At 73.3% G+C, this 57,671-nt stretch carries 40 protein-coding genes and 3 pseudogenes (1 of these 43 running past the window's edge); 17 read left to right on the top strand and 26 right to left on the bottom strand.

From position 1 onward, the window contains the following. From sucC to ACFV9M_RS17580, 3 genes are all read right to left on the bottom strand, one after another. Positions 1-137, bottom strand: partial view of an ADP-forming succinate--CoA ligase subunit beta gene (gene sucC / locus ACFV9M_RS17590; RefSeq protein WP_385072430.1) — the start only. It extends 1,045 nt beyond the left edge of the window; 137 of the gene's 1,182 nt are visible here — the first part of the coding sequence; it begins with the start codon at positions 135-137; the stop codon falls past the left edge of the window. A 601-nt stretch (positions 138-738) separates the two neighbouring features. After that, a complete protein-coding gene (locus ACFV9M_RS17585) occupies positions 739-1,092 on the bottom strand; it encodes a hypothetical protein (RefSeq protein ID WP_385072427.1) in 354 nt (117 codons plus the stop codon). 161 nt (positions 1,093-1,253) lie between these two features. Next, positions 1,254-1,526: a hypothetical protein gene (locus tag ACFV9M_RS17580; protein WP_385072424.1), complete on the bottom strand. Its 273-nt coding sequence runs from the start codon at positions 1,524-1,526 to the stop codon at positions 1,254-1,256. A gap of 52 nt (positions 1,527-1,578) precedes the next feature. Here ACFV9M_RS17580 and ACFV9M_RS17575 point away from each other — a divergent pair, with 52 nt between their 5' ends. Next, on the top strand, positions 1,579-1,716 hold the full coding sequence (locus ACFV9M_RS17575; RefSeq protein ID WP_385072421.1) for a hypothetical protein: 138 nt from the start codon (positions 1,579-1,581) through the stop codon (positions 1,714-1,716). A gap of 712 nt (positions 1,717-2,428) precedes the next feature. On the opposite strand, the gene ACFV9M_RS17570 is transcribed toward ACFV9M_RS17575, so the two are convergent. The 3 genes from ACFV9M_RS17570 to ACFV9M_RS17560 form a co-directional block, all read right to left on the bottom strand. Further along, a complete protein-coding gene (locus tag ACFV9M_RS17570; protein WP_385072418.1) occupies positions 2,429-3,631 on the bottom strand; it encodes a VWA domain-containing protein in 1,203 nt (400 codons plus the stop codon). Then, entirely contained in the window at positions 3,628-6,087 is a 2,460-nt protein-coding gene (locus ACFV9M_RS17565) for a DUF5682 family protein (RefSeq protein WP_385072445.1), read from the bottom strand. The genes ACFV9M_RS17570 and ACFV9M_RS17565 overlap by 4 nt, the downstream gene beginning before the upstream one ends. A 313-nt stretch (positions 6,088-6,400) precedes the next feature. Then, a complete protein-coding gene (locus ACFV9M_RS17560; RefSeq protein ID WP_385072416.1) occupies positions 6,401-7,699 on the bottom strand; it encodes an AAA family ATPase in 1,299 nt (432 codons plus the stop codon). Between the two features lie 250 nt (positions 7,700-7,949). Between ACFV9M_RS17560 and ACFV9M_RS17555 the strand changes: the two genes are divergently transcribed. Both ACFV9M_RS17555 and ACFV9M_RS17550 read left to right on the top strand, forming a co-directional pair. Continuing rightward, positions 7,950-9,308 carry an SWIM zinc finger family protein gene (locus ACFV9M_RS17555; protein ID WP_385072413.1) on the top strand — a complete coding sequence of 453 codons (1,359 nt, stop codon included), beginning with the start codon at positions 7,950-7,952 and terminating at the stop codon, positions 9,306-9,308. Positions 9,309-9,379: 71 nt separating this feature from the next. Continuing rightward, complete coding sequence (locus tag ACFV9M_RS17550) at positions 9,380-10,996, top strand: DUF5691 domain-containing protein (protein WP_385072410.1); 1,617 nt, start codon at positions 9,380-9,382, stop codon at positions 10,994-10,996. Between the two features lie 360 nt (positions 10,997-11,356). On the opposite strand, the gene ACFV9M_RS17545 is transcribed toward ACFV9M_RS17550, so the two are convergent. Then, complete coding sequence (locus ACFV9M_RS17545; RefSeq protein WP_385072408.1) at positions 11,357-11,779, bottom strand: cobalamin B12-binding domain-containing protein; 423 nt, start codon at positions 11,777-11,779, stop codon at positions 11,357-11,359. A gap of 378 nt (positions 11,780-12,157) precedes the next feature. Here ACFV9M_RS17545 and ACFV9M_RS17540 point away from each other — a divergent pair, with 378 nt between their 5' ends. After that, positions 12,158-13,048, top strand: coding sequence for an esterase/lipase family protein (locus ACFV9M_RS17540; RefSeq protein WP_385072405.1), 891 nt, complete (start codon positions 12,158-12,160; stop codon positions 13,046-13,048). A gap of 254 nt (positions 13,049-13,302) precedes the next feature. After that, positions 13,303-14,877 (top strand): M23 family metallopeptidase, encoded by a 1,575-nt coding sequence (locus ACFV9M_RS17535; protein WP_385102487.1) that lies wholly within the window; start codon positions 13,303-13,305, stop codon positions 14,875-14,877. A gap of 232 nt (positions 14,878-15,109) precedes the next feature. Here the strand turns inward: ACFV9M_RS17535 and pcrA are convergent, their stop codons facing one another. Next, positions 15,110-17,593 carry a DNA helicase PcrA gene (pcrA, locus tag ACFV9M_RS17530; protein ID WP_385072402.1) on the bottom strand — a complete coding sequence of 828 codons (2,484 nt, stop codon included), beginning with the start codon at positions 17,591-17,593 and terminating at the stop codon, positions 15,110-15,112. A gap of 550 nt (positions 17,594-18,143) precedes the next feature. On the opposite strand from pcrA, the gene ACFV9M_RS17525 reads away from it, so the two are divergent. Next, positions 18,144-19,322 (top strand): NlpC/P60 family protein, encoded by a 1,179-nt coding sequence (locus tag ACFV9M_RS17525; protein ID WP_385072399.1) that lies wholly within the window; start codon positions 18,144-18,146, stop codon positions 19,320-19,322. 239 nt (positions 19,323-19,561) lie between these two features. Then, positions 19,562-20,543, top strand: a pseudogene (locus tag ACFV9M_RS17520) (tellurite resistance/C4-dicarboxylate transporter family protein). On the opposite strand, the gene ACFV9M_RS17515 reads toward ACFV9M_RS17520, so the two are convergent. Next, a complete protein-coding gene (locus ACFV9M_RS17515; RefSeq protein WP_385072396.1) occupies positions 20,521-20,874 on the bottom strand; it encodes a hypothetical protein in 354 nt (117 codons plus the stop codon). The pseudogene ACFV9M_RS17520 and the gene ACFV9M_RS17515 sit on opposite strands and share 23 nt — an antisense overlap. Before the next feature lie 484 nt (positions 20,875-21,358). On the opposite strand from ACFV9M_RS17515, the gene ACFV9M_RS17510 reads away from it, so the two are divergent. Both ACFV9M_RS17510 and ACFV9M_RS17505 read left to right on the top strand, forming a co-directional pair. Beyond that, positions 21,359-22,444, top strand: a complete 1,086-nt coding sequence (locus ACFV9M_RS17510; RefSeq protein ID WP_385072394.1) for an NlpC/P60 family protein — start codon at positions 21,359-21,361, stop codon at positions 22,442-22,444. A gap of 137 nt (positions 22,445-22,581) precedes the next feature. After that, positions 22,582-23,211 carry a hypothetical protein gene (locus ACFV9M_RS17505; RefSeq protein WP_385072391.1) on the top strand — a complete coding sequence of 210 codons (630 nt, stop codon included), beginning with the start codon at positions 22,582-22,584 and terminating at the stop codon, positions 23,209-23,211. 240 nt (positions 23,212-23,451) lie between these two features. Here the strand turns inward: ACFV9M_RS17505 and ACFV9M_RS17500 are convergent, their stop codons facing one another. Beyond that, complete coding sequence (locus tag ACFV9M_RS17500) at positions 23,452-24,198, bottom strand: LuxR C-terminal-related transcriptional regulator (RefSeq protein WP_385072388.1); 747 nt, start codon at positions 24,196-24,198, stop codon at positions 23,452-23,454. Beyond that, positions 24,195-25,487, bottom strand: coding sequence for a PspC domain-containing protein (locus ACFV9M_RS17495; protein WP_385072385.1), 1,293 nt, complete (start codon positions 25,485-25,487; stop codon positions 24,195-24,197). Before ACFV9M_RS17495 ends, ACFV9M_RS17500 begins: the two co-directional genes overlap by 4 nt. Positions 25,488-25,667: 180 nt before the next feature. Between ACFV9M_RS17495 and ACFV9M_RS17490 the strand changes: the two genes are divergently transcribed. After that, positions 25,668-27,188 (top strand): PspC domain-containing protein, encoded by a 1,521-nt coding sequence (locus ACFV9M_RS17490; RefSeq protein ID WP_385072382.1) that lies wholly within the window; start codon positions 25,668-25,670, stop codon positions 27,186-27,188. Next, positions 27,175-27,417 (top strand): hypothetical protein, encoded by a 243-nt coding sequence (locus ACFV9M_RS17485; protein WP_385072379.1) that lies wholly within the window; start codon positions 27,175-27,177, stop codon positions 27,415-27,417. Before ACFV9M_RS17490 ends, ACFV9M_RS17485 begins: the two co-directional genes overlap by 14 nt. Positions 27,418-27,597: 180 nt before the next feature. On the opposite strand, the gene ACFV9M_RS17480 is transcribed toward ACFV9M_RS17485, so the two are convergent. The 3 genes from ACFV9M_RS17480 to ACFV9M_RS17470 all read right to left on the bottom strand — a co-directional run bounded on the left by ACFV9M_RS17480 (position 27,598) and on the right by ACFV9M_RS17470 (position 30,588). After that, positions 27,598-28,125 carry a DoxX family membrane protein gene (locus tag ACFV9M_RS17480; protein ID WP_385072376.1) on the bottom strand — a complete coding sequence of 176 codons (528 nt, stop codon included), beginning with the start codon at positions 28,123-28,125 and terminating at the stop codon, positions 27,598-27,600. Positions 28,126-28,317: 192 nt separating this feature from the next. Continuing rightward, positions 28,318-29,595: a hypothetical protein gene (locus ACFV9M_RS17475; protein WP_385072373.1), complete on the bottom strand. Its 1,278-nt coding sequence runs from the start codon at positions 29,593-29,595 to the stop codon at positions 28,318-28,320. A 198-nt stretch (positions 29,596-29,793) separates the two neighbouring features. Continuing rightward, positions 29,794-30,588: a class II aldolase/adducin family protein gene (locus ACFV9M_RS17470; RefSeq protein ID WP_385072370.1), complete on the bottom strand. Its 795-nt coding sequence runs from the start codon at positions 30,586-30,588 to the stop codon at positions 29,794-29,796. A 110-nt stretch (positions 30,589-30,698) separates the two neighbouring features. On the opposite strand from ACFV9M_RS17470, the gene ACFV9M_RS17465 reads away from it, so the two are divergent. Both ACFV9M_RS17465 and ACFV9M_RS17460 read left to right on the top strand, forming a co-directional pair. Next, positions 30,699-31,325: a hypothetical protein gene (locus ACFV9M_RS17465; protein ID WP_385072367.1), complete on the top strand. Its 627-nt coding sequence runs from the start codon at positions 30,699-30,701 to the stop codon at positions 31,323-31,325. Positions 31,326-31,626: 301 nt separating this feature from the next. Then, positions 31,627-32,094, top strand: a complete 468-nt coding sequence (locus ACFV9M_RS17460) for a pyridoxamine 5'-phosphate oxidase family protein (protein ID WP_385072442.1) — start codon at positions 31,627-31,629, stop codon at positions 32,092-32,094. 24 nt (positions 32,095-32,118) lie between these two features. Here the strand turns inward: ACFV9M_RS17460 and guaA are convergent, their stop codons facing one another. After that, positions 32,119-33,699, bottom strand: a complete 1,581-nt coding sequence (gene guaA, locus ACFV9M_RS17455; protein ID WP_385072364.1) for a glutamine-hydrolyzing GMP synthase — start codon at positions 33,697-33,699, stop codon at positions 32,119-32,121. A 556-nt stretch (positions 33,700-34,255) separates the two neighbouring features. Between guaA and ACFV9M_RS17450 the strand changes: the two genes are divergently transcribed. Then, a complete protein-coding gene (locus ACFV9M_RS17450; RefSeq protein WP_385072361.1) occupies positions 34,256-34,537 on the top strand; it encodes a chorismate mutase in 282 nt (93 codons plus the stop codon). Between the two features lie 685 nt (positions 34,538-35,222). Here ACFV9M_RS17450 and ACFV9M_RS17445 read toward each other — a convergent pair. Beyond that, positions 35,223-35,624 carry a hypothetical protein gene (locus ACFV9M_RS17445; protein WP_385072359.1) on the bottom strand — a complete coding sequence of 134 codons (402 nt, stop codon included), beginning with the start codon at positions 35,622-35,624 and terminating at the stop codon, positions 35,223-35,225. Between the two features lie 255 nt (positions 35,625-35,879). Here ACFV9M_RS17445 and ACFV9M_RS17440 point away from each other — a divergent pair, with 255 nt between their 5' ends. Then, positions 35,880-36,863, top strand: coding sequence for a hypothetical protein (locus tag ACFV9M_RS17440; RefSeq protein ID WP_385072356.1), 984 nt, complete (start codon positions 35,880-35,882; stop codon positions 36,861-36,863). Positions 36,864-37,013: 150 nt separating this feature from the next. Here ACFV9M_RS17440 and ACFV9M_RS17435 read toward each other — a convergent pair whose 3' ends face one another. The 9 genes and pseudogenes from ACFV9M_RS17435 to ACFV9M_RS17395 all read right to left on the bottom strand — a co-directional run bounded on the left by ACFV9M_RS17435 (position 37,014) and on the right by ACFV9M_RS17395 (position 52,360). Then, positions 37,014-38,819, bottom strand: a complete 1,806-nt coding sequence (locus tag ACFV9M_RS17435; RefSeq protein ID WP_385072353.1) for a GMC oxidoreductase — start codon at positions 38,817-38,819, stop codon at positions 37,014-37,016. Positions 38,820-38,968: 149 nt separating this feature from the next. After that, the gene (locus ACFV9M_RS17430) at positions 38,969-40,606 is read right to left on the bottom strand and encodes a succinic semialdehyde dehydrogenase (RefSeq protein WP_385072350.1); all 1,638 of its coding nucleotides are present in this window, start codon (positions 40,604-40,606) and stop codon (positions 38,969-38,971) included. A gap of 175 nt (positions 40,607-40,781) precedes the next feature. Further along, a pseudogene (locus ACFV9M_RS17425) lies at positions 40,782-41,381 on the bottom strand (serine/threonine-protein kinase); the annotation flags it as partial. 25 nt (positions 41,382-41,406) lie between these two features. Continuing rightward, positions 41,407-42,933, bottom strand: coding sequence for a serine/threonine-protein kinase (locus ACFV9M_RS17420; protein ID WP_385102484.1), 1,527 nt, complete (start codon positions 42,931-42,933; stop codon positions 41,407-41,409). 170 nt (positions 42,934-43,103) lie between these two features. Beyond that, a pseudogene (locus ACFV9M_RS17415) lies at positions 43,104-43,337 on the bottom strand (hypothetical protein); the annotation flags it as partial. A 141-nt stretch (positions 43,338-43,478) separates the two neighbouring features. After that, entirely contained in the window at positions 43,479-45,101 is a 1,623-nt protein-coding gene (locus ACFV9M_RS17410) for a protein kinase (RefSeq protein WP_385072345.1), read from the bottom strand. 89 nt (positions 45,102-45,190) lie between these two features. Beyond that, complete coding sequence (locus ACFV9M_RS17405; RefSeq protein ID WP_385072440.1) at positions 45,191-46,963, bottom strand: serine/threonine-protein kinase; 1,773 nt, start codon at positions 46,961-46,963, stop codon at positions 45,191-45,193. Positions 46,964-47,241: 278 nt separating this feature from the next. Further along, positions 47,242-50,025, bottom strand: a complete 2,784-nt coding sequence (locus tag ACFV9M_RS17400; RefSeq protein WP_385072343.1) for a protein kinase — start codon at positions 50,023-50,025, stop codon at positions 47,242-47,244. A 250-nt stretch (positions 50,026-50,275) separates the two neighbouring features. Beyond that, positions 50,276-52,360 carry a serine/threonine-protein kinase gene (locus tag ACFV9M_RS17395; protein ID WP_385072437.1) on the bottom strand — a complete coding sequence of 695 codons (2,085 nt, stop codon included), beginning with the start codon at positions 52,358-52,360 and terminating at the stop codon, positions 50,276-50,278. A gap of 356 nt (positions 52,361-52,716) precedes the next feature. Between ACFV9M_RS17395 and ACFV9M_RS17390 the strand changes: the two genes are divergently transcribed. Then, a complete protein-coding gene (locus tag ACFV9M_RS17390; protein ID WP_385072434.1) occupies positions 52,717-53,727 on the top strand; it encodes a serine hydrolase domain-containing protein in 1,011 nt (336 codons plus the stop codon). Between the two features lie 78 nt (positions 53,728-53,805). Here ACFV9M_RS17390 and ACFV9M_RS17385 read toward each other — a convergent pair whose 3' ends face one another. After that, positions 53,806-55,512, bottom strand: coding sequence for a glycerol-3-phosphate dehydrogenase/oxidase (locus ACFV9M_RS17385; protein ID WP_385072340.1), 1,707 nt, complete (start codon positions 55,510-55,512; stop codon positions 53,806-53,808). A 295-nt stretch (positions 55,513-55,807) separates the two neighbouring features. Here ACFV9M_RS17385 and ACFV9M_RS17380 point away from each other — a divergent pair, with 295 nt between their 5' ends. After that, positions 55,808-57,019 (top strand): nucleotide sugar dehydrogenase, encoded by a 1,212-nt coding sequence (locus ACFV9M_RS17380; protein ID WP_385072338.1) that lies wholly within the window; start codon positions 55,808-55,810, stop codon positions 57,017-57,019. The last annotated feature ends 652 nt before the right edge of the window (positions 57,020-57,671 follow it).

Here is a 57,671-nt window from a genome sequence, read left to right as displayed (position 1 = left end):
GCCTTGACGACGGACTTGCCGCCCAGCCGCTCGGTGATCTCGCGCGCCGCCTCAGGCGTGTCGATGACTTCACCGGCCAGCACCGGTACATCGTGCTTGGCGAAGAGGTCCCTCGCCTGGTACTCGAACAGGTCCACGCGCTTCCGTCCCTATCAGTGATCTCGCGGTTCGTTGGATGCGTGGGCGTGCCGCGAAGGGCAACGTGACGACCGCATGTGTCACAAGGGAAGCGCACACGGTGTCCGAGCGCGCGGCATGTCCGTCTCGCAGGTTATCGCTGCTTCCGGGGGCCCTCTAAATCGCGGGTCACACCTGAGCGGTGATACCTGTCACATGATGCCTGGATCACTGGCACGCCGTGCCGCAGGTGAGGGGCCTCACCGGGCTGGGGTTCGCCCGGTGAGGCCCCTGATGCAGCCCCGTAGGGGGCTGGGGCGGGTCGTCATCACCCCAATGAGGACGTCCCGCCCGGTCCGCCGGGCCTACGGCCGGACACGGCCGACGGCTTTCGGCCGTCCGAGTCCTTGTGCCCTGCGGAAGCGGACTTCGCGCATTCGTTGGTTGCGCGGGGTGGGGGTGGGAGGTGAGGGACTGGGGAGTGGGGGGAGGCGTGGGGGATGGGGAGGGTGCGGTGGGGAGGTGGTGTCCCTGGGCTGAACGGGTGGTGTGGTGTGTGGTGCTGAACGGGTGGTGTGGTGTGTGGTGGGGAGTGGGTGACAGGTCAGGAGATGGGACGGCTCAGACGCTGTGGGCGGCTGAGGGCTCGCCCGCTTCGACCGCCCACGGGTAGGCCGTGAACACGACGGCCTCGGCCCACCCGTGGGAGAAGCCACCCCTGCCGGTGAGGTCGCCCGCGGACGCGACAACGGACCGGAACGCCTTCGCCTTGGCCGCGGCGAGGGCGGCCCGCGCCGCCCTGGCGCCGAGGACGGCCTGCGCTCCACGGACGCCGGAGGCCCTGTTGATGCTGGAGGTGCTGTTGATGCTGGAGGTGCTGTTGATGCTGGAGGTGCTGTTGATGCTGGTGGTGCTGTTGGTGCTGTTGGTGCTGCCGGTGACCGTGGCGGCGGAACGACGGATGTTGTTGTCCATGCGTACGTCAGATCCTTAGATCTTTGGGTTCCGAGGCTTCGGAAGGCTGGGGACATCCCGGCACCGGAGCGGGCAGCGGAAGCGCTGGAGAAGGGCTCCGGGCGGGCGGGCAGACCTGTATCCGCCCCCGCGCGGCAGGTCTACGGGTGGGGAGGTCCGCCCTAGCCGGGGAAGACGGGGATGTCCCGGTACCTGTCCCGGGTCTCGGCCGCGCCGGCACGCACGGCGCTGCCGGGCACCAGCCGCAGCGGCACCCGGTCGGAGAGGGTCACGGCGTGCGCGTCGCCGTGCCGCGCCGAGCCGCTGTCGACGACCGGCGCGTTGCCCAGCGCACCGTCGGGGTGACCGGCGGGCGCCCGGTGTGCGGGAAGGTGGCCGGCGCGCGCCGACACCGCACCGGCGTGCGCGTCCCGGTGCACGCATACGTGCGCCATCGCACCCGCCCCGACCCCGCCCACGGCGCTCGCCGGACCGTACGGCGCCAGGGTGACACCCGAAACCGTGTCCGGCGTCGACGCCACGGGCGTCGCCGACGTGCCGCCCGGCTGCTCCACCGAGTCCGTCGGCGTCGACGGCAGCGCCGGCGACGACGGGCCGTCCGGCACGGTCGGGAGGGACGGCTGAGACGGCTCGGACGGCTGAGAGGGCTGGGAGGGCAGCGAGGGAAGCGACGGCGCCGAAGGCAGCGTCGGAAGGCCCGGCAGCTCCGGCAGGTCCGGGAGAGCGGGAAGGCTCGGAAGAGTGGGAAGGCTCGGAAGAGCGGGAAGGTCCGGCAGGCCTGGCAGGCCCGGCAGGAGGGGCGAGGACGACAAGGGCGGCACATCCACCCGGACCTCGGCCGGCTCCGCCGTCACCGTCGCCACGACCTCACCGGCCGACCGTACGACCCCGCCACCGACGGAAGTCACCGCCGCGGCCCCCGACGTCCCCGGCACCGATACCGGCACGGACACCGGCACCGTCACGTTCGCGGACTCGGGCACGGACCCGGGCGCAGCCACGGACGCGGTCACGGGTATCGCCAGGGATGACGCCGTCGATGCCGACGCCCCGTCAGCCGCCTGCGCGTGCCCCCCGAAGAGGACCCCGAGCACGAACAGCCCGCCCGCCAGCAGCGCGCCCCGCAGGGCGACCCTCAGCGCACGCCGACCGGCCGCCGCGCGAGGAACGCGCAGAACGGCAGCGGAGAACGCGGCAGGCCAGGCCAAGGAAAGGATCCTCCCGTGCGACGAACGAGGTGAGGGGAGGCGCTGATCCTTGCACGGGGGTGCCGAGGTTACGCAAGCCCCCCGTTACCGATGGGCAGGCATGTCCCTTTTCTCACCCGCGCGCTTCTTCACACTCCTCTACTCCCCGTCCGGTACTCCCCGTCCGGCACGGGCAACGGGCGCTTCTCGATCGCCGCGGCCATCACCTCCGGGAAGAGATCGGGCGTGCAGGCGAACGCCGGTGCGCCGAGCGCCGCGAGCGCGGCCGCGTGCTCCCGGTCGTAGGCGGGCGCCCCTTCGTCCGACAGCGCGAGCAGCGCGACGAACTGCACGCCCGACGCCTTCATCGCCGCGACCCGCTTCAGCATCTCGTTGCGTATGCCTCCTTCATAGAGATCGCTGATCAGCACGACCACCGTCTCCGCGGGCCGGGTGATCTGCGACTGGCAGTAGGCCAGTGCCCGGTTGATGTCGGTGCCGCCGCCGAGCTGGGTGCCGAACAGGACGTCCACCGGGTCGTCGAGCTGGTCCGTGAGGTCGACGACCGCCGTGTCGAAGACGACGAGCCGGGTGCTGATCGACCGCATGGAGGCCAGCACCGCACCGAACACGGAGGCGTGGACGACCGAAGCGGCCATCGACCCCGACTGGTCGATGCAGAGGATCACCTCCTTCTTCACGGACCGGGAAGCCCGCCCGTATCCGACGAGCCGCTCGGGCACGACCGTGCGGTGCTCGGGGAGGTAGTGCTTGAGGTTGGCGGCGATGGTGCGGTTCCAGTCGATGTCCTGGTGGCGGGGGCGGGAGACACGCGCGCTGCGGTCGAGGGCGCCGGTGAGCGTGGCCCTGGTCCGCGTGGCGAGCCGCTCCTCCAGGTCGTCCACGACCCTGCGCACGACGGCCCGCGCCGTCTCCTTCGTCGTCTCCGGCATCGCCTTGTTGAGGGAGAGCAGCGTGCCGACGAGGTGCACGTCGGCCTCGACCGCCTCCAGCATCTCCGGCTCCAGCAGCAGCGTGGCCAGCCCGAGCCGGTCGATGGCGTCCCGCTGCATGACCTGGACGACGGAGGAGGGGAAGTACGTTCGGATGTCGCCGAGCCAGCGCGCCACGGACGGCGCCGACGCACCGAGCCCCGCCGACCGGTCCCGGCCCGTCCGCGCCTCGTCCCGTCTCCCGTAGAGCGCGGCGAGCGTCCCGTCCATGGCGGCGTCCCGCCCGGACAGCGCGCACCCGGTGCCGTCCGCCTCCTCGCCCCCGAGCACGAGCCGCCAGCGCCGCAGCCGCTCCTGCCGGGACTCCGTCTCTCCCGGATCGGTCCTCTCGGTCGTCATCCGCCCGCCCTCACCCCGTCGTTGTCGTAGTGGTCCTGCGGCCGCCCCTCCGCGTTCAGCCCCAGCAGCAGCCGCACCACGGGCAGCACGGCGTCCGCGCGCCCCGCGTCGAGTCCGGCCGCGAAACCGGGTCTCCCGTCACCCGCGCCCACCCCGCTCCGGTGCCGGCCGGGACCGCGCCGCGCCAGCTCCCCGAGCGTTCTGCGCACCCCCGTCTCGTACGCCGAGAACGTCCGCCGCAGCAGCGGCAGCACATCCGTGAACGCCTCCGCCGGCACCCCCGTCAGCCATCCGTCGACCAGGCTCAGCAGCCGCTCGTCGTGCACGAGGAGCAGCCCGCCGCCGGAGCCGCCGCCGACGAACCCCTCGATCCAGGCGGCCGCCTCCCCCGGTGGCGTCCCCGACGACAGGGCCAGCCCCATGAGCCGCGCCGCCTCGTCCCCGTCCACCTCCCCCTCGTCCAGCAGCAACCGCACGGCCCGTCCCCGGACGACGCCCGCCACCGCGTCCCGCCCGGACAGCCCCCGCAGCACGGTCCGCCAGCGGCCCCGCAGGTCTCCCGGGCCGGGGCCGCGGTGCGCCGGGGTGCCGGCCGGCCGCTCCCCTCCCGGGCCGAGCGCCTCCTCCAGCAGCCCCACCGCCCCGTGCACCGCGTCCACGTGTCCCCGCATCTCCTCGGCCGCCTCGGCGTCCAGCGCGGCGCAGGCCGGGGGCAGACCGACGAAGACCCGCTCGGCGAGGCCCGCGGCGACGTCGGCGAGCGCGCCGGTGTCGGTGCCGCGCACGTCGCCGTAGCGCAGGGAGCGGACGAGGGCGGGCAGCGCTCGGGCGAGGTGGCCGACGTCCGTGTCGAGCGCCGCCCGGTCGGCGAGGACCCGCATCACCGCAGGCAGTGCCTGCGGCAGGCCCGCCAGGAGACAGCGCTCGGCGAGCGCGGTCACCTCGGCGAGGGTGCGCGCGCCCACGGCGTCCGCCTCCGCCCTGGCGGTCGCGGCGGCGAGCACGGTCGTCCCCCACACCCCGGCCTCGGCCACCCGCACGGACAGCTCCGGCTCCCAGCGCAGCCGCCACGTCTCCCGGAAGGTGCCCGTGCTGCCCCGCGAGGCCACCGGCTCCCCCCAAGGGACGTGCAGCAGCCGCAGCCGGTGCAGGAGTCCGCTGCGCTCGGCGTCGTTCTCCTTGCGCAGGTCGAGCTCCACCTCCCGCTCCAGCGCCTCCGGTCTGAGCCGCAGCCTGCGCTGCAACCGGTCGAGGTCGCGTTGCAACGGCACCGCGGGCGCGGAGCGCGGCACCTCGCCCAGCGCGTCCCCGACGACGAGCCGGTCGTGCACGAGCGCCAGCGGCACCTCCGACCCCTCGCTCAGCACCGCCCGCACCGCGTCCGTCGTCTCGCCGAGGCCGGGCAGTGGTCTGCCGCGCAGCACGGCGAGCGTCTCGGCCAGCCGTACCGCCTCGATGACGTGCGCCGAGGACACGATCCGGTCCTCCTCGCGCAGCAGGCCCGCCACCTTGGTCAGCCATCGCTCGACCGGCCGGTCCGGCGCGGCGAACAGATGCCCGTACCAGCCCGGTGACTCGATCCCGGCGCCATATCCCCCGGCCCGCGCCAGTCTGCGGTTCGTCCACGGCACCCACGTCAGGTCGGCCTTGACCCTGGGCAGCCCCTTGAGCAGCGCCCGGTCGGCGCCGACGCCGGTCCTGCGCCGCAGCGCGGGCACGTGCCAGGCCCCGCAGACCACGGCCACGTCCCCGTCGCCGCACTCCCGCTGTGCCGCCCGCACCTGGAGCCGCATGTACGCCTCCCTTACGGCGTCCCGGCCGTTCCCCGTGTCGCCGTACGTCTCCCGCAGGGCTCCCATCGCCTCCTCCAGTACGGCGAACGGTGCGAACGGGTCCCGCTCCCGGGCGCGCCGGTGCTCGACGACGTCCTCCCACCAGCGCTCGGGGTCGTCGTAGCCGGCGGCGTCGGCGAGCACGGCGAGGGGGTCGACACGGATCCCGTCCACGCCCGAGGGGCTCCCCTCACCCTCCTGGGCCCCCTCGCCCCCCTCCCCGCCGTGCGCGCTCCCCGCTTCCCCCGCCTCCCCGTCGTCCCCCGCGTCCCTCTCGTCCCCGTCGCCTCCTCTGTCTCCGTCCCCTCCGTCGTCCCAGGCCAGCGTGTGCGTGGCCGGCAGGTCGATGAAGCGGGCCGGGACCCCCTCCTCCAGGGCCCACCGGATCGCCACCCACTCCGGCGAGAACTCGGCCATCGGCCAGAACGCCGACCGTCCGGGCTCGTCCACGGCGTGGGCGAGGAGCGCCACCGGCGGCCGCATGTCCTCGTCGGCCGCCAGCGGGATCAGCGCGTCGGCCTCCGGTGGCCCCTCGATCAGGACGATCCGGGGCCGCGCCGCCTCCAACGCCGCCCGGACGGCGCGGGCCGACCCCGGCCCGTGATGCCGCACCCCGAGCAACAGGGCCTCCCCCGCACCGGCCCAGCGACCGCGCGCCCTCCCCCGGCCGGCCCTCCGGCCGCCGGCCCTCCCGCCGCCTGGCGCTGCCGGAACGGCCTCCCCCGGAACGGCCTCCCCCGGGACGGCCTCCCCTGGGACGACCTGCCACGCCACCGGCTGGTCGTCGTCCGCGTCCACGGCCCCCTCCCGGCCCGTCATCCCGTCCCCCTCCGCCTGCGGGTCCACGTCGTGTCGTCGTCCCCCGGCCGCGCCGGCCGCGCAGCCCCGCATCCCATCGCACCCCTCACGTCCCGCTCCCGGTCGCCGTCGGTGCCGTTCACGCACTCACCTCCCGGCAGGCCCGGTAGAAGTCCGTCCAGCCGTCCCGCTCCCGGACCACCGCCTCCAGGTACTCCTGCCACACGACCCGGTCGGCGGCCGGGTCACGGACGACCGCGCCGAGGATGCCCGCGGCGACGTCGCCCGGCCGCAGCACGCCGTCGCCGAAGTGCGCGGCCAGCGCGAGTCCGTTGGTGACGACGGAGATCGCCTCCGCCGTCGACAGGGTGCCGCTCGGCGACTTCACCTTCGTACGCCCGTCGGACGTGATCCCGTCGCGCAGCTCGCGGAAGACGGTCACCACCCGGCGGATCTCGTCGACGCCGTCGGGTCCGGCCGGCAGCTCCAGGGAGCGGCCCATCTGCTCGACGCGCCGCGTGACGATGTCGACCTCGGCCTCGACGCTCGCCGGCAGCGGCAGCACCACCGTGTTGAACCGGCGGCGCAGGGCGCTGGAGAGCTCGTTGACCCCGCGGTCGCGGTCGTTGGCCGTGGCGATGAGGTTGAATCCGCGGACGGCCTGCACCTCCTGCCCCAGCTCCGGTATCGGCAGCGTCTTCTCCGACAGGACGGTGATGAGGGTGTCCTGCACATCGGCCGGAATGCGGGTCAGCTCCTCGACGCGCGCCGTCATCCCCTCCGCCATGGCCCGCATGACCGGGCTGGGCACGAGGGCGTCCCGGCTCGGGCCGTGCGCCAGGAGTCGGGCGTAGTTCCAGCCGTAGCGGATCGCCTCCTCGGGGGTGCCCGCGGTGCCCTGCACCAGCAGGGTGGAGTCGCCGCTGACGGCCGCGGCGAGGTGCTCGGAGACCCAGGTCTTGGCGGTTCCGGGCACACCGAGCAGGAGCAGGGCCCGGTCGGTCGCCAGTGTGCTGACGGCGACCTCGACGATCCGGCGCGGGCCGACGTACTTCGGGGAGATCACCGTGCCGTCCGGCAGGGTGCCGCCGAGGAGGTACGTGGCGACCGCCCACGGAGACAGCTTCCAGCGGGCCGGGCGCGGGCGGTCGTCCTGCGCGGCCAGGGCGGCGAGTTCGTCGGCGAAGGCGTCCTCGGCGTGCGGCCGCAGCACCCCGCCCTGCTGCTCCCTGCTCCCCAGCCTCTCCTCGCTCACCTGCGTCTTCTCATTCACCTGCCTCTGCCTCTCCTCGTTCACCTGCCTCTCCTTGCTCACCTGCTCCTCATGCACCGGCTGCTCCTCGCTCGGCTGCGGCTGCTTGTGACGCGGTTGCGCGGGCATCGGGGCGACGGACGTCACCGGATCGACGGACGCCGTCGGGTCGACGGGCAGAGACATGGCTGAGGCCCCCTCCAGCTCGGCCGGTTCGGATCTGGTGTCCACCGTGCACCACGGCACTGACAATCCGTTCCGACCTGCGGAAACGCCGTCCGGACCCGGCCTCCGGACCAGCCGTGGGACCAGGTGCCGAACCAGCCGCCGAACCAGCCGCCCGACCGTCTGCGGACTTGCTGCGGAGCGGCTGCCGGACCGGCAGCCCGACCGGCGGCCGGAGCGATTGTCAGTGGGTGGATCTACCTTCGGGGACATGACTCAGCAGGGGGTGCGCTGGACGGCGGACCAGGTGCTGGCACTGGCGCCTGACGTCGCGTCACGCAAGGCGGGAAGCAGGCTCGGCGCGGCGGGTCCGTGGTCCGGGACGGGGAGTTCCGACGAGGGGACGGTGTGGGGGCTGTGCAAGGGCAGCGGCAGCAAGCCGTATCAGACGGTCGTCGACGTCGCGGACGCTGCGGGGCCCGCGTACACGTGCAGTTGTCCGAGCCGTAAGTTCCCGTGCAAGCACGCGCTCGGGCTTCTGTTGCTGTGGTCGGGCGGGGAAGCCGCGGTGCCCGCGGGACAGGCGGCACCGGACTGGGCCGAGGAGTGGATCACGGCACGGCGCGGGCGTACACGGGAGAAACGGGAAGCGGGGACGCCGGGTTCCACGGCCGCCTCGGCCGATCCGGAGGCGGCCCGCCGGAGAGCCGAGCGCCGCGCCGAGCGGATCACCGCGGGGACGACGGAGCTGGAACAGCGGCTGGCCGACCTGCTGCGCTCCGGCCTGGCCACGGCCGAGCAGGCGGGATACGGGCCGTGGGAGGAGACCGCGGCCCGCATGGTCGACGCCCAGGCACCCGGACTGGCCGCTCGGGTGCGGGAGCTGGGGGCGATCCCGGCCTCCGGCCCCGGCTGGCCGGTGCGCCTGCTGGAGGAGTGCGCGCTGCTCCACCTTCTCGACCGGGGCTGGCTGCACCGAGACCGTCTGCCGGACGCACTGGCCGCGACGGTCCGCACCCGTGTCGGTCTGCCCGCCTCGCCGGACGGACCGCCGCTGCGTGACGACTGGCTCGTCCTCGCCCAGTACGACACGGGGGACGCCAAACTGACGACCCGCCGTGTCTGGCTCCACGGCGCCGCTTCCGGCCGTACGGTCCTCCTCCTCTCCTACGGCGCCGCAGGCCGCGCACCCGAGCTCGCGCTGCCCGTCGGCCTGGCCGTGGACGCGGAGGTGTCCGCCTACCCGGGTTCGGGGCAGCGGAGGGCGTCCCTGGGCGAGCGGTTCGCCCCGCCCGCCCCCACCGGCGTCCGACCGCCCGGCGTGACGACGGCCGAGGCAGCGGCCCGCTACGGCGCCGCCCTGCGCGACGACCCCTGGCTGGACTCCGTCCCCGTCACCCTGGGCGGCGTCGTCCCCGCCCCCGACGGCGCCTCCTGGCAACTGGCGGACACCGACGGGGACACCGCCCTTCCGCTCACGCCGGCAGCCGTGTCCCGCCCCGGCCTGTGGCGCCTGGTCGCCCTCTCCGGCGGCCACCCGGTCACGGTGTTCGGCGAGTGCGGCCACCGCGGCTTCACCCCCCTCACGGCCTGGCCGTCGGATCACGCAGAGGCGGTACGCCTGTGCTGAGCGGACACGACTCCGACCGCCCCGGCCGTTCCTCCGGCCACGCACACCCCCTCGGGACGGAAGGGAACCTCATGAACGGCACCCCGGCTGCCCTCACCTCCCCACCGACCACCTGGGAAGACCTGGTCACCGCGGCTCTCCTCGGCACGGACCGGCGTACGCCCCCGGGAGCGGCCTCCGGCCGGAACGCGCCGGCCGCCCTCCTGGACGCGGCGGCCGCCGAGACCGTACGGCGTCGGGCCGGTCTGCGTCCGGGGCGGGCCGCGCCCCGGACGGATCCGGCGCCCCCGGACCCGCGTCCGGTGCTGCCCGCTCCCGCGGCCCGCAGGCTCTCCCTGCTGCTGGCCGACCGCCCCGGCACCGGCGGGGGCGGCCGCAGGGGCACCGCGCCCGATCTGATGGAGCTGCTGCCCCAGTGGCTGGCGGCGGCGAACGCCCGGGGGTTCGCCGCACCGGCCGAGGCCCTGCCCGCACTGCTCGACGCGGCCCGGGGGCGGACGGACCTGCGCCCGGCGGCGCTGGAGTTCGCGGGCCCGAGAGCCCTGTGGCTGGCCGGGCTCAACCCGGACTGGCGGTTCGCCCTGCGCGCGACTCCGGGCGCCGGCGCGTCACTGCCGGGCCCGGAGGAGACCGACCGTGTCGACCGGCTCTGGCAGGAGGGTCTGTTCGCCGAGCGGGTCGCGCTCCTGGCGGCGATACGGGCCCGCGATCCCGACGCCGCCCGCGCGTTGCTCACGGCCACCTGGCCGACGGAGCGTGCGGAGGACCGGCTGATGTTCCTGGACTCGCTGCGCAGCGGCCTCGGCCCCCGGGACGAGCCGTTCCTGGAGCAGGCCCTGGCCGACCGCAGCCGCAACGTCCGGGCCACGGCCGCCGAACTGCTGTCGGCGCTGCCGGGCTCGGCGCTCGCCGCGCGGATGGCGGTGCGGGCCGGCGCGTGCGTGGCCGTCGACCGCACGCGGGACACGCCGACGATCGTCGTGGAGGCGCCGCACGAGTGCGACACGGGCATGGAACGCGACGGCGTGGTGCCCAAGGCGCCGACCGGCCGGGGTGAACGGTCCTGGTGGCTGGGCCAGCTGGTGGAGGCGACCCCGCTGACCGCATGGCCGGCGCGCCTGGGCGGCCGGGCGCCGGGAGAGATCGTCGCGCTGCCGGTGGCCGACGACTGGATGAGTGAACTGCACGCGGCGTGGTGCCGGGCCGCCGTGAGACAACGGGACGCCGCCTGGGCGCGGGCCCTGCTCGGGGTTCCGTCGGCTCCCGAGGCGGGCGGGCCGGGCGCGGTGTCCCTCGCGGAGCGGGCCAAGCTGCTCGGCACTCTGCCGACGGGCGAGAGGGCCGAGTGGGTGGCCGGGTTCATCGCGGCGCACGGTCTGTCCGAGGCGTTCCAACTGCTCGGGGTGTGCGCGGTGCCGTGGGCTCCGCCGCTCGGCCGCGCCGTGGTCGACGCGCTGAACATCGCACGCGACGCGGGGAGTTATCCGTGGAGTTTCAGCGGGGTGATGGGCCTGGCCGAACGCTGTCTCGACCCCGCGGAGGCCGGCCGCCTCGACGGCCTGCTGGCAGTGCCGGACGAATCGGAGGACGCGTCACCCGGGGCGGGCGGCTACTGGGCGGAGGCGTTCCAGAGACTGAGGACGACGTTGCGGCTGCGCGCGGTGATGGCGGAGGAGCTGGCCCCGTGACGACGCCGTTCCGTCCACGCCACCGGTACGCGCCCGCGTCGCCGCCCGCGCATACGGACACCCCACCGGCACGCGCCCGCGCCGCCACCCCCGCATACGGACACCCCACCGGCACGCGCCCGCGCCGCCGCCCCCGCATACGGACCACACCACCGGCACGCGCCCGCGTCGCCGCCCGCGCATACGGACCACACCACCGGCGCCCGCCACCGTCACCCACCGTCATCCACCGACGCCTTCCCGCGCGCTCGGCACCCCACCGCCGCGTCGGCGGGACCCATCGAACGGGCTCCGCCTCGTCTGCGGGATCCGTCGGAGGGGCTCCGCCGCCTCGGCGGGACCCGCCGGAGGGGCCTCGCCTCACCCGCCGGAGGCAGCCGGCTGCCGGGCGTTCGCCCGCACCCATTCCACGATCGAAGCCGTCGTCGCCCCGGGCGTGAAGATCTCCGCGACGCCCTTCTCCTTAAGCGGCGGAATGTCCGCCTCGGGGATGATCCCCCCGCCGAAGACGAGGATGTCGGCCGCGTCCCGCTCCTCGAGGAGTTCGATCACGGCGGCGAAGAGCGTGTTGTGGGCTCCGGAGAGGATGGACAGGCCGATCGCGTCGGCGTCCTCCTGGATCGCGGTGTCGACGATCTGCTCGGGAGTCTGGTGGAGCCCGGTGTAGATGACTTCCATGCCGGCGTCGCGCAGCGCCCGCGCGATCACCTTGGCCCCACGATCGTGGCCGTCGAGCCCCGGCTTGGCCACCACCACGCGGATCGGACCGGCTGTCACACCCATCACTGCCTCCATGAAGCGACTCCATCCATCCGTACCCCCCATTCCCCGCGTCGGCGAGCGGTAGCACCACACCGGCCGAGGAAAGTGAACGAACGTTATCTCCAGCATCCCGTAACCGGCAGTTTCGCGGTACGCGGCGAGGGGGAAATCACACAGTGGGACACGTTCACCGCACGCGGTTCTTTTTCGCCCAGAGAGGGAACCCGAGGAAACCGCGTACAACGGGAGCCGCAACGGGGTCGCCACACCGCCGCGTCGCAGGCCGCGCGCCGTGGCGGTGCGGCGCATCGGCGCAGGACGCCGGCCTCCTCCGCCGCGACTTCCCCTAGGGCACACGGGGGACAGAGACGTCCTCGGCGTGCCGACAGGAGGTCGGCCATGCAGGTCACGTGGATGGTGCAGCCCTTACTACCGTGGTGCCGGCGCCTCCTGCCGGACAGGCCGGCGGCACTCTCCGTGACTCTCCTGAAGGCGACCGCGCTGGACATCGCCATCCTTGCCGGACACCTGATTCTCTACCCCTCCGGCATCGCCCAGGAGCGTCGCGATGAGGGCGCCCCCGCACTGCCCGCGACGGGCGGCGCCGAGGACCCGGCCCGGCTGCCCGCACGGCCACTGCCCCCGGTCGTCCTGCTGCACGGCTTCATCGACAACCGCTCCGTCTTCGTCCTGCTGCGCCGCAGCCTCGCCCAGCACGGCAGGCACCGGGTCGAGTCACTCAACTACTCTCCGCTGACCTGCGACATCCGCATCGCGGCGGAGCTGCTGGGCCGGCACATCGAGGAGATCTGCGAGCGCACCGGCAGCGACCGGGTCGACGTCGTCGGGCACAGCCTCGGCGGCCTGATCGCCCGCTACTACGCACAGCGGCTCGGCGGGGACGCGCGCGTACGCACGCTGGTCACCCTCGGCACCCCGCACTCGGGCACCCGGGTGGCCCGGCTGGCGAACGCCCACCCCATCGTGCGCCAGATGCGCCCCGGCTCGGCGGTCATCGAGGAGCTGTCCCGGCCCGCCCCCGGCTGCCGCACACGTTTCGTCAGCTTCTGGAGCGACCTCGACCACCTGATGGACCCGCTGGAGACGGCCCGGATCGACCACCCCGACCTGCTGACCGAGAACGTGCAGGTGAGCGGGATCGGCCATCTCGCCCTGACCGTGCACCCGGCCGTCGCGACCGGCATACGGCAGGCCCTCGACGACGAGGGGGCGGGACGCGCCACGCTCACTCCGACGACCGGGCACGCCGACGGCCTCACGGTCGCCTGAGGACACCCGCCCGCACCCGCCCGCACCCGCCCGGCACCGGCCCGCACAGCGGTCGGACCCTTTTCTCCGCCCCCACATTATCGAACGTGCTTCGAACATAGGGCCAAGGTCACGTCCACCCTCCCCCGAAACAGGGCCGATTGCCCCTTTCCCGCGAGCACGAAACCTGACGAAGATTGTCGTGCCCGCGTACCGCCGGGTACAGTCGCCGCACTGCTCTGGCAGCCCCTGTCGTCGAGGCGAGAGAGAAGTTGGTGAACGATCGTCACCCGTCGGGGACCCTGACCACCCCGGCTCCGGCTTCCGACGCAGACGCGGCGCACTACGCGTCGTTCAGCTCCACGGAAGCCCAGTACGGCGATTTCACCAGCCCCGACGCCTACGACACCGGCGCGCACCCCACCGGCCACTTCGCGGCCGACCCGCTCTTCGGCAACCTCCCCGGCGACGGCGCCTCCACGGGCGCGTTCGACACCGGCCAGTGGTCCACGGGCAGCCACGAGACTCTGGACTACGACCCGTACGCGGCCCAGCACCAGGCCGCCTACGACACGGGCGCGTACGACACCACCGCCTGGACCACGGGCCACCAGCAGGTGCCGGACCAGCAGCCGCTGTCGGCCATCCCGCACCAGGCCACGGCTCCCGACACCAGCGGGCAGTGGGACGCGAGCGCGTGGCTCCAGCCCGACGGGTCCGGCGGGCCCACCGACCGGACCCAGCAGTGGGAATGGGGCACGCAGGCCTTCGACACCGGTGCCTACGACGCCACGCAGTGGAACTCCGACGGCGCCGACGCCCCGGACCCCGAGGCCTACGAGCAGTCCGCCGAGCCGCCCTTCGACCAGCAGGGCCCCACCACCTTCGAGCAGGGCGACTACCAGCAGCCCGACTTCGAGCGGACCGATTTCGAGCGGACCGACTACGAGCACGGCGCCTACGACGAGCCCGCCGCGTACGAGGAGAACCCGTCGGGCGAAGGCGAGTTGACCGCGACGGGTGAGCTGCCCGCCGTCTCCGCGCTTCCCCTCCTCGACGACCAGGAGGACGTCGCCCCGGCCCCCACCTCCCGCGCTGCCGCCCGTAACTCCGGCCGCTCCCGGCGCCGTACGCCCCCGAAGCGTTCCGCGCTGCTGACGGTGGCCGTGCCCTCGGCCTGCGTCATGGGCGTCGCCGGTATCGCCGCCGCCTCCGTCGGCACCCTGACCGGCGACGACAAGGAAACGTCGGCGGCCGCGTCGGACGCGCAGGCGGTGAAACCGTCCGCCGCCAACAACAAGCTCGACAGCCAGCTCGAGACCCTCACCGCCGAGGCCGACGACTTCGCAGACCGCGCCAGCCGGACGCAGGAACGTATCGACCTCAAGGCGCAGCAGGAGGCCGAGAAGAAGAAGGCGGCGGCCGAGGCGGCCCGCAAGGAGCGGCTGCGCCCCAAGTACGCCCTCCCCGTCAGCCAGCACGGACTCAGCGCCTACTACGGTCAGGCCGGCGTCAACTGGATGTCCCAGCACACCGGCATCGACTTCCCGGTCTCCTACGGCACCACGGTCATGGCCGCGACCGACGGCACCGTCCGCACCCAGTGGAACAGCGCCTACGGCAACATGATGATCGTGACGGCGAAGGACGGCACGGAGACCTGGTACTGCCATCTCTCCAGTTACCGCGTCGCCTCCGGGACGACCGTCAAGGCCGGCGACCCGATCGCGTACTCCGGCAGCTCCGGCAACTCGACCGGCCCCCACCTGCACTTCGAGGTCCGGCCGAGCGGCGGCTCGGCGATCGACCCGCTGTCGTGGCTGCGCAGCCACGACCTCGACCCGACGTAACCCGGCCCCGGCCCGACCGACTCCGGATCGGGCCCGACGCATGACCGGTCCGACGCATGACCGGTCCGACGCACGGCCGGTCCGACGCGTGACCGGTCCGGCTCCGACCGGCTGTCGAGCTCGCGAACTCCCGCCGTACGGGCTTGCAGGACACCGCACGGCTTCCGGGCCCCCGCTGCACGAGCGGGGGCTCCTTGCGTGCACGGTCTTCAGGCGCGGGCGCGGATCCCGGCTAGAGCTTCTCCACCGGTGCGTACCGCAGCAGCAGCCGCTTCGGCTTGGCCTCGCCGAAGTCGATCGTCGCCTCCGCGTTGGCGCCCGTGCCCTTCACCGCGACGACCGTGCCGAGCCCGAACTGGTCGTGGGTGACGCGGTCGCCGACGGCCAGTGAGACCACCGGCTTCTCCGCCGTCCGCCGCGTGGCGAAGCCGGACGCGCCGGCCGCCGAGGAACGCGAGCGGGACGAGGACAGCGAGGCCGCCACCGCGGACACCGGACCGGAGGACACGCGCGAGGCCGCGCCCGTCCGCTTCCAGTCGACATGGGTGGCCGGAATCTCCTCCAGGAAGCGGGAGGGCGGGTTGTACGACGGCTGCCCCCAGGCGCTGCGCATCGCCGACCGGGTCAGGTAGAGCCGCTCCCGCGCGCGGGTGATGCCGACGTAGGCCAGGCGGCGTTCCTCCTCCAGTTCCTTGGTCTGGCCGAGGGCGCGCATGTGCGGGAAGACGCCGTCCTCCATGCCGGTCAGGAACACGACGGGGAACTCCAGGCCCTTGGCGGTGTGCAGGGTCATCAGGGTGATGACCCCGGAGCCGTCCTCGTCCTCGTCGGGGATCTGGTCGGAGTCGGCGACCAGCGCCACCTGCTCCAGGAAGTCGGCCAGGGTGCCGGCGTTGTCCGCGCCGCGTTCCTGTTCGAACTCCAGGGCCACGGCGGCGAGTTCCTGGAGGTTCTCGATCCGGGTCTCGTCCTGCGGATCGGTGGACGCCTGCAACTCGGCCAGGTAGCCGGTGCGTTCGAGGACCGCTTCGAGGACCGTCGCCGGGCCGGCGCCCGATTCGACGATCGTGCGGAGCTCCTCCATCAGCGCGTTGAACCGCTTCACGGCGTTCGTCGAGCGCGCGGCCATGCCGTACGCCTCGTCGACCCGCTTCAGCGCCTGCGGGAAGCTGACCTTCTCGCGCTGGGAGAGGGCGTCGATCATGGCTTCGGCGCGCTCGCCGATACCGCGCTTGGGCACGTTGAGGATGCGGCGCAGCGGGACGGAGTCCTCCGGGTTGGCGAGGACCCGCAGGTAGGCGAGGACGTCCCGGACCTCCTTGCGCTCGTAGAAGCGGACACCGCCGACGACCTTGTAGGGCAGGCCGACGCGGATGAAGACCTCTTCGAAGACACGGGACTGGGCGTTGGTGCGGTAGAAGACGGCGACGTCACCGGCCTTCGCCTCGGCGGCGTCCGTGAGGCGGTCTATCTCGTCGGCGACGAACTGCGCCTCGTCGTGCTCGGTGTCGGCGACGTAGCCGGTGATGCGCGCGCCCGTGCCCGCGTTGGTCCACAGGTTCTTGGGGCGGCGGGACTCGTTGCGCTCGATGACCGCGTTGGCGGCGGAGAGGATGGTCTGGGTGGAGCGGTAGTTCTGCTCCAGCAGGATCGTCGTCGCGTCCGGGTAGTCCTCCTCGAACTGGAGGATGTTGCGGATCGTCGCGCCGCGGAAGGCGTAGATCGACTGGTCGGCGTCGCCCACGACGCACAGTTCGGCCGGCGGTACGTCGTCCTCGGCGGGCGGTACGTCGACGGGGTGCTCGGCGGTGCCCACGAGCTCGCGGACGAGGGTGTACTGGGCGTGGTTGGTGTCCTGGTACTCGTCGACCAGGACATGGCGGAAGCGGCGGCGGTAGTGCTCGGCGACGTCGCGGAAGGCGCGCAGCAGGTTGACCGTCGTCATGATCAGGTCGTCGAAGTCGAGGGCGTTCGCCTCGCGCAGCCGCGACTGGTAGAGGGCGTAGGCCTGGGCGAGGGTCTTCTCGAAGCCGTCGGTGGCCTGGGCGGCGAAGTCCTCCTCGTCGATCAGCTCGTTCTTCAGGTTGCTGATCTTCGCGCTGAAGGACTTCGGCGGGTAGCGCTTGGGGTCGAGGTCCAGATCACGGCAGACCAGGGCCATCAGGCGCTTGGAGTCGGCGGCGTCGTAGATCGAGAACGAGGACGTGAAGCCGAGCTTCTTGCTCTCGCGGCGCAGGATGCGCACGCACGCGCTGTGGAAGGTCATCACCCACATCGCGTTCGCCCGGGGGCCGACGAGCTGCTCGACGCGCTCCTTCATCTCGCCCGCGGCCTTGTTGGTGAAGGTGATCGCGAGGATCTCGCCGGGGTGGACGTGCCGCTCGGCGAGGAGGTGGGCGATGCGGTGGGTGAGCACGCGCGTCTTGCCGGAGCCGGCGCCGGCGACGATGAGCAGCGGGGTGCCGGAGTGGACGACGGCGGCGCGCTGGTTGTCGTTGAGCCCCTCCAGGAGTGCGGCCGCGTCGATCACCGGGCGCGGGGCGCCGTCGCGGTAGTGGGCGTCCCGGTCCGGGGGCACGTCGAACTTCCCGCCGAACAGATCGTCCGGAATCGACTCCGGAGCGTGATCGTCCTCGGGCGGTGGCGGGGGTTCCTCCGCGTGGCCGCGCGGGGCCTGGAGGTCCGCCAGGAAGCTGTCGTCAAAGAGGCTGCTCATCGCTCTCCGAGTCTAGGGTGCCCCACCGACAACCGGTCGCCGTCCCGAGAACATCCCGCTTCCCGCCGCCACCTGGTCCGCCGGGACCGGCACGGGCGGGGCGGTACCTACTGACCGGATCCGTAGCGTCACTGTTCGCATCCGACCGTTCTCCACTCCCGCAAATCTGAGCAAAACATCCCCTACCGCCCGAGTCTCGCCCGGGTTCCCCGCCGCCCGGCCGAAGGTCACGAAAATGTATCGGGCATATCACCCAGCAACCTTCACAGGCACCACACGAGTTGGCTACCGTGCCGGGCAGGCCGTACGACCCCCACCGGCGAACCTCGCCGGGCCGCACGGCCTCCGCCGAGTCCGGCGCGCCCCGTCGCGGCAGCCGGAGCCGGGGACCCACCGAGATCCCGGGGTGAATCGGCCCGACTCCCCGCGGGGACGAGGCCGTAGGGCAACCCTTCCGACCGTCCGCCCGAACCCTCCCCCAGTGCCTGAACGGCCTGGGGGTACCCCCACCGCTAACCCGGTAGGCGGAACATGGAAGGAGTCGCCTCCCTTGGCGTCGCAGCACCGCAAGCCGCGCCTTACGGGTACGCGCGTAGCAGGCATACGCACACCCGCCCTCGCCACCGCCGCTCTCACCTCGGTGGCCCTGCTCTCCCAGACGGCCAACGCCGCCCCCTCCACCGACGGCAAGCCGAGCCTGGAGGAGGTCGAGAAGAAGGTCGACGACCTCTACCGCCAGGCGGAGTCGGCCACCGAGAAGTACAACGCCGCCAAGGAGAAGACGACCAAGCAGCGCAAGCGCGTCGACGCCCTCCTCGACGACGTGGCCCAGCGCACCCAGAAGCTCAACGAAGCACGGGAGCAGCTCGGTTCCTTCGCCGCCGCCCAGTACCGCACCGGCGCCTCCGCGCCCGACACGGCGACCTTCCTCCTCGCGGACTCCCCGCAGGACTACTTCGACCAGACCCAGCTCATGGGCCGGCTGACCGAACGCCAGAAGGACGCGGTCGACGACTACTTCACCGAGCAGTCGGAGACCATGAAGAAGCGTCAGGAGGCCACGCAGAGCCTCGAGACGCTCACCGACTCGCAGACCGACCTCAGGACCGCCAAGGCCACCGTCCAGAAGAAGCTCGGCACCGCGCGCTCCCTGCTGTCGCAGCTGACGGCGGAGGAGAAGGAGCGGCTCGCCGCGATCGAGCGGAAGAAGCAGCAGGAGGCCGCCCGCAAGGCGGCGGAACTGGCCGAGCAGCAGGCGGCCGAGGCGGCCGCCGCACAGCAGGAGAGCGGCGGTTCCTCGGACACGAGCGGCTCGTCGGGCACGGACACGTCCTCGTCGTCCTCCTCCGCGTCCACGGACGCCTCGTACACCACCAAGGCCGAGAAGGCCCTGGCCTTCGCCCGCGCCCAGATCGGCAAGCCGTACGTGTGGGGCGCCACGGGCCCCGAGTCCTACGACTGCTCCGGCCTCACCCAGGCCGCCTGGAAGGCCGCCGGCGTCACCCTTCCGCGAACCACCTACGACCAGGTCGACGCGGGCACCACCGTCTCCCTCGCCGACGCCCTGCCGGGCGACCTGATCTTCTTCTACGACGACGTCAGCCACGTCGGCATCTACATCGGCAACGGCATGATGATCCACGCCCCGAAGCCGGGCGCGTACGTGCGGGAGGAGTCGGTGTACTACGACGGCGAGTCGTCGATCCACAGCGTGGTGCGACCGGCCTGACCGGCCTGACCTGAGATGTCTGACCGGCCTGACCGGCCTGACCTGCTGGCGCCGGACCATCGGTCGGCGTGGGGCGGTCGGTCTGCGGGCTGTCCGAGTTCCTGACGGGCTACTGGGGACCTGCCCTCCACCATCGCGGGTGGGGGAGGGCCGCCCTTTGTCCTGCGCCCGCGCGTCATTTCCCGCTCCTGCGCGCGTGCCCCCGTACGCGCCGCCCGGTGCTCCTTGGCATCAGCCGCATGCCCCGCTCTTCCCCCCCCCTCCGCGCCTGGTGGGCGCAGCGTCCGCCGGCGGCCGGGGCCGCTGTGACAGCGACCGGCATCCTGTCGATCGGCCTGCACCTGACAGGACACGAAGTGCTGTCCCTGACCGCCCTGGCGCTGGCGGGCGTCGGCTGGGCGGCTCTGGCGGTGGACTTCGCCGTACGGCTGCTGTGGGAGCGCGAGCGGTGGCGGGCCGAGGCGGGGACGCCGGCGGGTCTCACGGCCGTCGCGGCGACCGCCGTGCTCGGCGCCCGGATCTCCTCGCTCGGCCGGCAGCCGCTCGCCGAGGCGCTGCTGGTGCTGGCGGCGGTGCTGTGGCCGGTACTGCTGGTGGAGGTCATGAGGCACGGGGAGCGGCGCATGCCCTGGGCGGTGTTCCTGTGTTGTGTGGCCACACAGGAACTGGCCGTGCTGGCAGCGACGCTCGCGCGGGCCGAGGCGGAGGCCTGGCTCGCCCGCGCCGCGCTCGTCCTGTTCTGGCTCGGTTCGGCCCTCCACGTCGTGGCGCTGGCCCGGTTCGGCCTGCGGCAGGTGGCCGAGGGGGCCGGGGACCAGTGGGTGGCGGGCGGCGCGCTCGCCATCTCCGCGCTGGCGGGCGCGAAACTCCTGCCGGCCGAGGGCGGCGGCCTGTACCTGTGGAACGTGGACGACGCCGGCGTCCTGCGCACGGTGACCGTCGCGCTGCTGGTTCTGGCTCTGCTCTGGTACGCCGTGCTGCTCGTCGCCGAGCTGCGGTGGCCGCGTCCCCGCTACGACATGCGCGCGCCGCTGGTCGACGGTGTTCCCGATGGGCATGACGGCGGCCGCCGCCCTGTCCGTCGCCGACGCCGTCGACGCCCCGTGGCTGGAGGGCCCCGGTCAGGTACTGCTGTGGATCGCGGTGGCGGCCTGGCCGGCCGTCGCCGCGGGGGCGCTCGTGGTCGCCCGTGCCTCCGTCAGGTCCACAGGACCGCGATGAAGATGTTGGCGACGGTCAGCAGGCCGACCAGTGCGAACAGGGGCTTCTCCACCTTCTCGTCGTCCCGCTTCACATAGACGAGACCGAGGATCACGATCAGCAGGGCCAGCTTCACGCCGATCTTGATGTTGTTGACCTGCTGGTCGTCGGCCTGGTTGAGCCCGACCAGCACCACGCCCGTGACCAGCATCGTCGCCGCGCCGTGCAGCATCGCGGGGACGAAACGGGCCGTGCCCCGGCCCATCGCCTTCATCTGGGTGAGGAAGCCGCCGAGCAGCGCGGCGATGCCGATGATGTGGAGGCCGACGAAAAAATGGATGAGTAGGTCCATGGAGCCGGATGCTAACCAGCCGCCCGGACACCGCACGACACCACCCCGCCCATCCCGGTGACGGCACTTGCATATATGCGTCCCATAGCAGCCCGTCGCCCGGATGTGACCCGATTGCACCGCATCGGTCAGCGCGCCGCACGAAGACGATTCCTTCGGACCGGACCACCGAGCACGTCCGGTCACCCGGCTGTCCGCTCGGGTCACTTCCGCACATCGCGTTACCTGACCGACACCGACAGGCCTAGCGTCCTGCCCCAGGTGACCGGCTCCCCACCGCCGCCCCGCCCAGGGGCGGCAGCCGCGCACCACCGCCGAGAGTCCTGCGGCGCCCCGCTCCCCCGTGCGGGCCGCCGCCGGGCGCGTCAGCCGCCCCCCGCGGCCGTACGTCCGTCCGCTCCCCCGGCGGGCCCGGGTCCCACGCCCGGGCCGGCCTGACGGCCGTACCGACGAGGCGGTCGTACGAAAGGACGTGCAGTCCCACGTGGCAGCGCACCGCAAGCCCCGTCAGCGCTCACTCGGCGGCCATACGATCCGCACGGCGGCCACGCTCGCCCTCGCCGGAGCGGCGGGCGCGACGGCCTTCGACGGAACCGGGCACGCCGAGCCGGACCCCACACCGGCGGAGGTCAAGGCCAAGGTGGACAAGCTGTACCAGGAGGCGGAGGCCGCCACCGAGCAGTACAACGGCACGCAGGAGAAGGCGACGGCGGCCGAGGGGCGGCTGAAGGCCCTTCAGGACGAGGCCGCCCGGAAGGAAGCGCGGCTCAACACGGCGCTTGAGGCGCTGGGCACGGTGGCGGCGGCGCAGTACCGCAGCGGCGGACTGGACCCGGCGGTGCAGTTGGCGCTCTCCGACGACCCCGACCGGTACCTCGACGGCGCCGCCTTCGTCGAACGCGCCGGTGACCGTCAGTCCGCGGCCGTCACCGGCGTCCGCAAGCAACTGCGGGAGATCGAACAGCTGCGCGGCGCCGCCCGCGTGGAACTCACCTCCCTCAAGACGCGCCGGACGGAACTGAGACGGCACAAGGAAACGATCACCGGCAAGCTGGACGCGGCACGCCGTCTGCTGTCCCGGCTGACGGCGGCGGAACGCGCCCGGATGCGGACGGACACGGACGGCGCGCCCGGCGCGGACGGTACCCGCGCCTCGCGGACCGCGGCCGGCGCCCGCGACACCCTCCAGGCCCCCGGCTCCGCGACCACCGCCGCCCCCACCTCCCGTGCGGCAGCCGCCGTCTCCTACGCCTACGCCAAGCTCGGCAGTCCGTACGTGTGGGGCGCGACCGGCCCGAACGCTTTCGACTGCTCGGGCCTCGTCCTGGCCGCGTACCGCTCCGCGGGCGTCTCCCTGCCCCGCACGACCTACGCCCAGATCGACGCCGGCCGCCACGTATCCCGTTCCGAACTCCTCCCGGGAGACCTGGTGTTCTTCTACTCCGGCATCACCCACGTGGGCATCTACGTCGGCGACGGCCGGATGATCCACGCGCCGAACCCTTCCGCCCCGGTCCGCGTGGCGCCCCTCGACGAGATGCCGTACGCGGGGGCCACTCGCGTGGTGTGACGGTGCGTGGGGCACACTGTCGGGCCAACCGGACCATTTCCCGGGCCCGTTGACGCGGTAGGTTCAGCGCGCGCCGTGAGGGTCCGTTCCTGTCCGCCGTCGCCGCGCTCCGCTCCCCTCGGCCGAAAGAGCCCCCGATGTCCCCCGCCACGCTGCCCCCACCCCCTCCCCCTTCCCACCTCGGCGTCTGGCCGGACCGGTCGGCGCTGCTGGCCGACCGGGAGCGGGCCCTGGACGTGCTGCACCGGTGCAGCCTCGGCGTGCACCGCGTGCTGCTGCTGTGGCTGCTGGCGCTCGCGGCGATCATCGGATGGTCACTGCTGGTCCTGCCGGTGCAGCAGTTCGAGGAGAAGGACCCGACCGGCTCACTCCTCGGCCCGGTCTTCGCGCTCATCGGCGTCGCCGCCCTCACCCCGTCCGTCACCGCCGTCGTCCTCGCCATCCGCCGTGACCACCGGACACGGCAACTCCTCGAGGCGTGGCTCGCGCTGGACAGCCACCCCTTGTCCGACGCCCGCCTGCGCTCCCCGGGTCTCAGTCTCTTCTGGCTGCTGTCCTCCCTGACGGTCGCCGCGATCGGCCTGTGGGCGTCCTTCGTCGCCGCCGTCGGCGCCCGACCGGGACCGTCGGCCTACGCCGACATCGCCCTCGGCATGGGCACCGGCACGATCCTGTGGCTGACCGGCCTGATCGGCGTGGTGAAGGCGGTACGGCACTACCGGTGGGCCCTGCGGGTCCTGGGACCGACGCCGACGGGACACCGGTGACCCGCCCGAGTAGGACACCGGTGACCCGCCCGAGTACGACGCCAGTGACCCGCCCGAGTAGGACACCCGTGACCCGCCCGAGCACGACGCCAGTGACCCGCCCGAGTAGGACGCCGGTGACCCGCCCGAGTACGGAACAACGGTGACCCACCGGATTTCCGCCGCCGAACTCCGCTGACCGCCTGCCTGGCGGTGTTCAGCGCCCCCGCACCCGGTCCCGACCGGATGCCCCGCCCGGCTTCACACCAGTCGCCGTGCCGTCGCCCACCGCGTCAGCTCGTGCCGGTTGGACAGCTGGAGCTTCCGCAGCACCGCCGAGACATGGGACTCGACCGTCTTCACGGAGATGAAGAGCTGCTTGGCGATCTCCTTGTAGGCGTAACCACGGGCGATGAGCCGCAGCACCTCGCGCTCGCGCTGGGTGAGCCGGTCGAGGTCCTCGTCGACCGGCGGAGCGTCGGTCGAGGCGAAGGCGTCGAGGACGAACCCGGCGAGGCGGGGCGAGAAGACCGCGTCGCCCTCCTGCACACGGAAGACGGAGTCGATCAGGTCGGCGCCGGTGATCGTCTTGGTGACGTAGCCCCGGGCACCGCCACGGATCACCCCGATCACGTCCTCCGCCGCGTCCGACACGGACAGGGCGAGGAAACGCACGGGCCGCTCGGAGTCGGCCATCAGCGCGGCACAGCGGCGCAGCACCTCGACCCCGCCCCCGCCCGGCAGGTGCACGTCGAGCAGGACGACCTCCGGCCGGGTCGCGTTGATGACCGTGACCGCCTGGTCGACGTCCGCGGCCTCACCCACGACCTCGACACCGGTCTCCTCCGTGCGGCCGATCTCGGCCTGGACGCCGGTACGGAACATGCGGTGGTCGTCGACGAGCACCACACGCGCATGGCGCCCGCCCTTACCGTCACCGGCTGCCTTCGCCGGTTCGGCCGCCTCGGCCGCTCCGGCCGTTCCGTTCGCCTCGGTCGGGTCACTCATGACGTCTTCTCCGCCCTCTCCATCTCCAGCTCGACCTCCGTGCCACCGCCCGGCACCGCGCGCAGGCGCGCGGTCCCGCCGTTGCGCTCCATACGGCCGATGATCGATTCTCTGACACCCATGCGGTCGGCGGGTATCGAGTCGAGGTCGAAACCGGGACCGCGGTCCCGGACCGACACGAAGACCGTCCTTCCCTCGACTTCGGCGTAGACCTGCACGGCGCCGCCCTCGCCACCGTACTTGGCGGCGTTCACCATGGCCTCGCGCGCGGCCTGCATCTGCGCGGCGGTCCGCTCGTCGAGCGGGCAGTCGCCGACGACCACGACCTCGATGGGGACGCCGTGCTTGTCCTCGACCTCCGCGGCGTTGCGCCGCACCGCGTCGGCGAGGGTGGCCGGTTCGTCGGCCTCGTCCTTGCCGGTGCCCTCGGGCTTGTACAGCCAGGTGCGCAGGTCGCGCTCCTGGGCGCGGGCGAGGCGGCGTACCTCGCCCGCGTTCTCGGCGTTGCGCTGGATCAGGGTGAGCGTGTGCAGCACCGAGTCGTGGACATGGGCGGCGACCTCCGCCCGCTCCTGCGCGCGGATGCGCATCAGGCGCTCCTCGGACAGGTCCTGCGTCATGCGGACGAGATACGGTCCGGCGAGCAGCGTGATGCCGACGAGGACGGCGAGGGCGGCTTGCAGGACCGAGTCCAGGTGGGCGGCTGAACCCTGGAGGACGAACGTGCCGGAGACACCGGCGGTGACCAGCAGGACTCCGGCGCCCGCGCGCAGCAGCGTGAGCGTACGGCGTCTGCGGCCGACCTCGACCCAGCGGGCCCGGCGGGCGTTGTCCGCCTGGCGCCATACGAGAGCGACACCCGCACCGACGAGAACCGCGGGCAGCAGGTATGCCTTGGCGCCGCTGCCGAGGTCGACGCTGCCCACGAAGACCATGGCGACGGCGACCATGAGGAGCAGGGCGACGATCTGGCCCCTGTCCGGTTTACGGGCGACGAGTCGGCGCCGGCCGTCCGGCGCGGTCTCGGTGGCGACGAGGGACGGAGGCTTCTGGTCTCCGACTCCGCCGACACCGAGCGGCACGAAGAACCAGAAGGCCGCGTAGAGCAGGGCGCCGAGGCCGTTCGCCAGGAACAGACCGGCGAAGACGAGCCGTACCCAGATGACGGGCAGCCCGAGATGTCCGGCGAGCCCCCGCGCCACGCCACCCAGCCAGCGTCCGTCACTGCTGCGGTAGAGCTTGCGCGGCGGCCGCGGTTCGACGAGTGGCGCTGCTGCGGCTTCCGGCATGCCACTGATGGTCACACGGCCCGCCGGTCGCGGACATCAGGGTTCGCCCCCGAGACGCCCCTGATCTCCGACGCGCTCCCAGGTCGAACGCCTCCCGGCCGCCGGATCAGGGCCGATATCAGGGTCCGACCAGGGTCATACCGACTGCCGCCGGGGCGCCTCGCCCGCCACCATGGACCCATGACAGATCACCAGCACGCCGCGGACGCCGTGCCCGACGGGGACACCGCGCCCGACGCGGCCACCCCGTCCACCGGCGCCCTGGGCGCCGCAGGTGAGGAACCGCGCGCGCACGAGCGGACGGGCGCACGCGGAGAAGAGGGTGCGCCCGAAGGGGCGGGCGAGGCGGGAAAGGCAGATGTGAACGAGGAGACAGCGACGGCCGACACCGACACCGACTCCAGCGCCGGCACCGGCACCGGCACCGCCGACCCCCCGCACCGCTTCCGCCGCGATCGTGAGCACAAGGTGCTCGCCGGCGTCTGCGCGGGCCTCGGGCGGCAGTGCGACATGGACCCGGTGATCTTCCGGATCACTCTCGCCGTGCTCTCCGCGACCGGTGGCATCGGCCTCATCTTCTACGGTTTCGCCTGGCTCTTCGTCCCGTACACCGACGACGAGAACGAGGTGCGCAAGCTGCTCACCGGCCGCGTCGACGGACAGGCCCTCGTGGCCCTGCTGTTCGCACTGGTCGGCTGCGGGGTGTTCCTGACGATGCTGAGCAACGGCGGGGTGCTGACCTTCGCCGTCGTCCTCTCCCTGCTCCTGGCCGGCGCCGGGTACTGGTCGAGGCACCGGGACGCCCCCGACGCCGACCCGCTCGCCGCCCAGGCCGTCGCCGACGCCCCACCCGAGGCCCAGGCACCGCCTGTCCCGGCCGCCTACCCCTCCTGGTGGCGCGACCCCATCGTCAAGGACGGCACCCACGACGGCGGCACGGGCTATCTGTGGGGGCCCCGGGACGCCCGCAGTCCGGACATCACCTCGATCATCGACGTACGGCTCACGGGCCACACGAGCGCCCGCGCCGACATCCGCACACCGCCCGGCCGGTCCCCAAGACCGCGCGGCCCCCGCTGGATCGGCGGCTGGCTGTTCCTGCTCGCGGTCCTCGCGGGCGGGCTGGCCACCCGCGTCGCCTGGGACGAGCACCCGCTGGGCACCAGCCTCCAGGCCGGACTGGCCACCGCGCTCGCCGTCCTGGGCCTGGGCATCGCGGTCAGCTCGTTCCTGGGGCGCACAGGCGCGGGGTCGGTATTCGTGGCGGTCCTCACCGCGGGCCTGTTGACCGGGTCGGCCCTCCTGCCCAAGGACATCAGCACGCGCTGGGCGGACACGACCTGGCGGCCCGCGGCCGTCGCGGACGTCCGCGACGGCTATGACCTCGGCACCGGCGACGCCACGCTGGACCTGTCCCGGCTGGAGCCGGCCGAGGGGCAGACCGTCAGCACCGACGCCGAGGTCGGGCTCGGACGGCTGCGGGTGATCGTGCCTCCGGACGTGACGGTGAACGTGACCATCGATGTGGGCCTGGGCGACATCCAGTTGCCGGGCGAGGGCCAGGAGGACGTGGACGTGCAGCCGGGCAAGCACAAGGAGGTGACCCTGTCGCCGGTGTCGGGCGGCAAGGGCGCCGGGACGATCGACCTCGGCCTGCGGGTCGGGGCGGGACAGGCGGAGGTGACCCGTGCTGCGTCATGAGTTCCGTCCGGGCCGGCTGGTGGCCGGGGCAGCCTTCACCCTGGTGGGCGTCACCTACGTGGGCGACGCGGGCGGTCTCTGGGAGACACCGTGGTTCGCCGTGATCCCGATGGTGGTGGGCGGCCTCTGCCTGGCGGGAGCGACAGGCGTGCTGGCCCAGGCCATACGCAGACGGCGGGGCCCGCGTCGGGGGACTGCCGCCGGGGCGGGCAGAGGCACGGCCGCCTGACCGGCCATCGGCCCCGGTCCGGCGGGGCGCGACCCCGCCGAGGCCGAGGGCCACCAGGACGAGCCGTCTCACAGCGCACGGCGCCCTGACGCCCCCGCACCCCCGGCCCACGCACCCCGGCCCACGCACCCCCGGCCCACGCCCTCAGCCTCTGTCGGCAGCCTCTGTCGGCGGACCTGCCTAGAAGCCGCCCGTCCGCTGTCGCTTGCTCTTCCGCCATGCCGCGTCGAGGGAGAGGAAGGGTGCGCCGGCAAGGACGAGGGGGAGCCAGGCCATGAGGTAGGCGAGGTCGTTGCCGTAGTAGTAGGGGTCCGAGGCCCAGCTCACCGTCAGCCACAGGCTGAGGGAGATCAGGGCGCCGCCGAGTGCCGCGAGGCGGGCCAGGAGGCCCAGGAGGGTGCCGATACCGACGGCGAGTTCACCGAAGGCCATGGCGTAACCGAAGCCGGTGGGGTTCTTGAGGGCGAGGTCGACGAGGGCGGGGATGGCCGAGGAGTCACGGACGGCGCGCATCGTGTCGCCGATCGAACCGGCACCGCTGTCCTTGAGGAAGGCGCCGTCGGTGAGTTTGTCGAGGCCCGCGTAGATGAAGGTGATGCCGAGGAAGACGCGGAGTGGAAGGAGGGCGTACCGGGTGGCGGTGTCCCGCCGGTCGCCGTCGCTGTTGAGGTAGGAGGAGTGGGTGTCCGTTCTCATGCTGTGAGTCATCGCCCGTGGTCGCCTCTCGCCCGACGTGGTGGAACCCCTCAACAGACCATACGTACGAAATGGGAGGTGTGCTCAATGGTCGACCGGACCCGCCCGGGGAAGTCCCCCGACGTGCCGCCCGCTGACCACCTGTCGGATCTGCTCCCTCTACTCCTTCTGCTCCGCCTCCTCCTTCTGCTCGTGCTGCTCCGCCTAGTCCGTCACGTCGATCGCGTAGCGGTTGGTCTCGACGCCCGCCGCCGTCACCACCTGCACCTCCACCCGGCCGGGTTCCACCTCCGCCGGTACGGGGACGGTCAGGACCGCGTCGGTGGGGTTGCGGAAGCCGCCCGTGACGGGAACGAGGGGCACGTGGACGTGGACCGTGCCGATGCGGACGACCATGCGGGAGAGGCGGTCGGCGGCCTGTGCGCCGGGCGGGACGAAACCGGCGCCGCGGATCTCGATGTCGTCGCCGGTGCGGATCGGGGCGTCCAGGTCGCCGGCCTCGCGGGAGCGGACGACGGAGAGGATGACCGGGCGGCCGCCCTCCGCGTACTTGCCGGCGAGGTAGGTCGCGGCCGAGACCAGCACCACCACGGCCAGCCCCCAGGGCAGGTCGGGCAGTTGGTCGGGGCGGCGGGCGAGGCGTACGGCGGCGAAGGCCAGGGCGACGGCACTGATCACGACGTACTGGATGTCGGCGAAGGTGCCGCGGCCCGCGTCGTCGGTCAGCAGGTCGGCGGCCCGGGGCCGGTGCGCGCGGACCTTCTGGAGCCGCTGGGCCAGGACCCGGAGCCCGACGACCCTGCGCACCAGCACGGCGATCGCGCAGACCACGGCGAGGACGGTCACCGCACCGGCGCCGCGGGCGAGGTCGAGCCCGGAGATCAGCGCGTCGCGTTCGGCGGGGCCGGAGGCGGCGGCCAGCCGGCCCACCAGGACCAGTACGGCGTACGCGACGAACAGGACCCAGGCGGCGGCGACCGCGCGGGAGGTGGACAGCCGGTTGTCCTCGCCGATGACGGGAGCCAGGGCGCCGCCGCGGGACCGGTGGAACCAGGAGGCGGCGGTCAGCGCGCCGGCGGCGACGAGCGCGGCGAGCAGGCCGGCGGTGCGGGCCGTGCTCCAGCCCGCGCCGATCGCGGTGAGGGACTGCACGAGCAGCAGGAGCACCACCAGGGCCCACACCGTGCCAGCCGTGCGCACCCAGAGGCGCGCGAGCCAGGCCTCGCCCTCGGCGCGGCCGCGTTCGGCGACCAGTTCGGCGGACTGGGTCAGTTCCTCCGAGACCCACTGGCGGGACGCCGACACCGAGTGGGCGACGGCGGCCGGCAGACCCTGCCCGGCGGCGAACTCGTCGCGTTTGAGCAGGAACGCGGCGACCGCCCGCCGGTGCCCCTCGCGGGCCCCGTGCGGGCAGTCCCCGCAGGTGCAGCCGCCCTCGTGCGTGCCCGTTTCCGGTCCCTGTCTCGCTTCCTGCACCGCCACGTCCGACGCCCGCCTTCCCCGCGGCCTTCACGACCGGCGGCCCTCCGAGAACCGGGCCGCCGTCCCGCGAACAACTCCCCTGTGATGACAGCGAATTGTGCCCTACGGCACACGCTCCGCGATCGGCAGGTGTGGTCAGCGCGGGTGATGCGGGGTCCACCGTGTTGACCTGGCCGCGAGATCGCTCGGCTTTCCGGCTCAGCTCAGCAGGTCCGGTTCGCTGCGGCTGACGTCCTGCCACAGCGGCTGGTAGTTGATCCACGCCACGAGGTCGCCGCCGAGCTGCTCACGCGTCGCGACCGCCGCCCGGTGGTCGATGAGCACCGGGCGTCCGGCGGCGCGGGCGGTGAGCTGGACCTGGCAGGAGCGCTCCATCGACAGGAACCACCAGGCCGCCGCGTCCACCGAGTCGCCGACGGTCAGCAGCCCGTGGTTGCGCAGCACGAGTGCCTTGTGGGTGCCGAGGGCGGCCGCGATGCGCCGGCCTTCCCCGGCGTCGACGGTGACGCCGGAATACGTGTCGTACAGGCCGTGGTCCTCGTAGAAGGCACAGCTCTCCTGGGTGATCGGGTCCAGCAGTTCGCCGAGGGCGGCGAGGGCGCGGCCGTGCACCGAGTGGCAGTGGGCGACGGCGACGACGTCGGGCCGCGCGGCGTGGACCTGGGAGTGCACGGTGAAGGCGGCCTGGTTGACGTGGAAGCGGCCCTCGATGACCTGCCCGTCCCCGTTGACCAGCACGAGATCGCTGACGGTGACGTGCTTGAACGGCATCCCGAACGGATTGACCCAGAAGCAGTCGCTGTACTCGGGATCGCGTGCCGTGATGTGCCCGGAGACACCGTCCTCGAAGCCTGACCGGCCGAAGATCCGCACCGCGCCCGCCAGCCGTTCCTTGCGGTGCCGGCGCTCGTCCCCGGTCGACTCGTGCACGGGCGGCATGGCGAACCGCAGCCGGTCGGTGGGCAGCGGGGCGGGCGGTGTGGGCCCGGGCATCGGTCCTCCAGCACTGGGTTGGTTCACGGGGCGGAAGGTACCGCCGGTAAGGGAAAAAGGGCAGAGCCATTATGCAAAGATGATGATTCCCGTCACATATGGAGCACGACTTGACCATCGCCGACCGCCACCTCGACTCCCTCATGCGCCGCCTCGCGACGCACGACGACATCGAACTCATCCACCCCTTCGCGGAGTGGCGGACGTTCGGCGCGCTGGCGTACGTGGCCGAGTGCCACGGTTTCCGCTACGAGGGCGTCCGTCTGGTCGGCAGGCAGCGGATCGTGCACGTCAGGCTGGTCCGTGACCCCGGCCCGTGGGCCCGGGAGCGGGCAGCGGCCACGGCGGCGGCCTTCCCCGGTGCGGGCCCCGGCCGCCCCGCCCCCGGCATGCGGCCGGGCTCGCTCACTCCCCTGCCCGAGGCACAGGCGGACGTCGATCTCGTCACCGCCCTCATCCGTTACGAGGCCCTGGAGACGGCCGTCGACCGCACGCAGCTGCTGACTCTCGGCTGGGGCTCGGCGGCGCTGTTCCTGCTGCTGGCCGTCCTGACCGGCAAGTACGCCGTCCTGCTTCCGCTGGCCGTCCTGGCACCGCTGGGCATGCTGGGCGCGCTGCGCCTGAACGCGTCCCGGCGAGCGAAGCTCGCACGGTACCTCACCGCCGCCGGCTGCATGCCGGTACGGAACGGGCACGGCCGGGAGCGGTACGTGCGACCGGTCCCGTACGGGGTGTGACCTCCGCCCGGTATGGGAAGGCCCCACCTGCACATCGCTCCCCCGTCCCACGTCACGCGCCCGGGGACCGGGGACCGGGGACCGGGGACCGGGGACCGGCGACCGGCGACCGGCGACCGGCGACCGGCGACCGGCGACCGGCGACCGGCGACCGGCGACCGGCGACCGGCGACCGGCGACCGGCGACCGGCGAGAATACCGGACGGCGGCTGTCGGGTATCGGCGCCACACTCGCCGTATGAGCACTCGCGGCAGAAGTACCAGCGCCCGCCCCGCGTCCGCTCGCCGCGCGACGGCGGCGGTGCACTGGGCGGCCTTCGTGGCAGTCGAACCCGGCCTCGCGCGCATCGTCGAGGACCGCTTCGGCGCCTTCACCCACCACGTTCTCGCGACCGTGCGCCGGGACGGCTCCCCCCGTACCAGCGGACTGGAGGTGCGCTTCCTGGACGGTGAGCTGTGGCTCGGCATGATGCCGGGCTCGCTCAAGGTCCTCGACCTGCGCCGCGACCCCCGTTTCTGCCTCCAGGCGAACCCCGGGGAGGGCACCGGCATGGGCGGTGGCGACGTCCGTATCGGCGGGCGGGCCGTCGAGGTCGAGGACGGGGAGGCCAGGGCCGGATACGTGAAAGAGGTGGAACCGCCGGAGCCGTTCCACCTCTTCCGCACCGAGCTGACGGAGGTCGTCAGGACCTACGTCGAGGACGACACGTATCTGGTCGCCCAGGTATGGAAGCCCGGAGAGCCGGTGCGGACCCTCAGACGGACCTGACCTGCGAGGTCCCCCGGCGGGGACCTACTCCCACTCGATGGTGCCCGGCGGCTTGGAGGTCACGTCGAGCACGACCCGGTTGACGTCCCGCACCTCGTTGGTGATCCGCGTCGAGATCTTCGCGAGGACGTCGTACGGCAGGCGCGACCAGTCGGCCGTCATGGCGTCCTCGGAGGAGACCGGACGAAGGACGATCGGGTGGCCGTAGGTGCGGCCGTCGCCCTGGACGCCGACGCTGCGGACGTCGGCGAGCAGGACCACGGGGCACTGCCAGATGTCCCGGTCCAGGCCGGCCGCCGTCAGCTCCTCGCGGGCGATGGCGTCGGCCTCGCGCAGCAGGTCCAGGCGCTCCTTGGTGACCTCGCCGACGATCCGGATGCCGAGGCCCGGGCCCGGGAACGGCTGGCGGTGGACGATCTCGTCCGGCAGGCCGAGCTCCTGGCCGACCATGCGGACCTCGTCCTTGAACAGCTTGCGGAGGGGCTCGATGAGCTTGAACTCGAGGTCCTCCGGCAGACCGCCGACGTTGTGGTGGGACTTGATGTTCGCGGTGCCGGTGCCGCCGCCGGACTCGACGACGTCCGGGTAGAGGGTGCCCTGCACGAGGAACTCGACCGCGGGGCCCTCGTCCGCGATGATCTCCGCCTGCGCCTGCTCGAAGACCCGGATGAACTCCCGGCCGATGATCTTGCGCTTCTCCTCGGGGTCGGAGACCCCGGCGAGCGCCGCGAGGAACCGCTCCTCCGCGTCCACGACCTTCAGCTGCACGCCGGTCGCCGCCACGAAGTCCTTCTCGACCTGCTCGGTCTCACCCTTGCGCATCAGGCCGTGGTCGACGTACACGCAGGTCAGCTGGGAGCCGATGGCCTTCTGGACCAGCGCGGCGGCCACCGCGGAGTCGACTCCGCCGGACAGGCCGCAGATCGCGCGCCGGTCACCGACCAGCTCGCGGATGGCGGTGACCTGCTCCTCGATGACGTTGCCCGTGGTCCAGTTCGGCTCCAGGCCCGCGCCGCGGTAGAGGAAGTGCTCCAGTACCTGCTGGCCGTACGTGGAGTGCATGACCTCCGGGTGGTACTGGACGCCGTAGAGCTTCTTCTCGTCGTTCTCGAAGGCGGCGACCGGGACGACGTCCGTGGACGCGGTGACGGAGAAGCCCTCGGGGGCGGCGGAGCAGGCGTCGCCGTGCGACATCCACACGGCCTGCTCGGCCGGGGTGCCCTCGAAGAGGGTGGAGGAGGAACGGGAGACGTGCAGGCCGGTGCGGCCGTACTCACGGGCGCCGGTGTTGTCGACGGTGCCGCCGAGGGTCTGCGCCATCAGCTGGAAGCCGTAGCACATACCGAAGACGGGAACGCCGGCTTCGAAGATCTCGCGGTCGAGGCGGGGGGCGCCCTCCTCGTACACGGACGAGGGGCCGCCCGAGAGGATGATCGCCGCCGGGTTCTTGGCGAGCATCTCCGCGACCGGCATGGTGCTCGGCACGATCTCGCTGTAGACCCGGGCCTCGCGGACTCGACGGGCGATGAGCTGGGCGTACTGCGCGCCGAAGTCGACGACCAGGACGGTGTCGGGGGCGGCGGCAGCGGGAGTCGCTGATGACACGGGGTGCCTTCCGGCGGTGGGGCAGGGTCACTGTGTACGGCCGATTCTACCGAGAGGGGCACGGGTGACGTCCCGCCCGCCGGGGCAGCCGTCCCCGGCCCCCCGCCGCGGCCCGCGGCCCGGAGCCCTCGCCCGCCCACCTCCGGGAGACGGGACGGACGGCCGGGGCGGTACCGGACGAGCGCCGGGGACCGGGGCCCGGGGGCAGGGGGAAGCCCGGGGCACAGGTGCCCAGGGCACAGCCCCCGGGGCACCGGGGCACCGGAGCCCCGGAGCCCCGGAGCCTGGAGCCCGCCCGGAGCACCCGGAGCCCGGGGAAGCCCGCAGCCCGGAGAAGCCCGCAGCCCGGGGAGTCCGTGGCATACTGGCCGCATGCTCGCGCAGACGACCTTCCTCTTTACCTATGGCACCCGGCCCGCCGGCTGCCATGGTCGTGCTGCTTGAGCGAACCGCCAAGCGACTTCCCAGGCGCCCCGGGCCGACAAGGCCCGGGGCGCCTGTCGTTCTCCGGGTCCTGCCGTTCCGGGGCACCCCTACCTACCGCACAGGAGCCCCCATGACCGCCCTCGACGTGACCGGCGCCCGTACCTCCGAAGCCGCCGACGTGATCACCGGAGCCCGCGAGCGCATCGACGCGCTCGACGACCGGATCATCGGTCTGATCCAGGAACGGATGGCCGTCTCGGCCGTCATCCAGAAGGCCCGCATCACCTCGGGCGGCCGCCGGGTGAACCTCTCCCGCGAGATGGAGGTCCTCGGCCACTACAGCGACGCGCTCGGCAAGCCGGGTACGGCCCTCGCGATGACGCTGCTCGAACTGTGCCGAGGTCGCATCTGAGTTCGGGCTCCGTCTCACCCGTACGGCGCGTGACCGGTTCCCGGACGGGTTCGTTGGTCCCGGTGTCCGTTCCAGCCAGGTGCGGGCCCGGAAGAACCACGCGTGGCTCGCTGGAGCGATGAGGCGTACGGATCGTGTGTGCGTCGTGGGACCTCGCTCCAGGGTTGTGACCGGGCGGCAGGGGACAGCAGCCCGGTCACCCAAGAGAACGGTCGGCCCCGGGGACGCCCGGGGCCGGCCGGCGGGAATTGCAAAAATGCACAAGGGCTGGGTCAAACGGTTGCGGGCGCCGCGTTCATCCAGCACGATGCGTAAAAGGCCCGAGTCCCGTCGCGGACAACCGCATTGCACCCCACTGCAACGAATTGAACCGCGCTGCCCGCTCTGTCCCGACCCACCGTCAGAGGTCCAGTCCGGTCGCGCGCCTCCCCGCGCGCTCCAGCGGCGACCCGGCGCGGACCACCGCACTCGACAGGCCAGCGGCGCGACCCCCCGGCGCCGCTCCCAGGCACCGGCGCTGCCCTGACGCCGGTGCTGACGATAAGGAAGGGCCCCGCGGATCCGTTCCGCGGGGCCCTTCTCGTCCGTGGCTCGTCCGGGCGGTCACGTGACGGCCGCACCGGTCCGTCCCGTCCGCGGGACCGCCACTCGCGGTCCGGTCACGGGACCGCCACTCGCGGTCCGGTCAGCGGGCGAGGCCCGACTCCCAGGCCCAGGCCGCTGTCTCGACCCGGTTACGGGCACCGAGCAGGCGGACGGTGATGGAGGGGCTGATGAGGGCCTCGCCGGAGGCGGCGGAGCGGACGGCCTCGGCCAGCAGGCGAAGACCCGCGTCCTCGAGGAGGAAGCCGCAGGCACCGTGGTGCAGGGCCTGGTGGACGTACTCGTCGTCGTCGAAGGTCGTCACCATGACGACCTTCGAGGTGGGCGCGGCCCCGGGACGGCGCAGGTGCCTCAGCGCCTCGCGGGCGTGCTTGCGGATGTTCGTCAGCGCCTCCATGACCACGCGTCCCACGAGGCGGGCGGCGTCCGCGGGAAGGCTGTCGGCCGGGCCGGTCTCGGTGAAGTCGACCAGGGCCCCGGGCAATCGGCAGTCGGCAGTCGGCAGTCGGCGACGAGGGCGCGGACGGCGTCCGTACCTCCTGAGACCCGTCCCTGACAACGGGCGAGTCGGTTCCGGTGGGACACGCCCCAGGCGCCCAGCGGTCGTGATCCAGGCCACATAAGAATTCTGTGAAGGCGCTGCAACCTTTCACAGGTTTCGCTGATCAAACCTCTCGAACCAAGGGCCACACCCGCGCCCCACACGCGGAGCCCTCCCACTGGACTCCTTGAGGACAACATGAAGCTTCGCCGTGCCATGGCAGTCGCCGCCGCTACAGCCGCGATAGCGCCGCTGGCGCTCCTGTCTGCCCCGGCCGCGTTCGCCTCCGACTCCGCGTCCCCCTCCGCCAGCGCCTCCGCGTCCGCCTCCGACACCAGCTCGCCGAGTGCCTCGGCGTCCGAGTCCGAGACGACCGGCACCTCCAGCTCACCGAGCGCCTCCGAGTCCGAGACGACCGGCACCTCCAGCTCGCCCAGCGCGTCCGCCTCGGAGTCGGAGACGACCGGCACCTCCAGCTCGCCCAGCGCGTCCGCTTCGGAGTCGGAGACGCCGGAGCCCGAGCCGTCGGTCTGCGACGACACCAAGGTCGACGTCAGCATCACCGGTTTGGCGGGCAAGATCGCGGCGGGCAGCGGCTGGCACAAGTTCTCGCTGAACGTCGCCAACAACTCCGACTCCACCCTCCAGGACCTGAATTTCCTGGCCGGGGCCTCGTCCGACGAGTACGGCGAGGACCTCTTCCAGAGCAAGCAGGTCCAGCTCCAGGCATGGAACCCCGAGGACAAGGTCTGGGAGGACCTCGACGAGGAGGGCTACGCGGTCGGTTACGTCGGCTACACCGACGAGCTGAAGCCCGACTACGAGGTGAACATCCCCCTCCGCCTCAACGTGAAGGCGTCCGCCCCGGTCGGCGCCGGCTTCTCGCTGGGCGCGACGATCTACGGCGACAACGACGGGAACTGCCTCGGCTTCGGCGACGTCTCGTACAAGTTCCAGATCGTCGCCGCCGGTACCGACACCGAGGGCACCGAGCCGCAGGAAGGCGGCAAGGCCCCCGTCTCGGACAGCGAGCCGAGCAGCGACACCCCGCAGGTCACCGGCAACCTCGCCGTGACCGGCTCCAGCTCCGCCCTGCCGATGATCGGCCTGGTCGGCGGCATCGCCATCGTGGCCGGTGCGGGGGCGGTGTTCGCGGTGCGCCGTCGGAAGGTGCAGGCGTGAGCCGACACCGGTCCTGACGGACCGTCGACAGGGAGGGACCCGCGCTCGGAGGGGGGCGCGGGTCCCTTTCGCATGTCCGGCCCGGCTGCTTCTCCGGCCCGCCCCCACCCCGCTCCGCAAGGCCCCCTTCGCGGGCCCGCTCCCCTGCTCCTACTTCTTCGGCGGTACCGTCGGCATCCCCAGGAACGGCAGCCGCAGCGCGGCGAAGGCCTCCGCCGGGACCGCCGCCGTCTTCGGCTCCACCGGCTGCAGCCGCTCGTACGCCGTGCCCTGCGCCGGGCGCGGGTCCGCCTCACCCTTGTTCGGCCAGTACGACATCGCCCGCTCGGCCTGGGCGGTGATCGTCAGGGACGGGTTCACGCCCAGGTTCGCCGAGACGGCGGAGCCGTCCACGACGGAGATGCCGGGGTGACCGTACAGGCGGTGGTAGGGGTCGATGACGCCGGTCTCGCGGGAGGAGCCGATCGGGCAGCCGCCCAGGAAGTGGGCGGTGAGCGGGGTGCCCATCAGCTCGCCGACGTTGGAGCCGGGGAAGCCGTTGATGTCGGCGGCGATCGCGGAGGCGGCCTCGGACGCGGCCTTGATCTGCTTGGGGTTGGGGCTGCCGTGGCCCTGGCGCGCGGTGAGCAGGCCCTTGCCCACGCCCGTCTGCTTCAGGTACGTCGTGAGGGAGTTGTCCAGCGACTGCATGACCAGGCCGATGATGGTCCGCTCCGACCAGCGGCGGTTGGAGAGGGAGCGCACGACGAGCAGGGGGTGGCGGGCGGCGTTCGCGAGCCAGCCCGCCACTCGCGAGGAGCCCTGCGCGTAGGGCACCTGGAGGATCGACAGGCCGCCCATGGAGTTGGAGCCCTTGCCGTAGCGGACGGGCTCGATGTGGGTGTTCGCGTCGGGGTGGATGGACGAGGTGATGGCGACCCCGCGCGTGAAGTCGACCTTCGGCTGCCCGGTCCTCCTGCGGTAGCGGCGGTCGTCGGTCTGGGCGCCGACCAGCGCCTCGGAGTTGGTGCGGGTCAGTGCGCCCAGCCGGTCCGAGAGGTGCGGCAGTTGGCCGTTCGCCTTCATCCGGTGCAGCAGGGTCTGGGTGCCGTAGGTGCCGGCGGCGAGGACGACACGGCGTGCCGTGAAGGTGCGTCCCCCGCCCTTGGCCCGCTGGTCGGTGGGCAGGGTGGCCACGGCGAAGCCGCCCCGCGAGTCGTCCGTGACCGACACCGCCGTCGTCAGCGGGTGGACGGCCGCGCCGGCCTTCTCGGCGAGGTAGAGGTAGTTCTCGTTGAGGGTGTTCTTCGCGCCGTGGCGGCAGCCGGTCATGCACTCGCCGCATTCGGCGCAGGCCCGGCGGGACGGTCCCGCGCCGCCGAAGTAGGGGTCCGGCACCTCCTCTCCCGGCCGTGCCCGCACCGCCCCGTCGGCGTCCTGTCCGTCGCCGAAGAACACGCCGACTGGCGCCATGTGGAAGGTGTCCCCGACGCCCATCCGTTCCGCCGCCGCCTTCAGGTGCACGTCGGAGGGGGTCATCGTCGGGTTGAGCCGGACCCCGAGCATGCGGCGCGCCTGGTCGTAGTACGGCCGCAGCTCCTCCTGCCAGTCGGTGATGTCCCGCCACTGCGGGTCCTCGAAGAACGCCTTCGGCGGTACGTAGAGGGTGTTGGCGTAGTTGAGGGAGCCGCCGCCGACGCCCGCGCCGGCCAGGACCATGACGTTGCCCAGCAGATGGATGCGCTGGATGCCGTACAGACCGAGCCTGGGGGCCCAGAGGTAGTTCTTCAGGTCCCAGGAGTTCTTGGGGAGGGTGGCGCGGGTGAAGCGGCGGCCGGCTTCGAGGACGCCGACCCGGTAGCCCTTCTCCGTCAGGCGCAGGGCCGTGACGGAACCGCCGAAGCCGGAGCCCACCACGAGGACGTCGTAGTCGTACCCGTCCTCGTCCCGGGTCTGGGCAAAGTTGTCCTGTGACACGTGCTCTCCTCGTCGAGAACGGGTGCGGTGCGGGTGCGGGTGCGGGTGCGCGTTCGGCGCGGGTGCGCGTGCGATGGGGGTGCGGGTGCGCGTTCGGCGCGGGTGCGGGTGCGATGGGGGTGCGCGTGCGGTGCGGGTGCGGGTGCGGGTTAGCGGAAGCGGAGCGCCTTCATCAGCCGCAGGCTCCTGCTCATGAACCGTGCGTACGTCTCGTCGTCCATGCCCAGCGAGGGCGCCATCGGCAGCAGCCGCTGCTGGGCCACCGTCTGGGCCTCGGTGTACTTGAGGATGCCCTCGGAGCCGTGGCGGCGGCCCAGGCCGGAGTCCTTCATGCCGCCCATGGGGGACTGGACGCTGCCGTAGGCGGAGGCGTAGCCCTCGTTGACGTTCACCGTGCCGGTGCGCAGGCGGGCGGCGACCGCGCGGCCGCGGCGTCCGTCCCTCGTCCACACCGACGCGTTCAGGCCGTACGGGGTGGCGTTGGTGAGGTCGACCGCCTCGTCGTCGGTCGTGAAGCGGTAGAGGGAGACGACCGGGCCGAAGGTCTCCTCCGTGCAGACGGACATCGGCTCGGTCACGCCGTCGAGGATCGTCGGCTCGTAGAAGTACGGGCCGATGTCGGGGCGGGCGACACCGCCGGTCACCACCTTCGCGCCCTTCGCCACCGCCTCCTCCACGTGCCGTCTGACCGTCTCCAGCTGACGTGCGCCGACGAGGGAGCCCATGTCGGCGCCGTAGGCGAGGGAGTTGCCGAGGCGCATGGCCCGGGTGCGGGCGACGAAGCGCTCCAGGAAGGCGTCCGCCACGGACTCGTGGACGTACAGCCGCTCTATGGAGATGCAGAGCTGGCCGGCGGAGGAGAAGCAGGCGCGGACGGCGCCGGCCGCGGCCTTGTCGATGTCGGCGTCCTCCAGGACCAGCATGGCGTTCTTGCCGCCGAGTTCGAGGGATACGCCGACCAGGCGGGCGGCGGCGCCCTGGGCGACCTCGCGGCCGGTGCGGGTGGAGCCGGTGAAGGAGACGTAGTCGGCGTGCCGGACGACCTCCGGGCCGACGACCGGGCCGTCACCGAGGACGACCTGGAAGACCTCGGCGGGCAGTCCGGCCTCGATGAGCAGGTCACGGGCCCACAGGGCGGTGAGGCAGGTCTCCGTGTCGGGTTTCATCACGACCGCGTTGCCCGCGACGAACGCGGGGAGCGCGTCGCCGACGGAGAGTTCCAGCGGGTAGTTCCAGGGGGCGATCTGGCCTACGACACCGCGCGGGTGGCGCAGCTCGGTGACCCGGGTGAGGGTCGGCATGGCGCCCGCGTGCCGTCGGGGCCGCAGATAGGCGCCGGCCCGGCGGCCGTAGTGGCGGGCGGCGACCGCGACCGCCTGCACCTCCTCGTGCGCGTGGAGGCGGGCCTTGCCGGTCTCCAGCTGGATCAGGTCGAGGATCTCGCCCTGGCGCTCCAGCACCAGGTCGTGGAAGCGGAGCAGGACCGCGGCACGCTCACGCACCGGCACCTGCGCCCACACCCGCTGGGCGGCCCGGGCCGCCACGAACGCCTTCTCCACGTCCTCGGGGGTGGACTCCGGCAGGTCGGCGAGCTTCTCGCCGGTGAACGGGGTGTGGTTGGCCGTGCGCCCGGAGCCCGCGACGCCCTTGGTCAGCTGGGCGACGAGCTGAGGGGTGACCACGTCGGCGGCGGTGCGGACGCCGACGGGGGCGGGGGCGGGGGCGAGGGGGTTGGTACCGGCAGCCGTCGTGGTACCGGTCTTTTCCGGGGCCTGCGAGTCCGTCATGACGCGCAGGGTATGACGTGGGGAAGGCTTTTGGTACCCGTCGGTAACGGCATTCACCGACCGCTCACACGGCGCCAGTGGTCACTGGCAACAAACCTCCTGATCAGGGCGTTGTTCGGTGGCTTCAGCGGTGCCGTGCGTCTTACGGCGTTCCGGCCGGCAGACGGCCCGTCTCCTCCTCCCCCTCGTCCGCCGCGGTGGGCGGGTGGGTCGGCCGGTCCTCCGCCACCGCCTCCAGAGCCTCGGCGACCTCCGCCGCGCCCGGCCGCCGGTCGGGGTCCCGGAGCAGGAGCCGTGAGAGGAGCGGGCGCAGGGGGCCGGCGCGGTCGGGTCCGGGCAGGTCCGCGCCGAGGATCGCGCCGAGGATCGACTCCGGGGTCGTACGGCGGAACGGGGACCGGCCCTCGACGGCGGCGTACAGCAGGACGCCGAGGGACCACAGGTCGGAGGCGGGGCCGGCGCCGCGGCCGGAGGTCCGTTCGGGGGCGAGGAACTCCAGGGAGTCGGCCGGCTCCCCGGTTCCGGTGCGGGACTCCCCGTCCTCGACGGGCGCGATGCCGAAGTCGGTGAGGAAGACGCGGCCGTGCGGGCCGAGCAGCACGTTGGCGGGTCTGACGTCCCGGTGGACGATGCCGACCGCGTGGGCGGCGCGCAGCGCGCCGAGGACGCCGAGGCCGATGCGGGCGGCCTCGGCGGGGGGCAGGGGCCCGCGCCCCAGCACCTCGTGCAGGGACTCGCCGCGGACCAGCTCCATGACGATCCACGGGACGCCGTCCGGACCGGTCCCCTCCTCGGCACACCTAGAGCTTGTCGAGGGTGAGGTTCGCGATCGCCGCGCGGGCGACCTCGCGGCCGCGTTCCGTGAAGTCGCCGGCGCCGGGGTAGGCGATGGTGAGCCGGTACATGTCACCGGCGGTGGACTTGTAGTAGAGGATCCTCAGTTCGCGGGGGCGGGGGTCCTGGCTGTCGTCGGTGGTGTACGCGACGGTGTTCTCGGCGGCCTTCCCGCCGTGGAAGGTGACGTTGTCGTCGGGACGGGTACGCGGCCCCTCCGGCATGTCGAGCGCGTAGCTGCCGTCGCTCTTGAACTCGTCGTTGTCTGCGTACATCTCGGCGGCCGCGGAGTCCTTGATCTCGTCACCGGTCGCCTCCGCCTCGCGCTCCACCGACAGCACGATCGACAGGACTCCGCTGGGATCCGTGTAGCTGACCCAGTGGCTGTCGGCGGAGTCCCGCTCGGGGACGGCCTTGCGGTATCCGTCGGGGACCGCAAGCGTCGCCGTGAGGTCCTTCGCGCGGACCGTCTTCCAGCCGTCCGGCAGAGGTCCCGCGAACGGGTCGGCCACCACGAGGTACGCCGCCACCGCCGCCGCGACGACCGCGGCCCCGAGCCCGGTCCACGCCGCGCGCCCGAACCGGAACCGCCGGCGCGGCTCCTCGGCCTGCCGGACGACGTGGGTGGGCACCGGGGCGGGCGGGTGCGCGGCGTGCTCCAGCAGGGCCCGGACCTGTGCGGCCCGCGGACGGCGCGCCGGGTCCTTCTCCAACAGCCCGTTGATGGCCTCGGCGAGCGGTCCCCGCGCGGCGGCGGGCGGCGCGGGCACGGCGTTGAGCACGGACTGGAGGGTGGCCGGGGTGTTGCTGCGGCGGAACGGCGAGACGCCCTCCGTCGCCGCGTACAGCACGACGCCGAGGGACCACAGGTCGGACGCCGGTCCGGGGCGCTGGCCGAGCACCCGCTCGGGGGCGATGTACTCGGGCGAACCGACGAAACCACCGGTGTCGGTCAGGTTCGTCTCGCCCTCGATCTGGGCGATGCCGAAGTCGGTGAGGACGACCCGGTCGTGCCGGCCGAGCAGCACGTTGTCCGGCTTCACGTCCCGGTGCAGGATGCCGGCCGCGTGCGCGGCCTCCAGCGCGCCGAGGACCTCCAGACCGATCCGGGCCGCCTCGCGCACGCTGAGCGTGCCCTCGCCGAGGGCGCTGCCGAGGGAGCGCCCGTGGACCAGTTCCATGACGATCCACGGCCTGCCGTCGACGACGGCGACGTCGTGGACGTTCACCACCGCCGGGTGGTCCAGCCGGGCCGCGGCCCGCGCCTCGCGCCGCATCCGCTCGAAGGCGTTGGCGCGTTCGCGTTCGGGAAGATGGTCCGGCACACGGGGTTCCTTGACGGCGACCTCGCGGTCCACCGTCTCGTCCTTCGCCCGCCACACCGTGCCCATGCCGCCGTGCCCGAGCTTGGCGACGAGCCGGTACCGACCCGCGATGAGCCGCCCGGCACCCGACTCCGGCGGCCCGGGCACCGCCTGCGGAGACGCGGGCACCGCCTGCGGAGACGCGGGCACCGCCTGCGGAGACGCGGGCACCGCCTGCGGAGACGCGGGCACCGCCTGCGGCGGCACGGCGGCCGACCCGTGCGGTCGTGGCGGCGCGGGCGGCTGGTCCGGCTGCCGGGACGGCGTGTGGGGCCGCGTGTGGGACTGCGCGTGGGGCGGCGTGTCGGGCGGCGTGTGGGACGGCGTGTGGGACGGCGTGTCGGGCGATGACGGCGACGGGGTCCGGGGCGGCGACGACAGCAGCGACGGCTGCGGTGCGGACGGCTGCGGTGTCGGCGACTGTGCTCCCGACGCCTGTGCTTCCGACGCCTGTGCTGCCGCCGCCCGTGGTGCTGGCGACCGCGGTGCCGGCGACCGCGGTGCCGGCGGCGACTGCGGCGGTTGCAGAACAAAACTCGTCGTGTCGTCGGCCCCGTGGCCGGTTCCCCCGTCGTGACTCATGCGTCCATCCATATCGCGCCGGCCGGACCGGATTCCACCGGCGGCCGCCACCGGTCACAGACCCGTGACCCGGGCCACCCCTTATCTCCTCTTCATCCCGGTACGAACGTGTCGACGGCCACGTCGAAGTACTCACGCGCCTCCCGCGCCTTCCCGACCGGCGCCGACACCCACACGTCGTACAGCCACGCGCCCTCCTCCCAGCACAGGTCGTAGGTGTGCCGGGGGCCCTCCGTCGCGGTGAAGCCGTTCCAGGTGAACTCCCAGAGGGCGGCGGGGCCTCCTCCTCGGGTGGTCTCGGTGACCCTGCCGTCGCGGTACCCGGGGTAGGTCTCCGGTCCTTGCGCGGCCGCCCGCCGCAGCACCCCCAGGGGGCCGCCCGGCGCGGCGGTGCTGATCCTGACGCCGAGGCGGAAGGTCCGGCCGGGCGACATGTAGAAGATCCGCTCGTCCTCCAGGACACGGGTGAACCCCTCCGGCACGGCGAGCGCGAACCCGGCCGGGTCGTCGACGACGCGGTACCCCGAGGGCGCACTGGGGCGTTCGGGGGTGGTGCCGGGCGCCGGGCCGGCGGTCCCGCCGGAGGCCGAGCCGGACGCGGTGCCGTTCGCCGTGGGTCCGGGCCGCGTCAGCGGACCTCCTCCGTCGCCTCCGCGGTCCACCAGCAGCGCCGCCGCGGACACGCCCGCGCCCGCCATGGCGGCGACCAGCAGCGCCGCCACCAGCACACCCCGCGTGGGCCGCTCCCGCCCGGCCTGCCCCGGCACGTCCGCCGGCGGGGCGGAACGGATCCGGAACCGGCCGGTGCGGGGCGCCGGACCGGCCGTGTCCGGGGCGGTACGGCCGGTCGTGGAGCCCTCCGGCGCCACCACCGGCGTGTGCCCGGTCTCCAGGAAGGCGCGCAGCATCCGCTCCGCCTCCGCCGCGTCCAGCCGCCGTCGCGGATCCCGCTCCAGCAGCCCCCGTACGACGGGCAGCAGCGGCGCCGCCTGCGGGGGCGTACGGATCTCCGCGGAGACGACGGCGTGCAGGATGCCGCCCAGCGAGTCGCGGCGGAAGGGGGATTCGCCGCTCAGCGCGGTGCACAGCAGCGCGCCCAGCGACCACAGGTCGGAGGCGGGGCCGGTCCGCTCCCCGGACACCCGCTCCGGCGCGGTGTACTCGGGCGAGCCGACGAACGCGCCGGTCTCGGTGAGCGTGGTCGCGCCCGCGACCTGGGCGATGCCGAAGTCGGTGAGGACGGCGCGCCCGGTGGCGGAGTCGACGAGGACGTTCGCGGGCTTGATGTCCCGGTGCAGGACCCCGGCCGCGTGGGCGGCCCGCAGGGCGCCCAGCAGGTCGGCGCCGATGCGGGCCGCCTCATGGGCCTCGACGGGCCCCCGCTCGGCGATCCGGTCGGCCAGCGAGCCCCCCTCGATCAGCTCCATGACGATGTAGGGGCGTTCGTCCTCCTCGACGACGTCGTGCACGACGACGATGTGCGGGTGGCTCAACTGGGCGACCGCACGGGCCTCCCGCAGCGTCCGGTCGCGGCGGCCGCGCGCCTCCTCGGCGGTGAGGAGGTCGTCGGGGACCAGTTCCTTGACGGCCACCCGCCGCCCCAGCAGCAGGTCGGTGGCCCGCCACACCACGCCCATGCCACCGCGTCCGAGCCGCGCCTCGAGCCGGTAGCGGTCCGCGACGACCCGGCCGCCACCCTCCCCCTCGGTCCCCATGCGCCCCATCATGCCGCACCGGACCGCCCGCCTCCGGGGCGCCGACCGGCCAAGTCGGCCACGCCGAACAGGTGTCCGGCGGCCGGGCGTCACGAGGTGCTCTGCGGCTCCCGCCAGCTCCGCAGCACGGCCCGGAACTGCTCGACGGCCGTCGCCCAGTCCTCGGCGGGCGACGACATGTAGATGACGTACTCGGTGCCGTCGCGGGCGATGTACGCCTCCTCGATCGCGCGCCGCGGCCCGGGGAAGTCGGTGTCCTTGGCCAGCGCGGTCCAGGTGTACTCCCACTCGGCGCCCTCGCGGTCGCGGTAGACGTTCCGCTCCAGGGTGACCCGCTCGTAGTCGACCAGCCGCTGGAGCTGCTGTTCGAGGTCCGTCTGGTGGGCGTAGGGGTCGTCGAAGTCCGGGGAGGTGTCGATGGCGATGCGGACGAAGTGCTCGCCGGCGTCGGGCGTGTAGTCGACCTGTCTCAGGTCTCCGTCGTCCTGGTACACCTGCCGTTCCCAGCCCTCGGGCAGGGAGAGACCGAAGCCGAACGGGTCGGTGATCTGCTGCCAGGTGCCGGGGGCCGTGCCCTGCTCCGCGCCCTCGCCGGTGCCGGTCGCGGTGGACTCGGTGCCGGTCGCGGTGGGAGTCGTGCCGGCCGTGGGCGTCTCGGATGTCGTGGCGCCCGGCGAGGAGGCCGAACCGGCGCTCGGCCGCCGGTCCGTGTCCCACTTCAGTAACGCCACCGCCGTACCGCCCCCGACCAGCGCGGCGACGACGGCCACCAGCGCCAGCAGGCGCAGCCTTCGGTGCCGGGACGGCGGCCGGGGCGAGGCCGGGGGCCGCGCCGGTGCGGGGGTGGGGGCGGAGGCGGGAACGGGGGCGGGAGGGCCGAAGGGGGTGGGCGTGACGGTCGTGGGGTTGGTGGGGGTGGTGGGGTTGGTGGGGGTGAGGATCGTGGGCCCGGTCACGGAGTGCGGGGACGGGAACGGGGGCGTGCTCTCGCCCGCCCGGCCCGGCCCCGCGTACTGCGTCGGCACGTACGCCTGTGCGCCGGCCGGACGGCGGCCCTCCGCCGCCTCGGCGAGCAGGTGCTCGGCGTCGGCCGTGGCGGGGCGGGTCGCCGGGTCCTTGCGGAGCAGGGCGGTGATCACGGGCTCGAGCGGGCCGGCGTACCGCGGCTCGGGGGCCTCCTCCTCGACGACCGCCTGCATGGTGCTCAGCGGCGAGGTGCGGCGGAACGCCGAACGGCCCTCCACCGCGGTGTACAGCGTCGCGCCGAGCGCCCACAGGTCGCAGGACGGGCCGGGGTCCTGGCCGCGGACGCGCTCGGGGGCGAGGTAGTCGACGGAGCCGACGACCTCGCCGGTGCGGGTGATGGTGGTGTCGCCCTCGATCTGGGCGATGCCGAAGTCGGTGAGCAGGACGCGGCCGTCGTGGGCCAGGAGCACGTTGCCGGGCTTGACGTCGCGGTGCAGGACGCCGGCCGCGTGCGCGGCGCGCAGGGCGCGCAGCACCCACAGGCCGATCCGGGCCGCCTCGGTCGGCTCGACGCGCCCGTCCTCCTTGATCGCGTCGGCGAGCGAACGGCCCTCGACGAGCTCCATCACGATCCAGGGACGGCCGTCGTGCTCGAGTACGTCGTGCACGGTGACCACGGCGGAGTGGTTGATCCGCGCGGCCGCGCGAGCCTCCGCCCGGGTGCGGGCGAGGAGGCGTTCCCGGTCGCTCTCGGAGAGGTAGTGGGCGGCGGTCAGTTCCTTGACGGCGACGGCCCGGTGCAGCAGTTCGTCGTGCGCGCGCCACACGCGCCCCATGCCGCCGCTGCCGATGGTGTCGACGAGCCGGTAACGGCCCGCGACGAGCAGGCCCTGCATCTGATTCACGTTGCCCCGCAATGGTCTTGACAGATCAACCCTAGGGATCGGCCACCGTCCGGGGAACCTGCCCGCGCCCACGGAGACCGCACTGTGACGGTTGTCGCTTCCGGGCCGGACCGGGAACCGGACGCGCCCCCGCGGCGTCGGCCGAAGGTCCCGCGCGATCGGCCGCACGTTGCGCGCGATCGGCCGCACGTTGCGCGCGATCGGCCGAAGGTTCCCGTGCGATCGGCCGAAGGCTGCCGCGCGATCGGCCGGAGTCACCGGCGAGTCGTTCAGCCCGTGTACGCGTACGTGGCCGACGCCTGCTCGAACAGCCGTGTCACCTCGTCCCGTTCGGCCTCCGGGCCGCGCAGCTGGACGACGTGGTAGCGGCCGTCGAGGAGGACGGCGAGGTTGCGTACGAACAGCTCCCGGCCGTCGGCGGCCGTCCAGGTGAACTGGCCCTCGGCCATGGTCCGTCCGCCCACCTGGATCGTCCGCAGCCCGGAGGCCGTGGCCCAGGTGGAGTCGCGGTAGGGCTGCAGTTCGCTCTCCTTCTCCCGCTGGTAGGCCATCGGGTCGCTGCCGTACGTGGACGCGGAGTCCCGGCCGGGGACGACGATCAGCTCGAAGTCGCCGTGCGAGTAGACCACTTGCCCGCTGCCGTTCTTCGGGGTGCGGTCCCAGCCGTTGGCGACGGCGATGCTGAAGCCCTCGGCGTCCTTGCGCACGGTGAAGCCGTCGGGGACGTCGGCCCCGGACTGCGTCTCGGTGGAACCGGACGATCCGGAGGGGGCCGAGGAGGCGGAGGCACTGCCGTCCGGTGCCGTCGGGCCCTGGTCGTCGGGCCGGGGCTCGCTGCTGGCCTCGGGCGCCTGACCGCTCTGACCGGCGGCCCCGGTCCGCTCGGCCCCCGGGGTGCCGCCCGAGCCCTCCTCGCCGGCCTTGGGCATGAACAGCACGGCGTACGCGACCGCCGCGGCCAGCGCGAGCAGCACCAGCACGAGCAGGGTGCGGCCCAGGCTGCGCGGCGAACGGTTCGTCTCCTGCCGGGCGCGCTTGTGCCGTCCGCTGGTCGCGGGCAGCCCGGCGCGGCGTCTGCGCACCAGCTCGCCCTTGCGGCGCACGATCGGCAGCCGGCGCGGGTCGGTCGGCGGCGCGGCGACGACGTACGTGCCCGCCTCCGGCTCCGGTGCCGACCGCACCAGGGAGCGCAGCCAGCCGCGCAGTTCCTCGAAGTCGAGGCGGTCGGTGGGGTCCTGACGCAGCAGCGACTCCACGACCGGCCGCAGCGGCCCGCACTCCTCGGCGAAGGCCGGCGGCTCGGCGCAGACCATCTGCACGAGCTCCGCCGTCGACTCCTCCGGATACGGCGCGTGGCCCTGGACTGCCCGGAAGAGCAGCGCGCCGAGCGCCCACAGGTCGGTGGCGGGCCCGATGGGCGCGGCCAGCTGCCAGTTCTCGTGCACGGGTCCGGCCTGCTCCGGCGCCCACCGTTCGGTGACGGGCCCGACGACGGCCATGCGTGCCTGCCGCGCCCGCTCGGCGGCCAGCGCGGTGGCGGGTCCGCGCCGCACCCCGGCCCCGGCCGCCGCCTCGTCCCACCGGGCACCCGCCCGTGCCTCATCCGCGGCCCCGGCGTCCTGTCCGGGCACGGGAGCGCCGGCCGGCGTGTTCTGCGCGGGCAGGAAGTCGCCCGCCGCGGCGCCCGGCGCGTGCGGCGGAACGCCCGGCCGCAGGCCCTGCGGCGGCACGGAGACATGCCCCGCCGGACCCGCCGGGCCGCTCCTCGGACCCGGTGCCCCCCGCACGCCGTAGGGGTCGGCGATCTGCCCCGGGGGCGTGCCCCGCGTCTCCCCCGGCCCGTGTTCCCGTCCGGTGCCCAGGGCGTACGGCGGCGTCGCCGCGCCCCCGACGCCGGGCGTGCCGCCGGCTGCGGTGTCACCGCCGGCCGGGGTACGGGCACCCGGCAGTGCCGCACGGCCGCTCTGGGCCTCCTGCACGCGGGCCGCCGCCCGTGCCCCCGCCCGGTACGCGGCGATCGCCCCGGCGCGCGCGGCGCGGACGTCCCCGCCGGTCTCCACGGTCCTGCGGGCCACCGCGCCGGAGGCCCCGTTCGCCGGCTCGGCTGCCGACGTCGGCAGCCCTCCGGCCGCCCGCGCCTCGATCGCCGCCCGTCGCGCGGCCTCGGGGTCGGGATCGGCGCCGCCGACGGCCCCGATCCCGCCGGGCCCCGGCCGGCCGTCCGGACCACCGCCCCCGGGACCGGGAGCACCGCCGAACGCGTCACCGGAGAACCCGCCACCGCCGAGCCCACCACCACCGCTTCCGCCACCGCCGAACCCACCACCGCCGAACCCGCCAATGGCACCCTGACCCGCCGCCGGTCCGCCCGGCCCCGCGCTCTCCTGGGCGGGACGGCCCTGCGGGCCGCCGTGCGGTTCCTCGCCCTCCTCGGCCGGCACCGGGTCGTACCCGCACAGCGCCTCTTCCGCCGCCCCGACGGCCAGCCCGGTCAGCATGACCCGGCCGTCGTCGCAGACGAGGACCGTGCGCGCGGTGATGTTCCGGTGCACCCAGCCGTGCGCGTGCAGCACCCGCAGCGCCGTGAGCACGTCGGAGGCGACCTCCGCCGCCCGGTACGGGGTGAGCGGCTTCTCGGCGAGCAGCGCCGCCAGCGGCCGGGCCGGCACCAGTTCGCTGACGACCCAGAGCGAACCGCCCTCGGCGAACACGTCGAAGACCTGGTCCAGCCGGGGGTGGTCGGGAATGCTCGCCGCGGCCTGCGCGGCCTCCACCGCCCGCCGTACGACCGGATCGGCGGGCCGACGGGTGCCGGCGCCCATGCGGCCCGTGGGACGCCGGGTGCCGCGCTCCCGCGCCGTGAAGCCCTCGGGCAGTCCCTCCGCGTCGAGCACCTCCGCCTCGACGACCTCCGGCAACGGCACCTGCCGGACCAGGACTTCCTGCCCGCTGTAGGTGTCGAAGGCCCGGGTCTCGGTGAGTTCGTACTCGTCGGAGGGGGGCAGCGGCAGGCGGTAGCGGTCGGCGAGCACTCGCCCCGCATAGTCGTCCACGTTGCCTCCCCCGGCCACCCGGTCGGTCGATTCCGTACGCTCAGCGGTCCGTTACGCGCAATGCCGGTTATAACCATTCCGGTCATAAGCATGCCGGTCATATCCGGCCGGACAGCTGGATGCGTACGGTTCGCAAGCATTCACGATACGTGCCGGAGGCGACCCGCAAAGAGAGGATGCGAGATCTCACGGCCCGAACACGCCGGTCCGGGTGCGCCGCCCGAACGCCCCGCCCGGAGGACCGCCGTGACTACTCCTTCGGCTCGAACGTCTCCGTCAGCGTCTTCCACGTGCTCTCCCGCAGGTCGCTGTCCCACGCGGCGGACTTCGCCGTGTACATCAGGGCATACCCCTGGCTGTCGCTCACGACGAATCCGCGGTCGATGGTGCGGTAGGTGGTCCCGCTGGACACGGAGGTGAACTCCCAGTCGGCCGTGTTCCAGCCGCGGTAGGTCACTTTCTCTATTCGGATCTTCTTGTACTGGGAGCGCGCCATGGACTTCTCCTGGTTCTCCCAGTCCGCGACGGGGTCGTCCTTGGGCGTGGTCGTCCAGGCGACGAGGAGCTTCTGGCCGTCGGGCCCGGTGAACCGGTCCCCCGCGGAGTCCGAGGTCCGGTACTTCCAGCCGGTGGGCAGCCCGATGGAGTACCCCTGCTTGCCCGAGTACGTCGTCGCCGCCGTGCTGCTCTCGGTGGCGGAGACATCGGAGCCGGAGCCGCCGGCCGTGGAGGCGGCGGCACCGGGCGTGGTGCCGCTGCCGGACGCGGAACCGGACGGCGCGGACTGCGACGCGTCCCCGTCCGTACGGGTGCCGCCGGACTCGTCGTCCTTGGTGTCCGTGCTCGCGCTCGCACTGGCGACGGTCGTCGTACCCCCGCCCTGCGCGCCGTCGGCGTTGTCGTCGTCCCCGCCGAGCGTGAGCGCCAGCACCGTGCCGAGCACCGCGAGCACCACCACGACGGCGATGATCACCAGCGTCCGCTTCGGCACCACGTCGGTGAGCGGCGCCCTGGGCACGGGGCGCGGCGGCAGATCCGGCGGGGTCATCACCGGCCACCCCGAGCTCCGGCCGCCCGGTCCGGCGTCCGCGCCACGAGCGCCCTGGGCGCCTGCTGTCCGGCTGCCGTTCACCCCGGCCATGGAGCCGGACACCGGGACGGCCGCGTTCGCCGCCGTGGTGCTCCTCGTCTTCGCCGGGGCCGCGGACGAGGCCGCGGGAGCAGCGGCGCCCGCACCGCCCTTCGCCGCCTCCTCCGTCCCCACGGATCCCGAAGCGGCCGTGCCGCTGGCCGACTTGGCGCGGGCGGCGGCCGAGGTGGCGGTGCCCGCCGCGACGGCGGCCCTGCGCACGGACCGCAGGGCCCCGCGCAGCTTGTCGGCCGCTTCCCCGGCCGACGATCCGTCCTTGCCCCCGGCACCGTCCGGCTGCACCGGCAGCGGGACGAGCTTCGTCGCGTCCGCCGGCTCGGCCTCCCCGGGCTCGGGCGCGCGGATCACCGCGTTGAGCATCCGCCGCGCGCCGGCGTCGTCGAGCCGCCGCTCGGGATCCTTGGTGAGCAGGCCGTAGATGACGTCCTTCAGCGGACCCGCGTTCTTCGGCTCCTCCAGCGACTCGGTCATCACCGCGGTGAGCGTCGCGATGGCGGAACCCTTGTCGTACGGGGGCGTGCCCTCGACCGCCGCGTACAGCAGACCGCCGAGCGACCACAGGTCGGCCGCCGGGCCCGGCTTGTGACCGCGGGCCCGCTCCGGGGAGATGTAGGAGGGCGCGCCGACGAGCATGCCGGTGGAGGTGATGGACGGATCGCCCTCGACCTGGGCGATGCCGAAGTCCGTGAGCACGACCCGGCCGTCCTCGGCGATCAGCACGTTCGACGGTTTCACGTCACGGTGCAGGATCCCCTCGCGGTGGGCCGACCGCAGCACGTCGAGGATCGCGAGCCCGACCTCCGCCGCCCGCTTCGGTTCGAGCACGCCGTCCTCGCGGATGACCTCGGCGAGCGACTTGCCCTCGACGAGCTCCATCACGATCCACGGCCGGTCGTCCTCGTCGACCACGTCGAAGACCGTCACCGCACTGTTGTTGCGGATCCGCGCGATGGCCTTGGCCTCGCGCAGCGTCCGCGTGATCAGCCGGCGCTTCTCCTCCTCGTCGATGTTCGTCGGGAACCGCAGCTCCTTGACGGCGACCGTCCGTCCGAGGGTCTCGTCCTCGGCGCGCCACACCGTACCCATGCCGCCGCGGCCGAGTACGTCTCCCAGCCGGTACCGCCCGGCGAGGAGACGTGCGCTCTTGTCCTGACGGGATGTCCCCGCCCGCTCCGCCTCCGACATGCGTCCCCTCATGCAACCCGCCCTGACAGAGCCTCCATTGTCCCTCACCCGACAAGTGCCCGACGCCCAGGGTGCCCCTCACCGCGCCGAGGAACCGGCGCATTCCGGCCAGAAGGTGCGTCACACTCCGGCCAGGCACCCGAACGTGCCCGCCGACGGCACGCCCCGAGCACCGGCCGGGGCGGGCCCGGCCCTCCGGACGGGAGGCAGGCCGCGCCCCGCTCCGGCCGCCGGGGACCCGGTGAGGTGTCCGCCCGTGGGCCCTGGATGATGGGCGCGAGCAAGGGCTGTGAAGCGCGCCGAAGGAGAACGAAGCCCCCGTGACACCTCCGCTGCGGCGTCTGCCGGCCCTGCCGATGGCCCTGGTGATCCTCGCCCTGACCACGGCCGGTTCCCTCGCGTCCGCTCCTCCGCCCACGGACCCCCTCCTCTCCCTGTTGCTGACCCGGGGCGAGGTTCCGGCCGCGGCGCTGCTGGCCCTCGAGGGCACCGGCACCCGCTACGCCGAGGCCGGTCCGGGCATCGCCCGCTCCGACCACTTCCGGGCCGGCAGCATCACCAAGACCTTCATCGCCACCGTCGTCCTCCAACTGGCGGCCGAGGACCGGCTCTCGCTGTCCGACCCGGTGGAGCGGTACCTGCCCGGCCTGGTGCGGGGAGCCGGCAACGACGGGCGCGCGCTGACCCTGCGTTCCCTGCTCACCCACACCAGCGGCGTGTACGACTACACCCGGGACACCGAGGCCGCCGTCCCCGTCACCGCTGTCCAAGCCGTCCGTATCGCCCTCACCCACCCTCCGGCCGACCGCGGCCGCTTCGCCTACTCCAACACCAACTACGTCCTGCTCGGCCTGGTCGTCGAACAGGTCACCGGCCGCCCGTACGCCGCGGAGGCCGAGCGGCGCATCATCGGCCCGCTGGGTCTCGACGGCACCTCCTTTCCCGGTTCCCGCACCTCACTGCCCTCCCCGCACGGCCGCGCCTACGACACGGACGGGACCGACGTCACCGAACTCGACCCGCGGACGGCCGGAGCCGCGGGCGAGCTGGTGACGACCCTCGCCGACCTCGACCGCTTCTACGCGGCCCTGCTGGGCGGCGACCTGCTCACCCCGCGCTGGCTGCGCGAGATGCTCGACACCCGCACCGCACACGGCTCGTACGGCATGGGCCTGTTCCCCGCGACGCTTCCCTGCGGTGTGACCGTGTGGGGGCACAACGGCCGGATACCCGGCAGCTACGTGCGCACCGCGGCCACCGTCGACGGCCGGCGTGTCCTCACCTTCCGCGTGAACACGACGGCGCTGGCGGACCCCGACCTCGAACCGGCCCTGCTCGCCGCCGAGTTCTGCCCTCGCACCCCATAGAACGAGCCGGTGCCGAACGGAGATCCCGGCCCGCTACACCCGTTCGAGTGAAACGGCCGGACGGCGCCGGACCGGGTCCTACAACGGCACGATGTCCGGCGCCCCCAGCCGCGCCGCGTCCGCCGTCAGGTCGTCGGGCTGCCGCTGCGACTCGCGTTCGGCCTCCACCCGCTTCTCGTAGTGCCGGACCTCACGCTCGATCTGGTCCCTGTCCCAGCCGAGGACCGGCGCCATCAGTTCGGCCGCCTCACGGGCGCTGAGCGTGCCCCGGTCGAAGGTCTCGATGGAGATCCGGGTGCGCCGCGTCAGCACGTCGTCCAGGTGCCGTGCCCCCTCGTGCGAGGCGGCGTAGACGATCTCGGCGCGCAGGTAGTCGTCGGCGGCCTGGAGCGGCTCGCCCAGGGACGCGTCCCCGGCGACGAGGTCGAGGAGTTCCTCCGCCAGCGTGCCGTACCGGTTCAGCAGATGCTCGACCCGCACCACGTGCAGGCCGGTCCGCTCGGCGATGCGCGCCCGCGCGTTCCACAGCGCCCGGTAGCCCTCCGCGCCCAGCAGCGGCACGTCCTCGGTGACGCATTCGGCGACGCGCAGGTCGAGCCCGTGCACGGCCGCGTCGACGGCGTCCTTGGCCATCACCCGGTACGTCGTGTACTTGCCGCCGGCCACAACGACGAGCCCCGGCACCGGGTGGGCGACGGTGTGCTCGCGGGACAGCTTGCTGGTGGCGTCCGACTCGCCCGCGAGCAGCGGCCGCAGACCGGCGTAGACGCCCTCGACGTCGTCACGGGTGAGCGGCACCGCGAGGACGGAGTTCACGTGCTCCAGCAGGTAGTCGATGTCCGCGCTGGAGGCGGCCGGGTGGGCTTTGTCGAGGTCCCAGTCGGTGTCGGTGGTGCCGACGATCCAGTGCCGGCCCCAGGGGATGACGAACAGCACGGACTTCTCGGTGCGCAGGATCAGCCCGGTCGAGGAGTGGATGCGGTCCTTGGGGACGACGAGGTGGATGCCCTTGGAGGCGCGGACGTGGAACTGCCCGCGCTCCCCGACCATCGCCTGGGTGTCGTCGGTCCACACGCCGGTGGCGTTGACGACCTGCCGGGCGCGGATCTCGTACTCCCCGCCTCCTTCGACGTCCCGCACCCGGGCGCCCACGACCCGTTCGCCCTCGCGCAGGAAGCCCGTCACACGCGCGCGGTTGGCCGTCTTCGCGCCGTACGCCGCCGCCGTGCGCACCAGCACGGCGACGAAGCGGGCGTCGTCCATCTGGGCGTCGTAGTACTGCAAGGCGCCGACCAGCGCGTCCCTCTTCAGGGCCGGGGCGACGCGCAGGGCGTGACCGCGGGTCAGGTGACGGTGCCCCGGCAGACCTCGGCCGTGCCCGCGGGCCAGGGACATCGCGTCGTAGAGCGCGACGCCCGACCCGGCGTACAGCCGCTCCCAGCCCTTGTGCCGGAGCGGGTACAGGAAGGGAACCGGCTTGACCAGGTGCGGGGCCAGCCGCTCCAGCAGCAGGCCGCGCTCCTTCAGCGCCTCGCGGACGAGGGCGAAGTCGAGCATCTCCAGGTAGCGCAGGCCGCCGTGGATCAGTTTGCTGGACCGGCTCGACGTGCCCGACGCCCAGTCGCGGGCTTCCACGAGGCCCGTGGACAGGCCGCGCGTGACGGCGTCCAGCGCGGTGCCCGCGCCGACCACGCCGCCTCCGACGACCAGGACGTCCAGTTCGCGCTCGGCCATGGCCGCCAGTGACTCGGCTCGCTGTACCGGCCCCAGTGCCGCTGTCCTCACCGCTGCCTCCCACTGTCGGTCACGTCGGCCGCACCGCTCGGGGCGAGGCCCGGTCCGTCCCCCCATGCCCAAATTCTGACCGTGTCGCGCCACTCCAGCCACCACTCGCCCCCAGCCTGTGGACAACTCTCGGGGAACCCGTGCGGACGCGCGGGACAACTCGTTGGATCAACACAGCCGATCAATCCCGCATAACGGTCATATTTACTCCTAGTGTGACATTGAGCTCGCCTGTCCTGTCCACAGGGCTTGCGCGCCTGTCCCGCTTCGGTTATTGGGAAGGACGGCCCACGCCATGCCCGCAGATCTCGCCGTCATCGGACTCGGACCGCTCGGCCTGCCCCTGGCCCAGGCCGCCGTGGCCGCCGGCATCTCCACGCTCGGCTACCGCACCGGCCCCGAGGCGGGCTCGCTCAGCCCCGCCGAGCTGCGCCGGATGCTCTCGGGGGGTTTCCGGCCCGCCACCAACCCCGCCGAGCTGGGCCGGGTGCGCACCGCAGTCATCTGCGCCCCCACCCCGCGCGACGCGGACGGCGGACTCGACCTGAGCCAGGTGGAGGCGGCCGCCCGCACCCTCGCCGGGCACCTGCGTCCGCACACCACCGTGATCCTCGAGTCGGCCGTGTACCCCGGGACCACCGAGGAATTCCTGCGCCCGCTCCTGGAGGAGATGTCCGGTCTGCGCGCCGGCCGTGACTTCCACCTGGCGTACTCCCCCAGCCGGGTCGACCCCGGCAGCCGCGACTTCACCCCCGCCACCACCCCGAAGGTCATCGGCGGCCTCACGCCCGCCTGCACCGAGTCCGCCGCCGCCTTCTACGGCCGCCTCACGGACAAGGTGGTCCGCGCGCGCGGCCTGCGCGAGGCCGAGACCGTGCACCTGCTGGAGACCAACTTCCGCCACGTCAACATGGCCCTCGTCAACGAGATGGCCGTCCTCTGCCACGACCTCGGCGTCGACCTGTGGGACGTCATCCGCTGCGCCGAGACCAAGCCCTTCGGCTTCCAGGCCTTCCGCCCCGGCCCGGGCGTCGGCGGCCACTCCGTCCCCCTCGACCGCACCGGCCACCCCGACGGCGGCACCCTGCGCATGGTCGAACTCGCCCAGCAGGTCAACAACCGCATGCCCCGCTACGTCGTCCAGCGCGCCGCCGCCCTCCTCAACGAGCACGGCAAGTCCGCCCGCGGCGCCCGGATCCTCCTCCTCGGCGTCACCTACAAGCCCGACCTCGCCGACCTCCAGGGCACTCCCGCGCGCGAGATCGCGCTCCGCCTCACCGAGCTCGGCGCCGCGGTCAGCTACCACGACCCCCACGTGCCGTCCTGGAGCGTTCTGGACCGCCCGGTCCCCCGCGCCGAGTCCCTCTACGAGGCCGCCGCCGACGCCGACCTGACGATCCTGCTCCAGCAGCACCGCACCTACGACCTCCAGGGCCTGTCGGTGAAGGCCCAGCTGCTGCTGGACACGCGGGGGGCGACCCCCACGGGGGCGGCGCACCGGTTGTGAAGCGGGGCGCGCGGAACGTCGGCTGACTCCGGGGTTGGTGGCGTGGGCCGGGGTACGCCGGTACCGTACGAAGCGGGTGGAGCCCACCGCAGCGGACTCTGCGGCAGGCTCCTGGATGGATCACGGAGTGTCCGCCCCTAATGTGTGTGGGGGCGGCCGCTCACCATCCGAAAACAGGTGGAGCCCACCGCAGGGGCTACTGCGGCAGGCTCCTGGATGGATCACGGAGTGTCCGCCCCTAATGTGTGTGGGGGCGGCCGCTCACCATCCGAAGATCCGCAAAATCCACCTCCTCCGGCACTTCCCCGTCCACAGACGGAGTCGGTCCCAGCGGGTGGGCTTGCGGTGGCGTCCCATGGGCGCCCCCTTCCACGACGCCGCCCAGTGGCCCGGTGGACGACACGTACGGAATCGGGCCGGGCCCCGAGGGCGGGGTCCGGACCATGTCCTTGGAAGGGGGCACCCCACACAACTGGGGCGCCGATCAGGACGCTACCGTCCGCGACCACCCTGACCAGCCGATTCCGCCGCCGAAGGCAACCGCGCGCCCCCACACCACGCCACGCGCCCCCCGCACGCCGGACGCCGGACGCCGGACGCATGACAGAAGACACACGACACACGGCGAGGGGCCGGCCGCTCACTTGGTGAG

It is taken from the genome of Streptomyces sp. NPDC059895 (assembly GCF_042731035.1).
In the GTDB taxonomy this organism is placed as follows: Bacteria; Actinomycetota; Actinomycetes; order Streptomycetales; family Streptomycetaceae; genus Streptomyces.
Note: the sequence above shows the minus strand (reverse complement) of the source record. Positions and strands in the feature narration are given on the sequence as shown.

Bases quoted from the DNA above. Each gene is read 5' to 3' on its own strand.
- ACFV9M_RS17430 (WP_385072350.1), bottom strand. From the start codon at position 40,606: ATGACGGACTCGCAGGCCCCGGAAAAGACCGGTACCACGACGGCTGCC.
- ACFV9M_RS17390 (WP_385072434.1), top strand. From the start codon at position 52,717: ATGGCCCTGGTGATCCTCGCCCTGACCACGGCCGGTTCCCTCGCGTCC.
- pcrA (WP_385072402.1), bottom strand. From the start codon at position 17,593: ATGAGCAGCCTCTTTGACGACAGCTTCCTGGCGGACCTCCAGGCCCCG.
- ACFV9M_RS17450 (WP_385072361.1), top strand. From the start codon at position 34,256: ATGACCGCCCTCGACGTGACCGGCGCCCGTACCTCCGAAGCCGCCGAC.
- ACFV9M_RS17395 (WP_385072437.1), bottom strand. From the start codon at position 52,360: ATGTCGGAGGCGGAGCGGGCGGGGACATCCCGTCAGGACAAGAGCGCA.
- ACFV9M_RS17580 (WP_385072424.1), bottom strand. From the start codon at position 1,526: ATGGCGCACGTATGCGTGCACCGGGACGCGCACGCCGGTGCGGTGTCG.
- ACFV9M_RS17560 (WP_385072416.1), bottom strand. From the start codon at position 7,699: ATGTCTCTGCCCGTCGACCCGACGGCGTCCGTCGATCCGGTGACGTCC.
- ACFV9M_RS17470 (WP_385072370.1), bottom strand. From the start codon at position 30,588: ATGCCCGGGCCCACACCGCCCGCCCCGCTGCCCACCGACCGGCTGCGG.
- ACFV9M_RS17505 (WP_385072391.1), top strand. From the start codon at position 22,582: ATGTCCCCCGCCACGCTGCCCCCACCCCCTCCCCCTTCCCACCTCGGC.
- ACFV9M_RS17495 (WP_385072385.1), bottom strand. From the start codon at position 25,487: ATGCCGGAAGCCGCAGCAGCGCCACTCGTCGAACCGCGGCCGCCGCGC.
- ACFV9M_RS17405 (WP_385072440.1), bottom strand. From the start codon at position 46,963: ATGCAGGGCCTGCTCGTCGCGGGCCGTTACCGGCTCGTCGACACCATC.
- ACFV9M_RS17555 (WP_385072413.1), top strand. From the start codon at position 7,950: ATGACTCAGCAGGGGGTGCGCTGGACGGCGGACCAGGTGCTGGCACTG.
- ACFV9M_RS17500 (WP_385072388.1), bottom strand. From the start codon at position 24,198: ATGAGTGACCCGACCGAGGCGAACGGAACGGCCGGAGCGGCCGAGGCG.
- ACFV9M_RS17540 (WP_385072405.1), top strand. From the start codon at position 12,158: ATGCAGGTCACGTGGATGGTGCAGCCCTTACTACCGTGGTGCCGGCGC.
- ACFV9M_RS17550 (WP_385072410.1), top strand. From the start codon at position 9,380: ATGAACGGCACCCCGGCTGCCCTCACCTCCCCACCGACCACCTGGGAA.
- ACFV9M_RS17440 (WP_385072356.1), top strand. From the start codon at position 35,880: ATGAAGCTTCGCCGTGCCATGGCAGTCGCCGCCGCTACAGCCGCGATA.
- ACFV9M_RS17410 (WP_385072345.1), bottom strand. From the start codon at position 45,101: ATGGGGACCGAGGGGGAGGGTGGCGGCCGGGTCGTCGCGGACCGCTAC.
- ACFV9M_RS17545 (WP_385072408.1), bottom strand. From the start codon at position 11,779: ATGGGTGTGACAGCCGGTCCGATCCGCGTGGTGGTGGCCAAGCCGGGG.
- ACFV9M_RS17515 (WP_385072396.1), bottom strand. From the start codon at position 20,874: ATGGACCTACTCATCCATTTTTTCGTCGGCCTCCACATCATCGGCATC.
- ACFV9M_RS17380 (WP_385072338.1), top strand. From the start codon at position 55,808: ATGCCCGCAGATCTCGCCGTCATCGGACTCGGACCGCTCGGCCTGCCC.
- ACFV9M_RS17490 (WP_385072382.1), top strand. From the start codon at position 25,668: ATGACAGATCACCAGCACGCCGCGGACGCCGTGCCCGACGGGGACACC.
- ACFV9M_RS17570 (WP_385072418.1), bottom strand. From the start codon at position 3,631: ATGACGACCGAGAGGACCGATCCGGGAGAGACGGAGTCCCGGCAGGAG.
- ACFV9M_RS17585 (WP_385072427.1), bottom strand. From the start codon at position 1,092: ATGGACAACAACATCCGTCGTTCCGCCGCCACGGTCACCGGCAGCACC.
- ACFV9M_RS17480 (WP_385072376.1), bottom strand. From the start codon at position 28,125: ATGACTCACAGCATGAGAACGGACACCCACTCCTCCTACCTCAACAGC.